General features: G+C 68.7%; 50 protein-coding genes and 3 pseudogenes (2 of these 53 cut by a window edge). 12 read left to right on the top strand and 41 right to left on the bottom strand.

Annotated elements, in window-relative coordinates:
• A protein-coding gene (locus tag BRW65_RS14400; protein WP_042911648.1) for an Hsp20/alpha crystallin family protein crosses the window boundary here: on the top strand, nt 1-227 show its final stretch. It extends 235 nt beyond the left edge of the window; the window shows 227 of its 462 coding nt (coding positions 236-462); the start codon falls outside the window, past its left edge; the stop codon is at nt 225-227.
• A gap of 151 nt (nt 228-378) precedes the next feature.
• Here the strand turns inward: BRW65_RS14400 and BRW65_RS14395 are convergent, their stop codons facing one another.
• The 3 genes from BRW65_RS14395 to BRW65_RS31725 form a co-directional block, all read right to left on the bottom strand.
• A complete protein-coding gene (locus BRW65_RS14395; RefSeq protein ID WP_042911647.1) occupies nt 379-2,508 on the bottom strand; it encodes an amylo-alpha-1,6-glucosidase in 2,130 nt (709 codons plus the stop codon).
• Nucleotides 2,505-3,683 (bottom strand): glycosyltransferase family 4 protein, encoded by a 1,179-nt coding sequence (locus BRW65_RS14390; protein WP_372506962.1) that lies wholly within the window; start codon nt 3,681-3,683, stop codon nt 2,505-2,507. Before BRW65_RS14390 ends, BRW65_RS14395 begins: the two co-directional genes overlap by 4 nt.
• Before the next feature lie 351 nt (nt 3,684-4,034).
• The gene (locus BRW65_RS31725; RefSeq protein ID WP_042911646.1) at nt 4,035-4,253 is read right to left on the bottom strand and encodes a hypothetical protein; all 219 of its coding nucleotides are present in this window, start codon (nt 4,251-4,253) and stop codon (nt 4,035-4,037) included.
• Between the two features lie 296 nt (nt 4,254-4,549).
• On the opposite strand from BRW65_RS31725, the pseudogene BRW65_RS32915 reads away from it, so the two are divergent.
• Nucleotides 4,550-5,886 (top strand): annotated as a pseudogene (locus tag BRW65_RS32915) (IS256 family transposase); the annotation flags it as partial.
• 434 nt (nt 5,887-6,320) lie between these two features.
• Here BRW65_RS32915 and BRW65_RS31305 read toward each other — a convergent pair.
• Nucleotides 6,321-6,929: a hypothetical protein gene (locus BRW65_RS31305; protein WP_133058024.1), complete on the bottom strand. Its 609-nt coding sequence runs from the start codon at nt 6,927-6,929 to the stop codon at nt 6,321-6,323.
• A gap of 275 nt (nt 6,930-7,204) precedes the next feature.
• Nucleotides 7,205-7,630 carry a PAS domain-containing protein gene (locus BRW65_RS14370; RefSeq protein WP_051445881.1) on the bottom strand — a complete coding sequence of 142 codons (426 nt, stop codon included), beginning with the start codon at nt 7,628-7,630 and terminating at the stop codon, nt 7,205-7,207.
• A 946-nt stretch (nt 7,631-8,576) separates the two neighbouring features.
• On the opposite strand from BRW65_RS14370, the gene BRW65_RS14365 reads away from it, so the two are divergent.
• Nucleotides 8,577-11,402: a hypothetical protein gene (locus tag BRW65_RS14365; protein WP_051445878.1), complete on the top strand. Its 2,826-nt coding sequence runs from the start codon at nt 8,577-8,579 to the stop codon at nt 11,400-11,402.
• Between the two features lie 32 nt (nt 11,403-11,434).
• Here the strand turns inward: BRW65_RS14365 and BRW65_RS32910 are convergent, their stop codons facing one another.
• Both BRW65_RS32910 and BRW65_RS14355 read right to left on the bottom strand, forming a co-directional pair.
• Nucleotides 11,435-12,193, bottom strand: a complete 759-nt coding sequence (locus BRW65_RS32910) for a hypothetical protein (RefSeq protein WP_071509895.1) — start codon at nt 12,191-12,193, stop codon at nt 11,435-11,437.
• Complete coding sequence (locus BRW65_RS14355) at nt 12,190-12,894, bottom strand: hypothetical protein (protein WP_080691182.1); 705 nt, start codon at nt 12,892-12,894, stop codon at nt 12,190-12,192. Before BRW65_RS14355 ends, BRW65_RS32910 begins: the two co-directional genes overlap by 4 nt.
• A 546-nt stretch (nt 12,895-13,440) precedes the next feature.
• Between BRW65_RS14355 and BRW65_RS14350 the strand changes: the two are divergent.
• Nucleotides 13,441-14,124: pseudogene (locus BRW65_RS14350) on the top strand (phosphoribosyltransferase); the annotation flags it as partial.
• 3 nt (nt 14,125-14,127) lie between these two features.
• Here BRW65_RS14350 and BRW65_RS14345 read toward each other — a convergent pair.
• From BRW65_RS14345 to BRW65_RS14270, 16 genes and pseudogenes are all read right to left on the bottom strand, one after another.
• Complete coding sequence (locus tag BRW65_RS14345; RefSeq protein WP_073875667.1) at nt 14,128-14,469, bottom strand: hypothetical protein; 342 nt, start codon at nt 14,467-14,469, stop codon at nt 14,128-14,130.
• Nucleotides 14,470-14,565: 96 nt separating this feature from the next.
• On the bottom strand, nt 14,566-15,372 hold the full coding sequence (wag31, locus tag BRW65_RS14340) for a DivIVA-like cell division protein Wag31 (protein WP_073875665.1): 807 nt from the start codon (nt 15,370-15,372) through the stop codon (nt 14,566-14,568).
• A 275-nt stretch (nt 15,373-15,647) separates the two neighbouring features.
• Nucleotides 15,648-15,938: a YggT family protein gene (locus BRW65_RS14335; RefSeq protein WP_007170773.1), complete on the bottom strand. Its 291-nt coding sequence runs from the start codon at nt 15,936-15,938 to the stop codon at nt 15,648-15,650.
• A gap of 145 nt (nt 15,939-16,083) precedes the next feature.
• The gene (locus BRW65_RS14330) at nt 16,084-16,725 is read right to left on the bottom strand and encodes a cell division protein SepF (RefSeq protein WP_073875663.1); all 642 of its coding nucleotides are present in this window, start codon (nt 16,723-16,725) and stop codon (nt 16,084-16,086) included.
• A gap of 62 nt (nt 16,726-16,787) precedes the next feature.
• Nucleotides 16,788-17,555, bottom strand: coding sequence for a YggS family pyridoxal phosphate-dependent enzyme (locus tag BRW65_RS14325; protein WP_073875711.1), 768 nt, complete (start codon nt 17,553-17,555; stop codon nt 16,788-16,790).
• A gap of 5 nt (nt 17,556-17,560) precedes the next feature.
• A complete protein-coding gene (gene pgeF, locus BRW65_RS14320) occupies nt 17,561-18,268 on the bottom strand; it encodes a peptidoglycan editing factor PgeF (RefSeq protein ID WP_073875661.1) in 708 nt (235 codons plus the stop codon).
• Between the two features lie 101 nt (nt 18,269-18,369).
• A complete protein-coding gene (gene ftsZ / locus BRW65_RS14315; protein WP_073875709.1) occupies nt 18,370-19,521 on the bottom strand; it encodes a cell division protein FtsZ in 1,152 nt (383 codons plus the stop codon).
• Nucleotides 19,522-19,740: 219 nt separating this feature from the next.
• On the bottom strand, nt 19,741-20,682 hold the full coding sequence (locus BRW65_RS14310) for a cell division protein FtsQ/DivIB (protein ID WP_073875659.1): 942 nt from the start codon (nt 20,680-20,682) through the stop codon (nt 19,741-19,743).
• Nucleotides 20,679-22,139: a UDP-N-acetylmuramate--L-alanine ligase gene (murC, locus tag BRW65_RS14305; protein ID WP_073875657.1), complete on the bottom strand. Its 1,461-nt coding sequence runs from the start codon at nt 22,137-22,139 to the stop codon at nt 20,679-20,681. Before murC ends, BRW65_RS14310 begins: the two co-directional genes overlap by 4 nt.
• Nucleotides 22,137-23,347, bottom strand: a pseudogene (murG, locus tag BRW65_RS14300) (undecaprenyldiphospho-muramoylpentapeptide beta-N-acetylglucosaminyltransferase); the annotation flags it as partial. The gene murC and the pseudogene murG, both read right to left, overlap by 3 nt.
• Nucleotides 23,344-25,020 carry a putative lipid II flippase FtsW gene (ftsW, locus tag BRW65_RS14295; RefSeq protein WP_073875653.1) on the bottom strand — a complete coding sequence of 559 codons (1,677 nt, stop codon included), beginning with the start codon at nt 25,018-25,020 and terminating at the stop codon, nt 23,344-23,346. The gene ftsW and the pseudogene murG, both read right to left, overlap by 4 nt.
• 6 nt (nt 25,021-25,026) lie before the next feature.
• Complete coding sequence (gene murD, locus BRW65_RS14290) at nt 25,027-26,484, bottom strand: UDP-N-acetylmuramoyl-L-alanine--D-glutamate ligase (protein ID WP_244168090.1); 1,458 nt, start codon at nt 26,482-26,484, stop codon at nt 25,027-25,029.
• 1 nt (nt 26,485) lies between these two features.
• The gene (gene mraY / locus BRW65_RS14285; protein WP_073875651.1) at nt 26,486-27,565 is read right to left on the bottom strand and encodes a phospho-N-acetylmuramoyl-pentapeptide-transferase; all 1,080 of its coding nucleotides are present in this window, start codon (nt 27,563-27,565) and stop codon (nt 26,486-26,488) included.
• A complete protein-coding gene (locus BRW65_RS14280) occupies nt 27,562-29,193 on the bottom strand; it encodes a UDP-N-acetylmuramoyl-tripeptide--D-alanyl-D-alanine ligase (protein WP_073875649.1) in 1,632 nt (543 codons plus the stop codon). Before BRW65_RS14280 ends, mraY begins: the two co-directional genes overlap by 4 nt.
• A complete protein-coding gene (locus tag BRW65_RS14275) occupies nt 29,190-30,722 on the bottom strand; it encodes a UDP-N-acetylmuramoyl-L-alanyl-D-glutamate--2,6-diaminopimelate ligase (RefSeq protein WP_432206425.1) in 1,533 nt (510 codons plus the stop codon). Before BRW65_RS14275 ends, BRW65_RS14280 begins: the two co-directional genes overlap by 4 nt.
• Before the next feature lie 234 nt (nt 30,723-30,956).
• Nucleotides 30,957-31,595, bottom strand: coding sequence for an O-methyltransferase (locus tag BRW65_RS14270; protein WP_073875645.1), 639 nt, complete (start codon nt 31,593-31,595; stop codon nt 30,957-30,959).
• 48 nt (nt 31,596-31,643) lie between these two features.
• Here BRW65_RS14270 and BRW65_RS14265 point away from each other — a divergent pair, with 48 nt between their 5' ends.
• A complete protein-coding gene (locus BRW65_RS14265) occupies nt 31,644-32,243 on the top strand; it encodes a TetR/AcrR family transcriptional regulator (RefSeq protein WP_432206426.1) in 600 nt (199 codons plus the stop codon).
• 26 nt (nt 32,244-32,269) lie between these two features.
• Here BRW65_RS14265 and BRW65_RS14260 read toward each other — a convergent pair whose 3' ends face one another.
• The 5 genes from BRW65_RS14260 to BRW65_RS14240 form a co-directional block, all read right to left on the bottom strand.
• The gene (locus BRW65_RS14260) at nt 32,270-34,327 is read right to left on the bottom strand and encodes a peptidoglycan D,D-transpeptidase FtsI family protein (RefSeq protein ID WP_073875641.1); all 2,058 of its coding nucleotides are present in this window, start codon (nt 34,325-34,327) and stop codon (nt 32,270-32,272) included.
• A complete protein-coding gene (locus tag BRW65_RS14255; RefSeq protein WP_073875639.1) occupies nt 34,324-35,502 on the bottom strand; it encodes a hypothetical protein in 1,179 nt (392 codons plus the stop codon). Before BRW65_RS14255 ends, BRW65_RS14260 begins: the two co-directional genes overlap by 4 nt.
• A complete protein-coding gene (gene rsmH / locus BRW65_RS14250) occupies nt 35,499-36,503 on the bottom strand; it encodes a 16S rRNA (cytosine(1402)-N(4))-methyltransferase RsmH (RefSeq protein ID WP_073875637.1) in 1,005 nt (334 codons plus the stop codon). The genes BRW65_RS14255 and rsmH overlap by 4 nt, the downstream gene beginning before the upstream one ends.
• Nucleotides 36,504-36,687: 184 nt before the next feature.
• Nucleotides 36,688-37,119, bottom strand: coding sequence for a division/cell wall cluster transcriptional repressor MraZ (gene mraZ / locus BRW65_RS14245; RefSeq protein ID WP_046183993.1), 432 nt, complete (start codon nt 37,117-37,119; stop codon nt 36,688-36,690).
• Nucleotides 37,120-37,551: 432 nt separating this feature from the next.
• Complete coding sequence (locus BRW65_RS14240) at nt 37,552-37,953, bottom strand: DUF3040 domain-containing protein (RefSeq protein WP_073875635.1); 402 nt, start codon at nt 37,951-37,953, stop codon at nt 37,552-37,554.
• 325 nt (nt 37,954-38,278) lie between these two features.
• Between BRW65_RS14240 and BRW65_RS14235 the strand changes: the two genes are divergently transcribed.
• Nucleotides 38,279-38,887 carry a GNAT family N-acetyltransferase gene (locus tag BRW65_RS14235; protein WP_073875633.1) on the top strand — a complete coding sequence of 203 codons (609 nt, stop codon included), beginning with the start codon at nt 38,279-38,281 and terminating at the stop codon, nt 38,885-38,887.
• 140 nt (nt 38,888-39,027) lie between these two features.
• Nucleotides 39,028-39,675, top strand: a complete 648-nt coding sequence (locus BRW65_RS14230; protein WP_073875706.1) for an LppM family (lipo)protein — start codon at nt 39,028-39,030, stop codon at nt 39,673-39,675.
• Here BRW65_RS14230 and BRW65_RS14225 read toward each other — a convergent pair.
• Nucleotides 39,672-40,568: a mycobacterial-type methylenetetrahydrofolate reductase gene (locus tag BRW65_RS14225; protein ID WP_073875631.1), complete on the bottom strand. Its 897-nt coding sequence runs from the start codon at nt 40,566-40,568 to the stop codon at nt 39,672-39,674. The genes BRW65_RS14230 and BRW65_RS14225 overlap by 4 nt on opposite strands.
• Before the next feature lie 259 nt (nt 40,569-40,827).
• On the opposite strand from BRW65_RS14225, the gene idsA2 reads away from it, so the two are divergent.
• Complete coding sequence (gene idsA2 / locus BRW65_RS14220; RefSeq protein ID WP_073875629.1) at nt 40,828-41,877, top strand: bifunctional (2E,6E)-farnesyl/geranyl diphosphate synthase; 1,050 nt, start codon at nt 40,828-40,830, stop codon at nt 41,875-41,877.
• Nucleotides 41,878-41,881: 4 nt separating this feature from the next.
• Nucleotides 41,882-43,429 carry an alpha-(1->6)-mannopyranosyltransferase A gene (locus tag BRW65_RS14215; protein WP_073875627.1) on the top strand — a complete coding sequence of 516 codons (1,548 nt, stop codon included), beginning with the start codon at nt 41,882-41,884 and terminating at the stop codon, nt 43,427-43,429.
• 7 nt (nt 43,430-43,436) lie between these two features.
• On the opposite strand, the gene BRW65_RS14210 is transcribed toward BRW65_RS14215, so the two are convergent.
• Nucleotides 43,437-43,841, bottom strand: coding sequence for an Rv2175c family DNA-binding protein (locus tag BRW65_RS14210; RefSeq protein WP_073875625.1), 405 nt, complete (start codon nt 43,839-43,841; stop codon nt 43,437-43,439).
• 79 nt (nt 43,842-43,920) lie between these two features.
• Between BRW65_RS14210 and BRW65_RS14205 the strand changes: the two genes are divergently transcribed.
• Nucleotides 43,921-45,207 (top strand): protein kinase domain-containing protein, encoded by a 1,287-nt coding sequence (locus BRW65_RS14205; RefSeq protein ID WP_073875623.1) that lies wholly within the window; start codon nt 43,921-43,923, stop codon nt 45,205-45,207.
• On the opposite strand, the gene BRW65_RS14200 is transcribed toward BRW65_RS14205, so the two are convergent.
• The 3 genes from BRW65_RS14200 to BRW65_RS14190 are packed head-to-tail and all read right to left on the bottom strand — an operon-like array spanning nt 45,204 to nt 48,064.
• Complete coding sequence (locus BRW65_RS14200; RefSeq protein WP_073875621.1) at nt 45,204-46,592, bottom strand: class II 3-deoxy-7-phosphoheptulonate synthase; 1,389 nt, start codon at nt 46,590-46,592, stop codon at nt 45,204-45,206. The genes BRW65_RS14205 and BRW65_RS14200 overlap by 4 nt on opposite strands.
• Before the next feature lie 60 nt (nt 46,593-46,652).
• Nucleotides 46,653-47,177 (bottom strand): polyadenylate-specific 3'-exoribonuclease AS, encoded by a 525-nt coding sequence (locus tag BRW65_RS14195; protein WP_073875619.1) that lies wholly within the window; start codon nt 47,175-47,177, stop codon nt 46,653-46,655.
• A gap of 20 nt (nt 47,178-47,197) precedes the next feature.
• Nucleotides 47,198-48,064: a hypothetical protein gene (locus BRW65_RS14190; RefSeq protein WP_139273105.1), complete on the bottom strand. Its 867-nt coding sequence runs from the start codon at nt 48,062-48,064 to the stop codon at nt 47,198-47,200.
• A gap of 107 nt (nt 48,065-48,171) precedes the next feature.
• On the opposite strand from BRW65_RS14190, the gene BRW65_RS14185 reads away from it, so the two are divergent.
• Nucleotides 48,172-49,455, top strand: coding sequence for a glycosyltransferase 87 family protein (locus BRW65_RS14185; protein WP_073875615.1), 1,284 nt, complete (start codon nt 48,172-48,174; stop codon nt 49,453-49,455).
• Between the two features lie 13 nt (nt 49,456-49,468).
• Here the strand turns inward: BRW65_RS14185 and BRW65_RS14180 are convergent, their stop codons facing one another.
• From BRW65_RS14180 to BRW65_RS14160, 5 genes are all read right to left on the bottom strand, one after another.
• On the bottom strand, nt 49,469-50,206 hold the full coding sequence (locus tag BRW65_RS14180; protein WP_073875613.1) for a lysophospholipid acyltransferase family protein: 738 nt from the start codon (nt 50,204-50,206) through the stop codon (nt 49,469-49,471).
• An 84-nt stretch (nt 50,207-50,290) separates the two neighbouring features.
• Nucleotides 50,291-50,671 carry a hypothetical protein gene (locus BRW65_RS14175; RefSeq protein ID WP_073875611.1) on the bottom strand — a complete coding sequence of 127 codons (381 nt, stop codon included), beginning with the start codon at nt 50,669-50,671 and terminating at the stop codon, nt 50,291-50,293.
• Nucleotides 50,668-51,948, bottom strand: coding sequence for an ArsA family ATPase (locus BRW65_RS14170; RefSeq protein WP_208611809.1), 1,281 nt, complete (start codon nt 51,946-51,948; stop codon nt 50,668-50,670). The genes BRW65_RS14175 and BRW65_RS14170 overlap by 4 nt, the downstream gene beginning before the upstream one ends.
• A complete protein-coding gene (locus BRW65_RS14165) occupies nt 51,945-52,379 on the bottom strand; it encodes an SRPBCC family protein (protein ID WP_068082775.1) in 435 nt (144 codons plus the stop codon). The genes BRW65_RS14170 and BRW65_RS14165 overlap by 4 nt, the downstream gene beginning before the upstream one ends.
• A 116-nt stretch (nt 52,380-52,495) precedes the next feature.
• Nucleotides 52,496-52,885 (bottom strand): polyketide cyclase / dehydrase and lipid transport, encoded by a 390-nt coding sequence (locus BRW65_RS14160; protein WP_073875704.1) that lies wholly within the window; start codon nt 52,883-52,885, stop codon nt 52,496-52,498.
• A 155-nt stretch (nt 52,886-53,040) separates the two neighbouring features.
• Between BRW65_RS14160 and BRW65_RS14155 the strand changes: the two genes are divergently transcribed.
• On the top strand, nt 53,041-54,843 hold the full coding sequence (locus tag BRW65_RS14155; protein ID WP_073875609.1) for an AMP-dependent synthetase/ligase: 1,803 nt from the start codon (nt 53,041-53,043) through the stop codon (nt 54,841-54,843).
• A 135-nt stretch (nt 54,844-54,978) separates the two neighbouring features.
• Here BRW65_RS14155 and pimB read toward each other — a convergent pair whose 3' ends face one another.
• The 3 genes in view from pimB to ripC are tightly spaced (at most 37 nt apart) and all read right to left on the bottom strand, a layout consistent with a single transcriptional unit that may run on beyond the window.
• Nucleotides 54,979-56,121: a GDP-mannose-dependent alpha-(1-6)-phosphatidylinositol monomannoside mannosyltransferase gene (gene pimB, locus BRW65_RS14150; RefSeq protein WP_073875607.1), complete on the bottom strand. Its 1,143-nt coding sequence runs from the start codon at nt 56,119-56,121 to the stop codon at nt 54,979-54,981.
• 37 nt (nt 56,122-56,158) lie between these two features.
• Nucleotides 56,159-56,998, bottom strand: coding sequence for a hypothetical protein (locus tag BRW65_RS14145; RefSeq protein WP_073875703.1), 840 nt, complete (start codon nt 56,996-56,998; stop codon nt 56,159-56,161).
• Between the two features lie 37 nt (nt 56,999-57,035).
• A protein-coding gene (gene ripC / locus BRW65_RS14140; RefSeq protein ID WP_073875605.1) for a peptidoglycan hydrolase RipC crosses the window boundary here: on the bottom strand, nt 57,036-57,671 show its 3' portion. 516 nt of this gene lie beyond the right edge of the window; only the last 636 of its 1,152 coding nucleotides appear in the window; its start codon lies off the right edge, out of view — the gene reads right to left on this strand; the stop codon is at nt 57,036-57,038.

Below are 57,671 nucleotides of genomic sequence, written 5' to 3'. Positions count from 1 at the left end.
TGCAGTGGCTGACCGCCGAACGGTTCTTCGGCGAATACCGTCGGCATCTGTGGCTGGGAGAGGGCATCGACGCCTCAGTGATCAGCGCGACGTACGAAAACGGGGTGCTCACCGTCAGCATCCCGCTGGCCGAAGGGGCCAAGCCGCGCCGCATCGAGGTCGCCCACGGCGCGGCACCACACGTCATCGAAGGCCAAGTCGTGCAATCACCCACAGAAACCGCCTAGGACGCTGGTTGCGGCACCCGCGGCGGGCAATACCCGCTGCGGGTCTGTGTGCGCATGTCGGGGGCGGCGTTGTGGCAGCAGCGAATCCACACCATCAGATGATTACGGATCAGGCGGTGCCGCGCACGGAGCGAGCGCGGCGATACCTGGGTCATGCTGAGGAGCTGAGCAGCTGCCAGTCCTCGGGCATCCGATGTATTTTGACCGTGTCACCCTCGGCTTCCAGATCGATGCTGGCGTCTCCCAGGCGCAGGTCGGTCAGCACGACGCGGCCCCACGCCTCGGGCAGATGCGGTGTGACCGCTATCTGGCGCGCCGGCACGTGCGGTTCGAGTCCCAGCAACGATCTGAGCAGCAGGACCGGCGCGGCGCTGGACCAGGCTTGCGGTGAGCACGAGGTGGGGTACGGGATCGGTGAACCGAACTGCGACCGGGGAAATCCGCAGTACAGCTCAGGCAGCCGGGTGCCGAACGCGTCGGCGGCATCCAGCAGGCCGTTAGCCAACCGGTGGGCTAGGACGTGGGCTTCGCGCACATGCGGGTAGCGCAGCAGCCCGGCCACCGCGATCGCGGTGTCGTGCGGCCAGATGGCGCCGTTGTGGTAGCTCATCGGGTTGTAAGCGCCCATCGTGGTGGCCAGGGTGCGCAGCCCGAACCCGCTATCCATCTCACCGGATGCCAGGTGTTTGACCAGCGTTGCGGCGTGCTCATCGGTGGCGATACCGGTCCATAGGCAGTGCGCGACGTTGCTGGTCAACGCATCGACGGGCTGTTTGCGCCGGTCCAGGGCCACCGCGTACCAGCCGCGCTGCGGCAACCAGAACGCCTCGAGGAACCGCGTGCGCAACGCCTGGGCGCGCTCGCGCAGCTGCCCGGCTCCCGTGGGGTCGTCGAATGCCTCGGCCAGCTCGGCGCGCGCCAGCAGGGCCGCGTAGTGATAGCCCTGCACCTCGCACAGCGCGATCGGCGGCTCGGCGGTGCGGCCGGTGGCGTCGTTGATGCCATCGAAGCTGTCTTTCCAGCCCTGGTTGATCAGGCCACGGTCGGTGGCGCGCTGGTACTCGATAAACCCGTCACCATCACGATCGCCGTAACGCTGGGCCCACGACAGCGCCGCATCAGCGGCCGGCAGCAGCGAGCGTACCACTGACGGGTCGGCGCCCCACCGCCACGCTTCGGCCAACAGCATCACAAACAGCACGGTGGCGTCGACCGACCCGTAGTAGACGGCGCCACCCAGCACGTCGGTGCTGGCCGGGCCGCGGCGGATCTCATGCATGATCCGCCCCGGCTCTTCCTCGGTGATCAGGTCCACCCGCCGGCCCTGCACCGCGGCAAGCTGCTGCAAGGTGCCCACCGACAATCCGACGTCCAGCGGCAACGCCATCCACGCGGTCAGCAGGCTGTCGCGGCCGAACAACGTCATGAACCAGGGCGCTCCGGCGGCCACGAACGAACGACCCTGACCGCTCTCGTCATGCATCAGCAGCGCGCCCAGGTCGCTTTCGGTTTGCCGCAGCACCTCGGTGAGCACGCGATGACCCGCCTCCACGGTGGTCGCGGTGTGCCGCCAGGCCTCCAGTTTGCGCGCCGGGGCACTGGACTGCAGGTTCTCGCCGCGACGGAATCGGGTTCGCACGGTGTTGTTGGCCCACGTCGGCTCGGCGAGGATCTCGGTGTGCCAGCGCTGGCCGGCAGCCACCACCACCCGCCAGGTCAGCCACCCCGGTGCCACCACCGGCTCCCCCGAGGCGGTCACCCGCAGGCCGCGGACCCGATCGCCCCACTCCAACAGCACCAGTTCACCGTCGATGGCGGCCACCTCGGCGCCACCGCGCGCCGCGCGGCCCTCCTTGACGGCGAATAGGTCCGCGAAATCGGCGTCGACGTGCAACTGCAACACCACCACGGTGGGTTCGTGGTCGAGGTTTTCCACCGAGATGGTCTCGCGCAACCCGTCGGCCACCAGCCGCTCCCGAACCAGCAGAAGTGTGCTGTCGGCCTGGCCGCCGCGCGGGGCGCGGCGCAACACGAATTGCGCGGCAAACCCCGCCGACGGCTGCACCGACAGCGGTTCGGGCGGCTGGCCGTCGACCCGAAGCTCCCACCGAGACAACACCCGCGCGTCGCGGAAGAACAACCCATGCGCGCGGCCCGCGACCACGTCGCCGAGACAATCGGACAGGCAAAACGTCGACCCCTCCACCAGGGTGACGGTGTCAGCGCCGGCCCCCAGACGCGCCGGCGCACTGGTGTTGAACGCCGCGGGCGCGTCACTCATGCGGTGACCATCTCATCCGTCGACTCACGCCGCCGGGATATCGGGTTGCTCGCCGCCCGAGTAATCTCTTCGCCGTACAGCAGCCGGCGATAGATCCGCTCGTAGCCCGAACCCAACTGCGCCACATCGAAGTTCGCCGCGACATGCCGACGACACGCGTGCGGGTCAAGACTGCCCGCCCGCTCGATCGCGGCCGGCAGCTCAGCCGGCTGCTCACAAATCACACCGGTGACTCCATCGATGAGAACCTCAGCCACCGCTCCGCCGCGCAACGCCACCACTGGCGTGCCACAGGCCATCGCCTCGATCATCACGATCCCAAACGGTTCCTCCCACTGAACCGGAAACAGTAAACACCGCGCACCGGCGAGCAGCTTGCGCTTGCTGACCGCGTCAGCCTCACCGAACACGTGATCGCTGCCGGTCAGCAGCGGACGCACCCGCTGATCGAAGTAGGCCTTCTCCGACGCTTCCGAGCACTTGCCCGCCAACACCAGCGGCACGCCCGCCTCGTGGGCGGCCTGCACGGCCAGGTGCGCACCCTTATACGGGGCGAAACGGCCCAAGAACAACGCATAGTCGCCCTTGTCGGTTTCAAACGGCCACTGCTCGACCTCCAGCGCGTTATGCACGCGCCCAACCCAATTCAGGTCCGGGGCCAATTCGCGCTGGCGATCGCTGATCGCCACCAACGCCACGTCTGCACCCAATCCGCGATAGTACGGGTACAGATCGGCATCAATGGGGCCGTGCACCGTCACCACCGTCGTCAAGCCCAGCCCCCGGTAGACGGGCACGTTGAGCACACCGGCAAAGGTGTGATCGTGCACGATATCGACGCCCTGATCCGCCGCGAGGTCCGCGACGGCGTTACGAACCTTCAATGCATGCATGACCTCCGGATAGGGCTCACCAAGCCGATCCGGAATCGTGCGATCCCACAACGACACAAACCGCGCCGCCGTGCCCGACTCACCAGCCCCCAACACCGTCACCTCATGCCCACGAGCAACCAAAGCATCCACAAGATCAGCAAGCACCGCCTCCACACCCCCATAGCCCTTCGGCGGAACGTCGAAATACGGCGGCGCCACCTGCACAATCCGCAACCGCCGGGCCCGACCATCGGGCCGAGAATGCGTCGACACACCCTGCACGAAATCGATGCTGCGCACTCGGATTTCCTCCTTTCCCAACATCCACAAGCGTTAGCACTTCGATTCCTTGAGTGCTAATTATGGCCCGCTGTGCACGCGCCCGCCACACACCCCAACCGTCACCGACACCCCGCCCGCCACACACACGACGACGGCCGCAACGAGGCCCGTTGCTGAGTGCCTAAAAGCCGAGCGCGATCACCACCGATCGCGAGACGAATCAGCGTTAGCCAGCACCACTCACGAGCTGGCGCCGCGGCCAAACCGGCTCTTCGTGATCGAGCGTGCACCGGTGGTTAGCGGAACGCTGGGGAAGGGTGTCGTGTCGGTGAGCTGAGGCGGGCCCTCGGTGGGTGACGATGCGGGTTCCTACACCAAGCTCCACCAACACCACCGAGGGGACCCGTTGCGCGAGGCCAATGCCTGCCCGCGCTCTGTTGTTGCCGACACGATCATGCGCACGATCGAGTTGGGGGTGACGATCACCGACGCCGCCGTCGACGACACCCAGACCACGATCTTCTGCACCCCCGTGGTGAGGAATCCGCGTTGTCCGGACTGTGGGCGCGACGGCAGGTATCGCGACACCGTGACGCGGCCATTGACCGACCTGCCTGTGGCCGGCCGCCGCCAACCAAAACACCGCGGGGTACCCGAACTGCCAGCCCAGCAGCCCCGACAGCGCAGCACCGGCCATATTGCCAGCGTGATTCCAGGCCTGGTCGCGACCGTTCTGGCCGGTGAACCCGGCCTGGCCCACCACACCAAGGGTGATGCCAATCACTGTCGGGGCGAGGTCGCGTCCGAAAGCCGGTGTAAAAGGGGGCCGGGCGTAGGTTCTGCTTCGAGACCGCCAAGTCATCGAAGTGAAAGGACCTACGCCCGTGCCTGCACGAGTATCACCGACCGATCGTGTTCGCGCCAAGATCGACGAGCTGTTCGCCTCCGATCGTGAGCTGCCCGACATCTTGGAGGAGGTGGCCCGCCTCGGCGCGCAGTTGCTGATGCAGGCCGCGCTGGAGGCCGAGGTGACCGAGTTCCTGGGCCGGGAGCGCTGCCAGCGCGCCGCCGCGGCACCGGATGCCCAGCCCGGGTCACGCAACGGCTATCAGCCGGTGACGGTCAAGACCACCGCCGGCCCGGTCACTTTGGAGCGGCCTAAGCTGCGTGACACGACCACCGCGTTCGCTTCGCGATTGTTCGGCAAGCACGTCACCAAGACCAACGCACTGGAGTCGCTGGTGATCGCCTCATTCGTGCGGGGGTTGTCGGTGCGCGATGTGGAGGCCACCCTGGCCGACGCGCTCGGTGATCAGGCCGCGATCTCGAAATCAACGGTGTCGAGGTATGCCAGGCGATCAAGACCGAGTACGACAGCTGGGCGGCGCGGAGGCTCGACGAGGTGGTGCTGGACTACCTGTTCTTGGATGCGTCGTTCTTCCGGATACATCCTGGCTCGCCGGCCGAGCCGGTCTTGGCCGGCTGGGGCATCACCACCGACGGCAAACCCGTCTTCGTCGGCCTGGCCCCTGGTGCCGGCGAGTCGACCGACGCCTGGGCCGATTTCTTGACCGACCTGCGCGACAGGGGCTTGGGGTGCCCGCTGCTGGTCATCTCCGACGGCGCGGCCGGCCTGATTGCCGCGATCGAGCAGGTCTTGCCGGCCGCGCTGCGGCAACGCTGCCTCATCCACCGGCTACGCAATATTCTGGTCAAGATCCCCGCCGGGATGCAGGCCGAGATCCGCGACGGCTACTGGGCCTGCTTTGACACCGCCGAGGTCAACACCGGGCCCGGTCCGCGCCTGGTCGAGCTCGTCGACGCCCGGCTGACCGCGTTCGCCGAGCGTTACGGCACCACGTATCCGGCGGCGATGAAGATCGTGCTGACCGATCGCGAAGGCCTGACCGCCTATCTGAGGTTCCCGGCCGAACACCATCACCGCATCCGCCACTCGAACTTCATCGAACGCACCTTCGGTGAAACACGGCGCCGCGCAAAGGTAATCGGCCGCTTCCCCGGAGAAACCAGCTGCATCAGCATCGCCTGGGCTGTCCTCGACCGCGCCTCCCGCGGCTGGCGCGGCCTCGCCATGACCCCCGCGGGGCTGCGTCAACTGCAAGACCTACGCCGCAGCCTGCTGCAACCACCCCGCCAACTGCGACCCCAGCACAACCAGGACTGCCCAAACAACACCACCGAAACCGCCAGCGCCACGGCGTCACATCAACCACCGAAGCCAGAACCTTCATCGGCCTCATTTACACCGGATTCCGGACGCCACCATCGTCACCCCAGCAATACACATGGCGGCCTGCGCAGCACCGATGACCCAAAACTGTCGCGCCGAGAGGATCAGCGCAGAGGCCGTCACCGTGCACGCGCCGACGGCGACGACACAGGCCCGCTTGCGCGTGGTCGCATCAACCAGCGCTCCCGCCGGTGCGACCGCGACCATGCCAACAATGGCACCCAGGGTGACCACCATACCGGTAGCGGCGGTGCCCCAACCACGACTCTGCAACACCACACCAAAAACGGGCCCATGCCGGCCGACATGTCGGCCATAAAGAAGTTGACGGCAAGTAAGGCTGTCCGATCACATCTCGACCCAATCGGCCTGGTCATTGGCCCCACTGCACCCCACCCGATAATTTACTCGACCGCCAAGGGCCCGCGGCGTTCGATTAGTGTCACTGCTGCATCAATCAGATACTTCGCGATAACATGAACAGCGGAGCGGGCAGGCAGCACCTTGCACACGAAGGCAGGGTTGCTTGCTGTCGCGCGGCGGATCACTTCTCGGCAGCCGGGGGCGAATTCAGCCCGCTGCTCAATAAACCCGAAGGCATACGGGCTTATTGAGAAGGACGTTCGCTCATACCGGATGCAGTGCCCATCGGAGCTAATGGCGTAACCGCAGACCTGATCGGCGTCGGCGGTCAAGGGCCAAAATGGTGCCGCCACGTCGAAATGGCACACGATCTCAAAGTGAGAGCGCCCTGCGGGCGGCGCGTCGCGATCCGCGAATCGTGAACTACAAGTCGTGGCGATGTCATAGGGGCGCACCCGGTATTGGCGCATCAAATAAACAAAAGCCTCTGTTGCCGCGCGAGCCGCCGCGGGCAGATCTTCGGCCCAGGCCGTCGCTGCCGACGCCAGTTCACCGTTACTGCGGTGTTGGGACTCCACCTCCCGATCAGGGATAACGATCGATGGCTGCAGACATATATTTCTGATAACACAAGCGGAAAACTTCCACAAGCTGTAAGGGCAGGTTTGCGCTGAAAGCACGGCCTGGGCCGGTAGGCGGTCGTCTCCCGAGAACCTGGCTACGTCGAACGGCCCTGCAGGCGTCGGACGGGCCGCAGGTGGTGCAAGTCGATGCTGAACAGTGCGTGATCGACTCGGGCCAGTCGATCGGGCAGGGTCACGCCATTGTCGAAATTTGATGTTGGTCGCCTGGGAACAGCCACCAAGATATCGAAGGCGCGCGGCCCGAGCGCCGTAGGCGACGATGAACACCTGTGTGGGCCTGATTAATCTGCCCCCGCGCAACCGCCGTCTCCGAGATCGTCGTGGTGATGTCCTCCCGAATCGCCCGTGGTGACATCCAGGTAAAACCCCGAAGTGCCGATGACCGAACCCGACTCGTCGACCATGCTGTCACCCACCACGACCACAAAGCGGGTATGCCCGGCCGTGTCAATGATGCGGTGCCGACTGTTAAAGGGCTCCCCCTGCAGCACCCGATCCAAAACAGCCGTGACTTGCTGGCGATCGTCGGGATGTTTGTGCAGCAGGAGCAGCTCGGTGGTCGGTGTCACCGTTCTCGGCTCATAGCCATGCATCCGGGCAACCGCCTTTGACCACTCCCAGCGCTGGCCATCAAGGAAAAACCGGAACCGACCGACCCGCTGCGCCGTGCCAGCCACCACAGCGGCGTCATCGAAGTCGTCAACCACTTCACAACCTCCTGCCCGCACCGCAGAAGCCTCTGTCTGGGCTGGCGTGTGGGCGCGGCGAAGCCTCCGGGGTCACGTAGCACATCGGAATCGTCACCATCTTTGTCGAGCTCCCGACATAGTTTGCACTTTTCGACACTGGCTTTGCGCTCCGAGTGTGATCTGGCTGGTCGCGATAATCTGTTCCTAGCAACAGAGATAATTCATGTCAAATGCATGATTCTTCGTAGCTCACCGAGCCGACATGTCTATGTCCGTAAACGGATGTGGCCCCACCTCCTGATCTTTTCGACCCCGAACCGACCCGACGTGACCCGTCAGACCGCCTGATGCTGAGCAGTGATTACTGATGCTGAGCAATGATTAGAGGTCTGTAGATGAGCCTCGGCGAGGCGGAACGGGCGGACCTTCCCGAGGACGATCTGAAGTCCGTTTGTCTGATCAAGGACCGGCGTCGGCGCCCTGATTCGGGAAGCTACGCCCATGCTCACGGTTGTGGCAGCGGTGCGCCCCCTCTGCAACAGCACGAGAGATCGCTACGCTTGCATCCACTGCACGCCCGATGACTCACGTCGCAAACTCGACTGGTCAGGTCAGACTCAGTTGAAAGGTCTCGACCCGTGTCGCAGATGGCCAAGTCCCCCTCGGACACAATCTTGTTAGCTGGCAGTGTCCGTAAATCAGCTCCGAACTGCATCGGAGCGGATTTTTCGTGGTTGCTTACGTCCACTCGACACCGACACGGACCCCCACAACTAACGCCGGCGGCGAAAGCACCGCCGCGAAGAACTCACCACTGCGACCACCGAGGTCGCAGGCGATCAGACCTGCCGATTAGTAACGGATTCAAGAGGACCGTGAATTGCTTCGACATGTCTCCGGACTCACCGCGATTCAATGCGCCGCGTCCTGGTGACACTGGCGGACGTAAAGGTTCAGCCGGACTGTGGTGGATAGTCTGGCGACCAAGTACCTGACAACGACGGGGAGCAGAATGGTCGCGTTGGGCGGCGGTGGTATCGCAGCCTTCGGTCTCAGGTACCAGTACCTCGTAACGGCCGAATACGTCTTGGGCTTCCTTCGAAATAACCTCGCTCTGATACCGCACACGACGCTGGTGATCGAGCCGCTGCATAGGAAGGACGATGGCAAAGACGACGATGTAGTCGACTTCGCGGTCGAGATCGACGACGAGCCATCGCACAACGTGCAGGTGAAGTCGTCCTCTGAGCCCGATGATCACCCACTGCAACCGGCTGCTGCGGGAGAAGTCTTCGACCGACTTGTGATCCACCCCGCTGAAGAGAGAATTCTGCTCACGAACAAGCCCCTCTCGCCCGTCCTGGCCGACGCGGCGATAGAGCAAACGACCTATGCGAGCCGGACGGAGTACACCTGGCCGTCGGGCCCGCAGGCACCTGTTGGAGCTGCGGAACCGCGCATCATCTTCGACTCGCGAAGCACGGCTGAGTTGTTCGACTCAATCACGGAGTTGATCAAAGGTTTCCGCGTGGAGCGTGGACGCTCGCCAGGCACCGTCACCTGCCAGCTGCTGGTCTCGATCCTTGTCGACTTCATCTTCAGCGCTGCGGCGGGGACAGAACCAAGCAGAATTTCCGCCCTCGATCTCCTCGACAAGCTCGTCATGCCGGACGCAGCGATCGCGCAAGTCGCCGGCGGATTTGATTGGGGCTTACCGATTACCAACATCCCCAACTATCTGTCGACCGTTCCCAGGCTGGGCTACCTCAATGAGATTCAAAGCCATCTCGACCTTACGAAGGAAGTGTCGACTCCTTCTCGCGTGGTGTTAGCGGGCCGGACAGGAAACGGGAAAACCGTTCTTGCATCGGACTATTGCCATATTGAAGCCATCTCGTACGCGTTCATATGTTGGGTCGACTGTCGCGACGTTGACTTCATCGAACCGCAGATCCGCAATCTGATTGAGCAGTTGAACGAGACCGTCCCAGGTGGCACGACAATCGGGCCGGTGTTCGCCGGCATCCTCGGCCGCCACCCGGGCCCTTGGTTGCTCATCTTCGATGGACTCCAAAACCGCACAGATATCGAGGAATACATCCCGTCGCGAGGTTACGGCTCGATTATCGTCGCATCCAATAACAGTCTCAACTGGTGGCCAACTGCTCCGGTTATCGAAGTGGCTGAGTTCACCGAAGATGAAGCCATCGATTGCTTTGCAGCGTATGCGGATATCGGGCCCGCAGATCTCGACCGTGCCCGCGATTCGATCCGCGAGATTGTTGTCCGTTTGGGTCTGGTGCCCTTGGCTGTGAGCATGTCTGCGATCTACTTCAAGAACACTGAGGGTCAACTCGACGAGTTGGCTTTGCAGTACTTCAGCGATTTGGAAGCGCTCGCCGACGATGCATCGATACCGCCCGGCTTCCCGTCGACGGCGTTTGCAGCTATCCAGCATGCCGCCCGCAGCTTGGCAAAAGGCACGCGAACCGGGCAGGTGTACGGCAGGTCGGCGCGGGCCGTCGTGGAGATCGGCTGTCTGCTTGCACCAGAACTGTTGCCACTCAACTTCGTTCTGCAGGCGACAGACGAATCAGTCTACGTCGATCTTGCGAACCTCCCGGTACCAACCGAGGTAGATCAAGCTGTTCGTCGGGGAGTTCTGTCTGCGTTGCGCACGCAGTCCATCGCTCAGCGAGTTGTGAACGACGGGGAAGGTAACCGCACACCCGTCAGTGAGACGGTTGCGGTCCATCCCCTCGTACACGACATTCTCCGCCGGTCATACTTGGCCGCTGTACCCCACGGCTATCTAGAGTCCCAGTGCACCGTATTCATGTACTTCCTTGTCGGGTGGCTGGGAAAGTTGCGCGACCAAGGCGAATTCTTCGCAGTCGAACAGCTTCGCGTCCACGCCGATGATCTTCTGGCGCTCATCGCGGAGAACGAGCCGTTATCATCGATGTCGAGGCAGAGTCTCCGTGTATTCACCTACGCAAAAGCACTTCTGCGCGCCGAGCTCAGCACGTGCGCAGCGAGTCGTGGCAGGCTGCAGCAGGCACTTGAACTCGGTCATGCCGCAACACAGGACCTGGCGCCGTGGCTGCATGAGCAACATGCGCGACTCATCCGAGCCAAGATTCTCAGCAACATGATCGGCGATCTATCCATCGGCGAGGCAGCCCCGGAGATGGTCTCCACACTCGTGAACCCACTCCTGGTCGCGGTTCGCGAAGCTACAGCCAGCGCGGACGAGTCGAAACGCAGGTTCGGCTACGTAATCGCCGCCGAGACCCTCAGCTACCTCAATCGCACCGATCTGCACCGCAATTCGCCGCTATTAGCCGGAGCGCGGACCGAACTCGCCGGCATCGCGGACAGTGACCCCTCTGCGAATCCTGGCGGTGCGATACAGAACAATCTCGCGAATCGTCTCTACGAGGCGGGGCAGTTTGAGGAACTCCTTCGTCACGTACTCCTATGGCGGGAAGCCAATGAGTCAATCGAAAACGGCGTGCTCCTCGACGCGTTGATGATCGTGTGCCAACTCCATACTGACGATATCGACAATGCGCTAGCCGCGACTGACGCTCTCGTCTCCACCAGCGTGCACGCCAACTACGTACTTCTATCCATGCACGAAGCCTTGAAGAAAGTTGGCCGAGAACTCCACCGGGTGATCCCTACGCTGCCCGCACATCGCGATCGTCTCCAATCCGCGCTGGAGCGCGTACTTGCGCGATACAACCAACTCAGCGATTTGTCGGGAGGAGCTCCTCCCGACAGCTAGGACACTCGAAGCACTGATAACACCCAGGATTGTCAGCCGCCGCTCAGGACTCGCAGTGCTGCGTGCCCTCGTCGTGAGTTTGTCCCCGTAGCTATCCACGATCGATGGCCAAGATCACTGAGCATCGTCCACAGCGCGGCGATACGTTTGCGGTCGCTGCCAATCATCCGAGCGCGATCACCAACCGGATCGGTCACTGCGCAGGCCAGCACTGCCGCGTCATCGAGATGGCGACCGCGATCACGCGAGTCATCCAGGTAGGCAGCGCCTTTGAGCACCAACGCGCCCAGCACGTCAGGAATGCTGAGCGTGACGGCGCCCGCGCCGGCAGTCACCTCACAGTTGACCGTCTTGCGCAGCGCCGAAGTCCCACCCGGGACGGCAAACACCTTCCGCTGCAACACCTTCGGATGAAGCTTGAGCGGAAGGCGATCGGCCACCATGACATCGACCGTCTCGCCGTCGCCAGCACCACGGACGAAACGGTGTACCGGCCCGCTGCCGACGGGTTCACGCAGGCGATATCCGAGGCGTTCCAAGTCACGCCGGACACCACCAAATGTCGCCGCTCCGGTCTCGATGTGCAGGATCATGTCCACATCACGCGTGGCGCGGGTCAGCGGCAACCCCGCCCGCACCGCATGCAGCTGCACCATCAATCCACCCACCAGCGTCCACTGCGTGCAGGGGACGGCGTGGGCGATCTCGACGAGCTGCGGCCACGGCGACGGCCATCCGCCGGCCGGGGCATCCACCTGCCAGAGCGGTCGATTCTCGGCCTGCGGACTCATCGGTCCCGTCGTCCCGACACGCGCCGGCCGGTGTCACCGGAACGAAACCGGTCGAGCAGATCCTCCAGGACACCGATCCCCGCAGCAGACTCACGGGTGTCCAGCGACTCGGCCAAGTCGACCGCCACCGCGGCCGTCACGATGTGGTCGACCGCGTAGCCGGCATCCTCAGGCACCACCCGCACGATCACGTCACCCCCCACGTCATCGATAAGCCCGGCCGCGCCGACCACGCCGGCCAAATCGCGAGCACGAACATAACCCTCGACTCGCCCATCGACAGCCGTGAGATCGAACAGCTGCGACATCGCCTCATCGTGCAATGCACTGACTCCCGAGGCCAGCAGCCCGGTATCGGTGCCCCACCCACGCATCCGAAGCACCGACGCGCGGCGACGCGTCATCCAACACAACTGCGACGCGCCGCCAGCCCGCAGCCGATGCCGCAGCCGCGACAACGCCGAGGCGTCCAGCCAATCCACACGCTCACCGGAGAGCAACGCGAGTGCCGCCCACGCCGTGGCCGGCGTCCATGGGCGCCCATTGTGGCGGACCTGGTTTGCCAGCCGATGCACCGACGCACCATCCAACAACAACGCACCGCCAACCGTCCGCGTCACCGTCAACTCCCCCGCACGGGCAAGCCGCGCGACCTGCCGCGCCGAAACCCCCAGGATCTCCGCACCTGCCACAGCCGTCATCTCACTCACACATATATAGTCGACCAGAGGACGCATTTACGCAATATATGCAGCTCAAACTCATGACGATGGCCATCGGCCGTTCCGTCAACGACCGAGTTGGAAGGTCTCAACTCGTGTCGCAGGTGGACAACTCCCCCCTCGGACACGCGACTGAGGCGAGGAAATGAACGCTCGCGTTATTTCCGAGCCGATGGAGGGTGTTGAGCGGCGAAGCCGCGATCACACGCGCTCTGCGCGAGATGAACGCTCGCGTTATTTCCGAGCCGATGGAGGGTGTTGAGCGGCGAAGCCGCGATCACACGCGTTGTGCAGGCCTTCAAGTCGCGGCCTGCCTCAGTCCCGCAATCGGGGCGGAGAAATGGCTCCTGCACTGCAACTTCGATGCATGGCGGCACGAACGAATCTCCCGTAGTCCCCCCACGTAGCGTCGGACGTAACGCCAGCCAAATCTGGTTCCCGCGTTGACCGGTCAACCGCAGGCATGATGGTGCCCACGCAGGCGTCGAGCTGGCCCCCGGCCGGGGCAGGAGCCCGTAGGCTGGAATGCGACCGATGACACCCGACGGATTTCTCCGGCACTCTGCGACGCGCACCTTCCGCGACCGCCGCGAGGCTGGCCGCGCGCTGGCCGAGCAGCTGGTGTCCTACCGCGACAGGGACGACGTGCTGGTGTTCGGGCTCGCCCGGGGCGGCGTGCCGGTGGCTTGGGAGATCGCCGCGGCGCTGCACGCTCCGCTGGATGTATTCCTGGTCCGCAAGCTCGGGGTGCCGCGCTGGTCGGAGCTTGCGATGGGCGCGTTGGCCAGCGGCGGTGGTGTCGTGATGAACGACGACGTGGTATCGAGCCTGCAGATCAGCGACGAGCAGATCCGCGAGGTAATCCAAAGCGAGACAACCGAACTCGCCCGCCGTGAGCACGCGTACCGGGGCGATCGCGGGCTGGCCGACCCCCGCGGCAAGGTGGTGATCCTGGTCGACGACGGCATCGCGACGGGGGCCAGCATGCTGGCCGCCGTCCGGGCGGTGCGAGCCGCGGACCCGAAATCTATCGTCGTCGCGGTGCCGGTGGGGCCGCGGTCGACCTGCCGTGAGCTGCGCCTCGAGGCGGACGAGGTGGTCTGCGTGACGATGCCGCCCGGGTTCGAAGCCGTCGGCCAGGTGTACGCCGACTTCCATCAGGTGAGCGACGACGAGGTGCGCGAAACGCTCGCCACGCCCACCGGCTGAGGCTTACTTGGCGGCCTCGTCGCCGCGGCCCTCCGCCGACACGGTCGACTGTTCCGTCGCCTCCGAGGACGGCGGCGTGCCGGCCTCCGCCGGGGCTTCGTAAGCGCCCTCCTCGGGCGCCTCCTCGGGGTAGTCGACGGCCTCTTCGCCGGCCTCGTCCTGGTTCTGGTCCGCAGCGCCCGCGTCGCGGCGCTGCCGCTCCTGCAACGCGTCGATGATCAACAGCACCACGCCCAGCACGCTGGCGCCGATGCACACCCAGGCCACCAACTCGTTGCTGGTGACGACGGCGAACACCAACGCGACGAGACCGACGAGGGCCAGTACCAGCGCAATGATCAGCATCGGTCATCCTCCAAGCGGCGAGCGAGACAGCCAGTTCGTGTGCAGGTCTAGTGTGCCAACCGCGCAGCTGGGCGAGTGTCCGGCACTCCTGTGAGGCTAGTTGTTACCCCGGTTGAATTGGTCGAATCCACCGGCGTCGGCGCTGGAGTCGACGGGCGCGGCCGATCCGCGCTGGCCGAGCTCCTCCAGCTGCGATTCCAGGTAGGTCTTGAGCCGGGTCCGGTATTCGCGTTCGAAGGTGCGCAGCTGCTCCAGGCGGCCTTCCAGGACGGTGCGCTGCTGGTTGATCGTCCCCATGATCTCGGAGTGCTTGCGCTCGGCGTCGGCCTGCAGGGCGTCGGCCTTCTCCTGGGCCTGGCGCAGCTGGGTCTCGGAACGGGTTTGGGCGTCCGCGAGCATCGCGTCCGCGCGCTGCCGGGCCTCGGTCACCGTGGTCTCGGCCGTCTGGCGGGCCTCGGAGAGGATCTGGTCGGCGTTGGCGCGGGCGTCGGCCAGCATCTTGTCCGACTCCGCCTTGGCCGTGCTGGTCAGCCGGTCCGCGGTGTCCTGGGCCAGGCTGAGCACCCGAGCGGCCTTCATGGCCTGCTCCTCGTTGCTCGACGAGGAAGCGGCGGGCGCGGCCACCGGTGCCGGCTTGGGCGCCGGCTCGGGCTCGGGGAAGGGAATCGCCTGAGTGGGGGCAGCGGCGGCGGCCGGGGTGACGCTCGCGCCACCTCCGGAGGCCAGCTCCTGGTCCAGCTCCTCGATCCGCTGACGCAGATCGCTGTTCTCTTCGATGAGCCGCGTCAGCTCGGCTTCCACTAGATCGAGGAAGGCGTCGACCTCGTCTTCGTTGTAGCCCCGCTTGCCGATCGGTGGCTTACTGAACGCCACATTGTGGACGTCGGCTGGTGTAAGCGGCATTGTTTCGTCCCCTCAAGTTCCTGTCTAACGTTCTGGAAAGTGTAGAACGCAGTGGTAGCCGTGGTGCAACTGCCGTCCATCCTGTCACACCAGACGCGACGGTTGCTGTTAAGGCCAATAAATAAGAACCAATTTCAAACGCTCAGGGCAATAAAATCCGAAACCTTAGAATTTTTAAATCGCAGCCACCAAACCGAGGCTAAAACGTGGCCGAACCGTCTCCGTGCCGGAAGCCGGCCCGCGGCCGGCGATCGAAAGTGGGCCCGAAAATAAGGCTAGGCGGCCGCGCCGAAGGCGAGCTGCATGCCGATGAACGCGACCAACAACAGCACCATGATGGACAGGTCGAAGCGGACCGCCCCGATCGTTAGCTGAGGGATCAGCCGACGCAGCAATTTCACCGGCGGATCGGTGATCGACATGATGATCTCGAGGATCACCACGGTGATGCCGGTGGGATGCCAGTCACGGCTGAACGAGCGGATGAACTCGACGACGACCCGGGCGATGAGCAGCAGCCAGAAGATGAACAGCGCGAACCCAAGGATCTGAAAGAACAGCACCAACTGAAGAGCCCCGACCTTACCGATGAGATGTCATGCGCCGCAGGCGTGCGCGGCGCCTGCCAGCGTACCGACTCTGGGCGCTCGGCCACATCTCAGCCGGCCGGGCCAGCGAACGCGGCGGCCGATCGGCGCCGCCGAGCCGGGTCTATTGGTAAGCGTAGAAGCCGGTTTCGGCGATCCGCCGACGCTCCTCCGGGGACACGTCGACGTCGGCGGGCGACAGCAGGAAGACCTTGGTGGCGACCTTGTCGAAGGAGCCGCGCAACGCGAAGGCCAAGCCGGCCGCGAAGTCGACGAGCCGCTTCGCGTCGGCGTTATCCATCGACACCAGGTCCATGATGACCGGGGTGCCGTCGCGGAACCGCTCGCCGATGGTGCGGGCCTCGCTGTAGTCCTTGGGCCGCAGCGTGGTGATCTTGGAGAGCGGGTGGCCCTCTTCGAACATCATCGCCATGCGTCGTGGGTCCATCGCCAACGCGCCACGGGTCGAGTTGCGCAGCCAGGACCCGAAGCGTGGCCTGCCCATCTCGGGCCGCTCGAACTCGCGGGGGTGGACGGCGCCGTAGCGTGGCTCATCCGCGTAACCGCCGCGGTAGCCGCTCGGCGGCGGGTAGTCGGCGGGCTCGCGTGGGTCGTCGTAGTCGCGACCCTCGTAGCGGCCGTACCCGTCGTCGAAACGCGGGCGCGGGAAACCGCGGGACGGCGCGTGGTCGTCGTAATACTCGTCGTCGTAGTCGTCCATCGGGGCCATACCGAAATAGGCCTTGACTTTGTGCAGTGTGCTCATTGCGTTGACCCCTTCTAGCCCCTGATGCGTGGTGTCAGTGATGAAGATGTGACTACAGTGACTTAATACGGTGACGGTAGCGGCCGTGGGCCCAATAGCGCGGTACCGACACGCACACATGTCGAACCGTGTTTGACGGCAATCTCGAAATCGTCGGACATGCCAGCGGACAGCCCGACCGCGCCGGGATGCGACTCGAGCACGCGCAGATGCTCGGTTCGCAGGCGCCCGAAGGCCGCGTCGGGATCCGAACCCAGCGGCGGGATGGCCATCAGCCCGGCCAATTCCAGGTGTTTCGACTCCTCGGCCTGCGCGCACAGCCGGTCGACCGCCCCCGGCACCGCGATGTCGACGCCGCCGCGCGACTCGTCGCCGTCGAGGCTGAGCTGGACGTAAATCCGCATCGGATGGGCGCGGCGTCCCTCCGCCAGGGCGGCCGACACACCCCGATCGAGCGCGCTGACCAGGTGTGAGCTGTCCACGGAGTGGGCGGTATGCGCCCACCGGGCGACCGAGCGAGCTTTGTTGCGCTGGATGTGGCCCACCATGTGCCAGCGCATGTCCGGAACGTCCGTCCGCGATAAGAGTTTGGTGACTTCGCCCACTTTCGCCGACGCTTCCTGATCCCGCGATTCACCAACGGCCCGGCAACCCAATCGCGACAAAGTCACCACATCGGTTGCTGGGAAGAATTTGGTAATCGGCAGAAGTTTGATTTCACTGACATTGCGGCCCGCCGCTTCGGCGGCCGCCGCAAGGCGCGCACGCACCGCGGCTAATGCATGGGTCAATTCCGTTTCGCGGTCCCCCGCCGGCATGTCCGCCGCCATCGCGGTCACTCCATCCACACCAGCGAGGCCAGCCGCCCGGTGGGCGCGTCCCGGCGGTGGCTGAACAATGTCGGGTCGGCGACCGTGCAGCGCGGATCGATGTCGATCGCCGTGAGACCCAGATCCTTGAGCTGGCAAGCGATTCCGGCCCGAAGGTCGAGGCCGGGGGTGCCTGACGCTGTGGTGGTGCGGCTGCCGGGTAGTGCGGCTTCCACCTCGTCGGCCATGGCCGCAGGCACCTCGTAGTTGCGGCCACTGACCGCCGGGCCCAGCAGGGCCGAGGTGTCCTCCGGGCGCGCGCCCAGCTCGACCATCGCCTCCACGGTGCGGGCCACCACCCCGAGCTGGGCGCCGACGCGGCCGGCGTGCACGGCCGCGGCCACTCCGGCGCGGGCGTCGGCGAGCAACACCGGCACGCAGTCGGCGGTCACCACCGCCAGCGCCAGCCGGGCGGTGCCGGTCACCAGCGCGTCGGTGCCGTCGACGGCGCCGGCGCGGGGCCCATCGACCACCTCCACCCGGTCACCGTGGACCTGGTTCATCCACACGACGCGCTGGGGCTTGAGTCCGATGGTGGCGGCCAGCCGGTTTCGATTGGCGGCCACCGCCGCCGGATCGTCGCCAACGTGGTCGCCCAGGTTGAAGGTGTCGAACGGTGGACCGGAGACACCACCGGCGCGGGTGGTGGTCACCCGCCGGATGCGCACGCTCACTTCTTCAGTATCCGGAGCTCCCCGGCTGCCGACGGGCAGCGCCATCCAAGCTCTAGTTTTCGTGGCCGGTTTGTCGCGCACGGGCAAGCAAACCGAGACCCTCAGCGGCGCATGAACGGCGGCACGTCGACGTCGTCGTCGTCGCCACCGATATTGAGCGTGGCGCCGTTGGTGTGAACCGGAACGCTGACCGCGTCGACGGGTTCGAACAATGTCGAGGTGAGCTTGCCGGCCTTGGCCGATTCGATGCGATGTGCGCCGCCCTTTTCGGCGGCGTTGTCCCCGGTGACCGGTCTACGGCCGGGACCGGTGGCGCTGAAGCCCGCGGCGATGACGGTGACGCGCACCTCGTCGCCCAGCGAGTCGTCGATGACGGTGCCGAAGATGATGTTGGCGTCCTGATGGGCGGCGTCCTGCACCAGCGAGGCCGCCTCGTTGATCTCGAACAGGCCCAGGTCGCTGCCGCCGGCGATCGACATCAGCACACCCTGGGCGCCTTCCATCGACTGCTCCAGCAGCGGCGAGTTGATCGCGATCTCGGCGGCCTTGAGCGAGCGGCCCTCGCCGCGGGCCGAGCCGATGCCCATCAGCGCGGTGCCCGCACCGGACATGATGCCCTTGACGTCGGCGAAGTCGACGTTGATCAGGCCCGGCGTGGTGATCAGGTCGGTGATGCCCTGCACGCCGTTGAGGAGCACCTCGTCGGCGCTGCGGAACGCGTCCATCAGGGATACCGCGGCATCCCCCATCTGCAGCAGCCGGTCGTTGGGGATGACGATCAGGGTGTCGCAGCTTTCCCGCAGCGTGTTGATGCCGCCTTCGGCCTGCGAACCGCGGCGCTTGCCCTCGAAGGAGAACGGCCGGGTGACCACGCCGACGGTCAGCGCACCCAGCTTCCGGGCGATGCTGGCGACGACGGGCGCGCCGCCGGTGCCCGTGCCGCCACCCTCGCCGGCGGTGACGAACACCATGTCCGCGCCGCGCAGCAGCTCCTCGATCTCGTCCTTGGCGTCCTCGGCGGCCTTGCGGCCGACCTCCGGGTCCGCCCCGGCGCCCAGTCCGCGGGTGGAGTCGCGGCCGACGTCGAGCTTGACGTCGGCATCGCTCATCAACAGCGCCTGCGCGTCGGTGTTGATCGCGATGAACTCCACGCCTTTGAGGCCCTGTTCGATCATCCGGTTGACGGCGTTGACGCCGCCACCACCGATACCCACAACCTTGATGACGGCCAGGTAGTTATGCGGGGGGGTCATCATCTCGTCTTCCTCCCTGGTGGGGATTCGGTTCTTCCGGTCACTGACGGTTCTGCTGGCAAACCCTCAACCTCAACCATAGAGTTAGAGTTATGTCAAGTAGTTCCGCGCAACCAGAACGGTATGGGCACGGCGCGCCCTAATCCCGCAGGCGCGCCGACACGCGGCTCGCAAATTTTTTCTGTTACGACGGTCACACGCAGGGCTTGAGCGGCGTCCCTACTTCACCGTCGGCAGGTCGGGGCTCGAGACGTCGTAGGTCCGCCCGGGCTGGGTCAGCAGCGCGGCCAGCTTCTCGGCCTTCTCGTCGGTGCGGTCGGTCGTCCCCCAGATGACGACACGGCCATCGCCCAGCGTGAGCGTGATCGAGGCCACCGACGGGGCGGCGACCCGGCCTACCTGACCCGCGACCTCGGGTCGCAGCGCGGTCAGCACCTGCAGCGCGGCCTTGGTCGCCGGGTCGTTGGGCCCCGGGTTGGCGACGTCGAGGTACGGCAGCGCAGGGGGCGGCGGCCCGGTCGCGAAGTCGACGCCGTCGCGGTCGAACAGGTGCGGGCCGTCGGGAAAGTCCTTCACGGCCACCGGGATTCGCTCGACGATGGTGATGCGCAGGGCCGACGGGTACTGGCGCTGCACCCGCGCGCTGGCCACGCGCCGGATGGCGGCCACCCGGTCGGCGACCTGGTTGGTGTTGATCTGCAGCAGCGGCGTGCCCGGCCGCACCCGAGCGGCGTCCAACACCTCTTCCCGGGTCACCACCCCGGTGCCGACGACGACGATGTTGCGGGCCGCCATCGCCGGCGTGAAGTAGAGGATCAACGCGAGCCCGATGCCCAGGACGACCAGCAGCACCGTCACCAACAGCATCTTCAGGCCGCGGACCGCGCCCCGGGCGACGGGTTTGGGCTCGTCGGCTGCGCGGCCGGTGGCCCGGCGTTTGGCCTCGCGGCGGGCCTGTTCGATGGCGGTGGCGCGCGCCTGGGCGGCGCGGCGTTCGGCTCGTTCCCGACGCTCCCGCCGGCGCGGCCCCTCGAATTCCTCGCTCTCCGTCGGCGTCCGCACGTCGGGGCCGGCGGCGAAAATGGGTTCGGTGATCGCGCCGTCCGCCGAGTCGGAGGCCGGTGCGCCGGCGAACCCCACGGGGTCGTCCGGCTGCGTCATCGCGGCACTCCCGGCCGGCCGGGCGCGCTGCGGTTGTCCCGGATCCGCAGCTCCGTGACGATCTCCGGCCCCAGCAGGGTCACGTCGCCCGCGCCCATCGTGACGACGACGTCACCGGGACCGGCCGCCGCGGCCACCTGCTCGGCGACCGCGGAGAAGTCCGGCAGGTAGCGCACCGGCACGCTGACGTGCTCGGCGACGCTGGCCCCGCTGACGCCGGCGAGGGGTTGTTCGCGCGCGCCGTACACATCGAGGACGAACACCTCGTCGGCGGCGTCCAGCGCGCGACCGAATTCCGCCGCGAATTCCTTTGTGCGCGAATATAAGTGGGGCTGGAACACCACGAGGCTGCGGCCGCCGCCGCTCTGCTCGAGGACCGCGCGGACCGCGGACAGCGTCGCGCTGATCTCGGTGGGATGGTGGGCGTAGTCGTCGAAGACCCGCACCGACCCCGAGTTACCGACCAGTTCGAACCGCCGTCGCACCCCCTCGAAACCGGCCAGCCCGTCGAGCACCGCGTCCGCCGAGGCGCCGATCTCGAGCGCGGCGAGCAGCGCGCCCAGCGCGTTGAGCGCCATGTGCCGCCCGGGCACCGACAGCCGCATCACGCGGGGGTGCTGTTCGCCCGCGAGCCGGATGTGCGCGACCGCCTCGGTACCCTGCTGCTCCCAGGACAGCAGGGTGGCGGCCTGGTCCTCGGCCGGGTCGGATCCATAGCGCAGCACCCGGATTCCCAGCTCGGCGGTTCGTTCCGCCAGGGCGGCGGCGCCCGGGTCGTCGACGCACACCACCAGCGCCCCGCCGGGGGCCAGCCGCTCCACGAAGGCGTCGAACACCCGGACATAGGCGTCGGCGCTGCCGTAGAAATCCAGGTGATCGGTCTCGATGTTGGTCACCACGGCGACATTTGGCGTGTATTCCAGCAGCGAGCCGTCGCTTTCGTCGGCCTCGGCCACAAAGCAGTCACCGCTGCCGTGATGCGCGTTGGTGCCGGCCTCCCCCATCTCGCCGCCGACCGCGAACGACGGGTCGCGGCCGCAGTGCTGCAGCGCCACGATCAACATCGACGTCGTCGTGGTCTTGCCGTGCGTGCCGGTGACCATCAGCGTGGTGCGCCCGTCCATCAATTTGGCCAGCACCACCGGGCGCAGGATCACCGGGATGCCGCGGCGCCGGGCCTCGACCAGCTCGGGGTTGGTCTTCGGGATGGCCGCGTGGGTGGTGATGACCGCGGTCGGGCCGCCCGGCAACAGGTCGAGCGACGACTCGTCGTGACCGATGCGGATCGAGGCCCCCCGGGCCCGCAACGCGTGCACGCCGCGCGATTCCTTGGCGTCGGAGCCCGAGACCAGTGCGCCCCGGTCCAGCAGGATGCGGGCGATGCCCGACATGCCGGCCCCGCCAATGCCCACCATGTGCACCCGCTGCAATTCGGGAGGCAGCTGTTCGGCGTTCACCGTCGTCCTCCCGCCGCTGCCTTCCTGGCGATGTCCAGCGCCGCCTGCGCCACCTGGCGCGCCGCGTCGGGGTGCCCCACCCGCGCGGCGGCCGCCGTCATCGCCGCCAACCGGGGCGGGTCGTTGAGCAGGGCGGACACCTCGCGGGCGACCAGCTCCGGCGTCAGGGCGGCGTCGGCGACCACCATGCCGCCTCCGGCGTTGACCACCGGCAGCGCGTTGAGCCGCTGCTCGCCGTTGCCGATCGGCAGCGGCACGTAGATGGCCGGCAACCCGACGGCCGAGACCTCGGCCACGGTCATCGCGCCGGACCGGCAGATCACCAGGTCGGCGGCGGCGTAGGCCAAGTCCATCCGGTCGAGGTAGGGCACCGCCACGTACGGCGGATCGCCGGGTTGGCTCTGCCGCAGCTCGAGGGTGTTCTTCGGCCCGTGCGCGTGCAGCACCGACACGCCCGCGGCCGCCAGGTCGGCGGCGGCCCCGGACACGGCCCGGTTGAGCGACACGGCCCCCTGCGAGCCGCCGAACACCAGCAACACCCGAGCGTCCTCGGCGAAGCCGAAGTGCCTGCGCGCCTCGGCGCGCAAGGCCGCGCGGTCCAGCGACGTGATGGCCGCCCGCACCGGCACCCCGACGACCTCCGCGCGCGGCAAGCCGCAATCGGGCACGGCGGACAGCACCCGGTCGGCACGGCGGGCGCCGACCCGGTTGGCCAGGCCGGCGCTGGCGTTGGCTTCATGGATCAGCACCGGGACGCGGCGCCGACGGCTGAGGCCGCGGGGAATGCCGCGGGCGGCGAGGTAGGCCGGCAGCGCCACGTACCCGCCGAAACCGATGATGACGTCGGCGTCCACCGCGTCGAGCACCGCGCGGGTCTCGCGAACCGCGCGCCACACCCGCGGGGGCAGCCGCGCGAGGTCACCGTTGGGCTTGCGCGGCAGCGGCACCGGCGTGATCAGCTCGAGGTGGTAGCCGCGCTGGGGCACCAGCCTTGTTTCCAGCCCGCGGTGGGTGCCCAGCGCGGTGATCCGCACCTCCGGATCGAGCGCGCTGAGCGCGTCGGCCACCGCCATCGCGGGCTCGACGTGGCCGGCGGTGCCGCCGCCGGCCAGCACGACCGACAGGGGCTTAAAAGCCGACAACGCGGCACCGGCGGGCTGGGGACTTGTCCCCCGCCCGCCGGTCGGCTTGCTGACCGTGTCGTTCACCCGTAACGCTGACCTTCCAGTGCGCGTGCGCGCCGTGCCTGACGCTGGCCGGCTCCGCGAGTGGCGGAGCGCTGGCCAGATCCATGATGCACCGCCCTGCGGGCCGGCCGTGCGGCTGTGCGGGAGAACGCCGGCCGCAGGGGTTCTTGGGCCTTGCGGGCGGGTGCCTGGGCGGCCTTCCGGGCGGAAGTTCCCTTGCCCGGTTGCTTGCCGCCGCGCTTGCGGTCGCGGAACGATTCCAGCCGCGTCGGCACGTAGGGCTGCGGCAGCGGCAGCCGCAGGAAGCGGTTCACCTTGTCGTCGCGGCCCGCGCGCAGCGCGGCCACCGCCTCCGGTTCGTGACGGGCCGCGTTGGCCATGATCCCGATCATGAAAAGCGTTGCGGCCGTGGAGGTTCCACCCGCGGAGATGAGCGGCAGCTGGATCCCGGTGACCGGCAGGATTCCGATCACGTAACCGATGTTGATGAAGGCCTGACCCAGCACCCACATCGTCGTGGTGGCGGTCAGCAGCCGCAGGAAGGGATCGGCCGACCGGCGGGCGATCCGCATCCCGGTGTAGGCGAACAACCCGAAGAGCACCAGCAGCCCGAACGCGCCGACGAAGCCCAGCTCCTCACCGATGATCGCGAAGATGAAGTCGTTGTGGGCGTTGGGCAGGTAGTTCCACTTGGCGACGCCCTGGCCCAAGCCGTCGCCGAAGATCCCCCCGTGGGCCAGGGCGAACTTCGCCTGCCTTGCCTGGTAGCCGGTGTCCATGGGGTCGTTCTCGGGGTTCATCCAAGATTTCACCCGGTCGGAGCGGTAACCGGCCGACATGGCCAGGATGGCGCCGGCCATGAAGACGGCCAGCAGCGAGGTGGCGAAGACGCGCAGTGGCAATCCGGCGTACCACAACAGCGCGAGCAGGATGATGCCCAGCGACACCGTCTGCCCCAGGTCGGGCTGGGCGACGATGAGCGCCAGTGCGATGACCGCGGCCGGCACCAGCGGGATCAGCATTTCGCGCAGCGAGGCCCGCTCCAGCCGCCTGGCCGCCAGCAGATGCGCACCCCAGATGGCGAAGGCGATTTTCGCCAGCTCGGACGGCTGCATCGAGAAGCCGGCGATGACGAACCACTTCCGGGAGCCGTTGGCCAGGTTGCCGATGCCGGGTACCAGCACGAGCACCAGCAGGATGACCGTGACGACGTAGCCGGTGAAGGCGACGCGGCGGATGAAGCGCACCGACATGCGCAGCGAGGCGTAGCAGGCGATCAGGCCGATCACCGTCCACAACACCTGCTTGCCGAAGATCACCCAGGCCGACCCGTCGGCGTCGTAGGACCGCACGCCCGACGCCGACAGCACCATGATCAAACCGAGGGTCGTCAGCAGCCCCGCCACCGCGATGATCAGGTGGAACGAGGTCATGGGCCGGCTCAGCCAGGCGCCGAACCGGTTACGCCGCTCGCCTCCCGCCTGCGGTTTCGTGGACCGCCTGGCTTCCGAGCTGCCGGCGGCGCTGACGGGGCCGGTCGCCGCGTCGGCGTCCGGCTCGTCCGGCGTGGCGTCGTTGGTCTCGACGGCGCCGGCCTCCCCAACGCCCTCTGCAACGCCCTCTGCAACGCCCTCGGACATGTCCTCGGAAATGTCTTTGCCCCGGCGTCTGAGCCGGGCCAGCGGGTTACCCATGCCCGCCTACCGGGTTGCCGCGCGGACGGCGGCGGCGAAGGCGTCACCGCGATCGGCGTACCCGGTGAACTGGTCAAACGAGGCGCCGGCCGGCGCCAGCAGCACCGTGTCGCCAGGCCGGGCCAGGTCGCGGGCCGCGGCCACCGCCGCGGTCATGACGGAAGTGCCGAGAGCGTCACCCGAATGTTTCACTTCTGTCACATCTGCACCAACAACCACAGCCGTCGCATTCATATCAGCATCCTCGCCTGTCACAACCTGGACGACGGGGACATCCGGCGCGTGTCGCGATAACGCCTCTGCAACCTCTCGGCGATCTCGGCCGATGAGCACGGCCCCGACCAGGTGGGGGGCCATCCGGGCGACCGCGGCGGCCACCGACGCGCCCTTGAGCAAACCGCCGGCCACCCACACCACCCGCGGGTAGGCCAGCACGGACGCCTCCGCCGCATGCGGGTTGGTGGCCTTGGAGTCGTCGACGTAGGTGATGCCGTCGACGACCGCGACCACCTCCGCCCGGTGCCGACCCACCCGGAACGACGCGATCGCCTCCGCGATCGCCTCGGCGGGCACATCGACGCTGCGGGCCAGCGCCGCCGCCGCCAGGGCGTCGAGGACGCCGACGGGCCCCGGCACCGGGATCGAGTCGACGGGCAGGAGCGCGAGGTCGTCGGCGAAGGCGCGGTCGATCAGTTGGCCGTCGCGCACGCCGAGTTCGCCCGCCGCCGGCTCGCCGAGCCGGAAGCCGACGCGCACGGGCGCGGCGGCGGTGTTCAGCAACGCCGCCGCCCGGGCGTCGTCGAGCCCCACCACCGCCACCCGGCCGCCCAGCACCCGCGCCTTGGCCGCCGTGTAGTCGGCCATCGTGGAATGCCAATCGAGGTGGTCTTCGGCGATGTTGAGCACGACGCCCGCCTCGGGGCGCACCGAGGGGGCCCAGTGCAGCTGGAAGCTGGACAGCTCGACGGCCAGCAGGTCGGCCGGCTGCGCGAGCACATCGAGCACCGGGTCGCCGATATTGCCGCACAAGATGCTGCGCCGACCGGCGGCGGTCAGCATCGCGTGCAGCATCGACGTCGTGGTCGTCTTGCCGTTCGTGCCGGTCACCACCAGCCAGCGGCGCGGTGGCCCGTAGTAACCCGCGGTGTCCAACCGCCAGGCCAGCTCCACGTCGCCCCAGATCGGCACGCCCTCCGTCGCGGCGGCGGCCAGCAGCGGCGTGTCCGGCGAGAACCCGGGGCTGGTGACCACCAGGGCGTAGTGCGCAAGGCGCTCCGCGGACGTCGACGTCGTCATCGTTGCCACGCCGCTGTTGGCGTAGCGCCGCAACGTGGCCGGATCGTCGTCGCACAGGGTCGGCACCGCGCCGAACCGGATCAGCGCGGACAGCACCGCCTTGCCGGTGACGCCGCCGCCGGCCACCAGCACCGGCGCGCCCGCCACCAGAGGCTCGAGCCCGGGCACGTCAGGCACCGATCGCGCCCAGCCACTCACCGTAGAAGAGCGCCACGCCCAGACCACACGTGATTGCCGTGAGCAGCCAGAACCGGATGATCACCGTCGTTTCGGCCCAGCCGGCCAGCTCGAAATGGTGGTGGAAGGGCGCCATCCGGAACACCCGGCGACCGGTGGTGCGAAACGCCAGGATTTGCAACACCACCGAGGTGACCTCGGCGACGAAGAGCGACCCCAGGACGACGGCCAGGACCTCGGTGCGGCTGGTGACCGACAGGCCCGCGATGATGCCTCCCAACGCCAGCGATCCGGTGTCGCCCATGAAAATCTTTGCGGGAGCGGCGTTCCACCACAAAAAGCCGATGCACGCGCCCGCGGTGGCGGCCGCGACGAGCGCCAGGTCCAGCGGGTCGCGCACGTTGTAGCAGCCCAGCCCCGGAGCCGTCACGCAGGCGTTGCGGTATTGCCAGAAGGTGATCAACACGTAGGCGGCGGTGACCATCGCCATGCACCCGGCGGCCAGGCCGTCCAGGCCGTCGGTGAAATTGACCGCGTTGGACCAGGCGCTGACTACAACCACGCAGAACAACACGAACAGCGCGGGAGTCAAAGTGACCGTGGCGATCTCGCGCACGTAGGACAAGTCGGAGCTAGCCGGGGTCAATCCGCTGCCATTGCGGAACTGCAACACCAGCACGCCGAACAGCACCGCGGCGGCCACCTGCCCGATGGTCTTGGCGGTCTTGTTCAACCCGAGGTTGCGCGAGCGGCGGACCTTGATCAGGTCGTCGAGGAACCCGACGCCGCCCAGCGCGGTCGCCAGGCCCAGCACCAGCAGACCCGACGCGGAAACACCCTCGCCGTCGAACGCCAGCCCGGCCAGGTGCGTCCCGAGGTAACCCGCCCAGATCCCGGCGAGGATCGCCACGCCGCCCATCGACGGCGTGCCCCGCTTGGCGTGATGGCTGGGCGGCCCGTCGTCGCGGGTGTGATGGCCGACGCCCTGCCTGGTGAACAAGCGAATCAGCACCGGCGTCAACATGATTGACACCGCGAGCGCGACCGCGACGGCGATCAGGATCTGCCTCACGAGCGCGCCCCCCGGTCGTTCAGTGGTGACGACCCGCTTCGCCCGGCTGCGCCGCCCTCGCGATCGTCACGAGTCGATGGTGACGACCCGCTTCGCCCGGCTGCGCCGCCCTCGCGATCGTCACGGGCCAGCGCCTCGGCCAGCGCTCCCAGGCCCGCCGCGTTGGAGGCCTTGACCAAGACCACGTCGCCGGGCCGCAGCTCGGCCCGCAACAGCGCCAGGGCAGCGTCGGCGTCGGCCACGTTGACGGCCCCCCTATCGCCGGAAGCTCCCCACGAGCCCTCCATGACGGCTCCGTGGTGCATGGCGCTCATCGACCTCCCACTTCCCACGACGACCAGTCGAGACACATCTAAGCGCACCGCCAGCCGGCCGATGCGGTCGTGTTCGGCGACCGCGTCGTCGCCGAGCTCGGCCATTTCGCCCAGCACCGCCCAGCTCCTGCGCTTTTCGCCCGTGCCCTGGGCGATCCAGGCCAGCGCCTGTAGGCCCGCCCGCATCGAGTCGGGGTTGGCGTTGTAGGCGTCGTCGATCACCGTGACGCCGTCCGCCCGGGTGGTCACGTGCATCCGGTGCCGCGACACCGGCCCCGCCTGCGCCAGCGCGGCGGCGACCCCGTCGACCGTCGCGCCGCACTGCAGCGCGACCGCGGCGGCACACAGCGCGTTGGTGACCTGATGGTCGCCGAACACGCCGAGCTCGACCTCGACCGCGCTGTCCATCGCGTGCAGGGTAAAGCGCGGCCTGGCCAGTTCGTCCAGCGACACTCCGTCCGCCCAGACGTCGCTGGGACCCGAATCGGTGCGGCTGGACCGGCCGACCCGCACCACCCTCGCCCCGGTGACGCCGGCCATCGCCGCCACGACCGGGTCGTCGGCGTTCAGGATGACTACCCCTGACGACGGAACAGCCTGCGGCAGTTCGGATTTGGTGCGTGCGATGGCCTCCCGCGAGCCGAACTCGCCCAGGTGGGCGGTGCCCACGTTGAGGACCACCCCGATCGCCGGCGGGGCGATCTCGGCCAGCGCGGCGATGTTGCCGGGGTGGCGGGCCGACATCTCGAGAACCAGGTAGTCGGTGTCCCGCGTCGCGCGCAACACCGTCCAGGGGTGGCCCAGCTCGTTGTTGAACGACCCGGGCGGGGCGATCACCTCGCCCAGCGGCTCGAGCACGGCTTTGACGAGGTCTTTGGTCGACGTCTTCCCCGACGAGCCCGTGATGCCGATGATGGTCAGGCCGCCGGCCACCAGCTCGGCGGCCACCGCCTTGGCCAGCTTGGCCAGCGCGGCCAGCACCGCCGCGCCCGAGCCGTCGGTGTCGTGTTCGAGCACACCGGCCAGGCCACCGCCACCGTGCGCCCGCGGCCGCGGGGGCACCACGATGGCGGGCACCCCCACCGGGCGGGCGGCCAGCACGGCCACCGCGCCGGCCGCCGCCGCCGACTTCGCGTAGTCGTGGCCGTCGGCGTGAGCCCCCGGCAGGGCGAGGAACAGCCCGCCGGGACCCACTGCGCGCGAATCGAATTCGACGGTTCCGGTGACGCGGAGCTCGGCGGCGGCCTGCGGCGAGATGTCGGCCAGCGTGCCGCCCACCAGCTCGGCGATCTGTGCGACGGTGAGATCGATCATTTCCGCGCTCCACGGGGCCGCAGGTCCCGCAACGCCTCGGTCAGCTCGACCCGGTCGTCGAACGGACGGGTCTCCCCGGCGGTGCGCTGCCCGGTCTCGTGCCCCTTGCCGGCGACAAGCACCACGTCGCCCGGTCGGGCCCAGGCGGCGGCGTGCCGGATGGCCGCGCGCCGGTCGCCGATCTCGACGACCTCGGCCGCACCGCCGCTTTCGGCCGCACCGGCCAGGATCTCGCGGCGGATGGCCGCGGGGTCCTCGCCGCGGGGGTTGTCGTCGGTGACGACGACCAGGTCGGCCAGCTCGGCGGCGATCGCGCCCATCGGCGCCCGCTTGCCCGGGTCGCGCTCGCCGCCGGCGCCGAACACCACCGCCAGCCTGCGATCCGGCCGCGCCAGGGTGCTCAGCACCGCCCGCAGCGCGCCCGGCTTGTGGGCGTAGTCGACCAGCGCAAGGAAATCCTGGCCACAGTCGATGTCCTCCATGCGGCCGGGCACCCGGGTCTCCAATAGTCCCGGCGCCGCCTGCTCGGGCGATACCCCCACCGCGTCCAGGATCGCCAGTGCGACAAGGCAATTGGCGACGTTGTAATGGCCAGGCAGCCGGATGCCGACCCGATGGCGCACCCCGGCGGGGTCGATCGCGGTGAACTGCTGTCCCCCGGCGCCCAACGGCATCACGTCCACGGCGCGCCAATGCGCGGGCTCGCCGGCGGCGCTGACCGTGATGGCGTCACCGGCCCGCTCCGCCATGGCGCGGCCGGCGTCGTCGTCGATGCAGATCACCACCCGCCGGGCCCGCAGCGGCGACGCGGGATCGAACAGCTTCGCCTTGGCCTCGAAGTAGTCGGCCATGGTGGGGTGAAAGTCGAGGTGGTCGCGGGACAGGTTGGTGAAACCGCCCACCGCGAACCCGGTGCCGTCCACCCGGCCCAGCGCCAGCGCGTGGCTCGACACCTCCATGACCACGGTGTCCACCCCGCGCTCGGCCATCGCGGCGAACATGGCCTGCAGCGCGGGCGCCTCCGGGGTGGTCAGCGCGCTCGGAACGTCGGCGCCGTCGATGCGGATGCCGATCGTGCCGATCAGCCCGGCCGTCCGGCCGGCGGCCCGCAGCCCGGACTCGACCAGATACGTCGTGGTGGTCTTGCCCGAGGTTCCGGTGATCCCGATGACCGTCGTGCGCTCCGACGGACTCCCGTACACCGTCGCGGCCAGGGCGCCCAGGACGCTGCGGGGCGCCGGGTGCACCAGCGTCGGGACGGTCGAGGCCGACGCGCCCATCTCCGCGACGCCGGCGGCGTCGGTGAGGACCGCCACGGCGCCGCGGTCGATCGCCTCGGCCGCGTACCGGGCCCCGTGCGTCGAGGCCCCCGTCAGCGCGGCGAACAGATCGCCGGGCCGCACGTCCTGGGCACGCAACGTCACGCCGGTGACGGCCAGGTCGGGGATGGCCACGCCCCGGTCCGCGAGTACCGCCCCGACCTGGGCCGCCAGGAGCGACAGCGGCACCCCCGAGACGGCATTGGACACCAGCCACCACCTCCTCCCGGTCCGCCATGATCAGCCATGACACCCTACCGAGGAGCAGCGGCCCGCGCGGTCTCCCCGCGCCCAAGCAGGCGCGTCACCGGCCCTTTCGCGATTCGAACAGGGGCAAAAATATGTGTCGACCATGTCCACGATGGCGGCGCCGGGAGGCGAGCGCCCGGTTCCGGCGACCCGAGAACAAATCGAAGCCCGCAACCGCGCTTTCAAGGCTCAGGGCTAAACGCGGACCGCCAGCTCCAAACCCTTATCGATCGGCAGTGGCGTGCTGACATAACCGTTCTCCGGGGCACGCACGTAGTCGAGGTAGGCGTGGTCGGGATCCAGGTTGACGTTGTCGCCGATGATCAACGCACCCGTCGCTAGCACCGGCTCCAGGATCTTCACGACCTCCAGATCCAGGTCAGGCCAGCCGTCGAGCAACACGAATTGCACTGGGCCGCTGACGGTTTTGAGGGTGGTGCGGGCGTCGCCCTCGAGAATGGTGATCAGGTCGCTCACGCCCGCTTCCGCGAATGTCGCACGGGCGGCGGCCACCTTGTGGGAACTCATCTCGGTGGTGGTGATGTGGCCGATACCGTTGTCGCGGACCGCTGCGGCGAGGTGCAGCGTCGAGATCCCGTAGGACAGACCGTATTCCACGATCGCCGTCGGCCTGACCGCACGGACGAGGCTGTACAGCAGGCGACCCGACTCGGGAGCAACGGACAAATAGAGGTCCTGGAACGCGTCCGCTCGTTCCTCGACGGCGTAGTCGCGCGGCGAGGCGCCCTTGCGCCGTTCGGCGTCCCCCTGGGCATTGGCGAAGAGCCGATCGATGATCGAGGCGTATTCCGGTCGATTCAAGGTTGATGTCATGTTCCTAGCGTAGACGCAACGTTGCGTCTACGCTAGGCCGAAATGGTGTTGAATCGAACCGTGCAAGACAGGCAACCCCACCGCGGCAACCGGCACGGCCGCAGCGACGCCGCGCGCGAGGCCATCCTGCGGGCCGCCGACGATCTGCTCGCCGAGAAGGGGTTCGCGGCAGTGACGGTGGAGGGAATCGCCAAAGCGGCCGGGGTGGCCAAACAGACGGTCTACCGGTGGTGGAACTCCAAGACGGAAGTGCTGATGGACGCGTTCCTCGAAGACGCCGCCGACGACCTCGAACCGCCCGACACCGGCAGCCTCGAGTCCGACCTGCGTGCCCACTTGCGTAATACGGCCCGGTTCTTGGCTTTCGACGACGCCGGGGCGGTGTACCGCGCACTCGTCGGGCAGGCGCAGCACGATGCCGAGCTTGCCGAGTCTTTCCGGGCCCGGTATTTGCTCGAGCAGCGCATTCGTGACCAGAAGCCGTTCACGCGTGCGATCGACCGCGGGGAGTTACCGCCCGACACGGACGCGGCGCTGCTGGCAGAACGCCTCGTCGGGCCACTCCACTATCGGGTGATCGTGACGGGAGAGCCCGTTGACGACGCGTTCATCGATGCGCTCGTCGACTGCGTCCTGCGCCGAGGCTAGGGGCCCGTTGCGCTCCGGCGTTGTGCTCAGGTGGCCTGCAGCGTCAGCGGCGGGCCCGGGTCCGGCGAGAGCGGCACGTTCTCGCGCTGCATGAGCCAGCCGGCGATGTTGTGGAACAGCGGGGCCGCCGAGTGGCCCGGGGTGCCGTCGGCGTTGCGATCCGGGTTGTCCATCATGATGCCGATGACGTAGCGCGGGTTGTCGACGGTGGCCATGCCGGCGAAGGTGATCCAGTAGACGTTGTCGAAGTAGCAGCCGCAGGCCGGGTTAATCTGCTGCGCGGTGCCCGTCTTGCCGGCCATCTGGTAGCCCGTCACCGCGGCGGCGGGCCCGGTGCCCTGCTGGTAGCCCATCGGGTCGCGTTGCACCACGGCGCGCAGCATGTTGCGCACGGTCTGGGCCGTCTGCGGCGACACCACCCGCACGCCCTCGGGACGCGGCTCCTCGGTGCGGGTGCCGTCGGGTGCGATGGTGGCCTTGACGATCCGCGGCGGGATGCGCAGCCCGTCGTTGGCGATCGTCTGGTACATGCCGGCCATCTGCAGCAGTGTCATCGAAAGGCCTTGCCCGATCGGCAGGTTGGAGAAGGTGCTGCCCGACCATTGGTCGATCGGCGGCACCAACCCGGCGCTCTCACCGGGCAGGCCCACGTTGGTTCGCTGCCCGAGCCCGAATTTGCGGACCATGTCGTAGAAGCGTTCCGGCCCGACGCGCTGGGCGAGCATCAAAGTGCCGACGTTGGAGGACTTTCCGAACACGCCGGTGGTGGTGTAGGGCATCACGCCGTGGTCCCACGCGTCGTGGATGGGCACCCCGCCCATCTGGATCGACCCGGGCACCTGGAGCACTTCATCGGGGTTGGACAGGCCGTACTCGATGACCGAGGACGCAGTGATGACCTTGTTCACCGAGCCCGGCTCGAACGGCGAGGACACCGCCAGGTTGCCCAGCTGCTTGTCACCCTGGCGCCCGATGTCCTGGGACGGGTCGAAGGTGTTGTCGTTGGCCATGGCCAGCACCTCGCCCGTCTTCGAGTCCAGCACGACGGCCGAAACATTGTGTGCGCCGGAGAGATTCTTGGCCTGCTGGACCTGCTGCTGCACGTAGAACTGGATGTCGTCGTCGAGGGTCAGCTGGACCGTCGAGCCGTTGACCGCCCGGTGCCGGTTGCGGTAACTGCCGGGGATGACGACGCCGTCGGATCCGCGATCGTAGGTGACCGAGCCGTCGGTTCCCGACAGCACCGAGTCCAGGGACTCCTCCAGCCCGAGCAGCCCGTGGCCGTCCCAATCGATGCCGCCGACGATGTTGGCCGCCAACGAACCGCCGGGGTACTGCCGCAGATCCTGTCGCTCCGAACCGACTTCGGGATATTTGTCGGAGATCGCGCTGGCGACGGCGGGGTCGACGGCGCGCGCCAGGTAGACGAAGTTCTCGTCGCTTTGCAGCTTCTTCAGCACCGTCGCGGAGTCGGGCTTGTTGCCCAGCCGGGTGGCGACCTCCTTGGCGATGTCGCGCAGCCGCTGCTGCGGATCGGGGGCCGCCGAGTTCTTGGCCCTGGCCTCGTCGAGTTGTTTTCGAATCCGCTTGGGCTGGAACGTCAACGCGCGCGACTCGGTGGTGAACGCCAGTTGGTCCTTGTTGCGATCGACGATGCTGCCGCGCACCGCCTTCTCGACGTCGGTGACCTTGAGCTGGCCCGCCGCCTGGGCGCGCAGCGTCGGCGCGTTGGTCACCTGCAGGACGAACAGCTGGACCGCCGCCACCACGATCAGGATCCCGATGGCCGCGTTCCCGGCCCGATGCCGGAACACGAACGACGCGCCGCTGCTGCCCGCCTGCACCAGCTTCCGCGTGCGCCGCTCCCGCGCCGAGTGCCCGGTCGCCACGGCGTCCGGACGGTCGGCCGCGCGGCCCTTCTTGGGTTCCTTGGCTTTCCGGAATCGCTTCGGTTCGCGGACGTCCTGCGCCTGCTGCTGCTTGGCGCGCCGCTTGGGCTGGCGAAGCCCCTTCGCGTCCTGCGTTTTACGGGGACCACGGGTCGGCTGCGACCGGCGGGCGCGCACGGATTCGCCGCGGCTCACCGGGGCGCACCCGGCGTTGCGGCGGGACCGGGCGCCACCGGCTGCGGCGCCAACACCGGGGCGGCGGGCACGACGGGAGCCACCGGCTGGGGAACCGCGGGCGCCCGTTGCACCGGCACCGGCACCTCAGCGGGCAGCGGTGCAGGAACCTGCCCGGGCGGCGGAATGGGCAAGCCGCCCAAGGGAATCGACACCTCCGCGGGACCCGGAGCGGGCGCGATCGCCGCCGGGGCGGGTAGCCCCGGCACCGGCACGCCGGGCACGGGCAGCGCGCCGGGGTTCTGCCCGGGCACGGGTGCCCCCGGTGATCCCGGCATGCCCGGCAGTGGCGGCCCGGTCTGCGCCAGGTGCTGGCCGCCCAGCGTCGACGATCCGTCCGGTGCGCGCAGCAGCGCCTCGGGCCCGGACCGCGCCGGCACGGGTGCCGCGGGGTCGGGCTGCAGTCGGACCGGCACCTCGGCGGGAGGCGCGGGCGGCGCGGGTGGTGCCGGCGGTCCTTGCTCGGGCAGCTTGCTGTTCAACGGCGGTGGCGGCACCCCGTCAGCCGGCTTGGGCGTGCCGACGACTACCCAGTTGCCGGACGGGTCCTGCACCAGGTGGGCGGTGTCCCGCGTCGGGATCATGCCCTGTTTGCGGGCCGCCTCCGCCAGCGCCGGCGCGGATTCCGCCTCGCGCACATCGCGTTCCAGCGCCTCTTTCTGCTGTTGCAGCAGCCGGGTCTTTTCGCGGGCGTGGCTCAATTTGTAGGAGCGCTCCGCGGAGTCCGTGGACAACCACAGCGTGAGACCCAACCCGACGCCGAGCGCGCCGATGACCAACACGACGAACGGCACCTTACTCGCCAGGGTGCGCGGCCGCAGGTCGATCGAGGCCAGCCGGGCCGCCAGGCGCTCGCTCAGGCGGGGACGAACGACCTTGGGCGCCTTGGCCTTGCGGGCCTTGGCCCGGGCCTTGGCCTGACTCGTGCTCTTGGGCCGCTTCGGGCGCTCGACCGGCCTGGCGATCGGGCTGGTGTGCGGTCCGGACTTGGGCGCACGGCTCTCCCGGGTGGGCGCCGCGCTCCGCCCGGGGCGGGGGCGGCGAGCCGAGCCGGGCTCGGCGGCCGAACGCCTGCCGCGCCGGGCGGACCCGTCGCGCCCGCCCCGGCGATTCGGCGTCTCCCGCTTTGCTTTCATGCGTCGCCCTTTCCGGTTGCCTGCTGGACCCGTTGCACGGCGCGTAGTCGCACCGCGGCGCTGCGCGGATTGCGTTCGATTTCGGCGGCGTCCGCACGCTCGGCGCCGTGCGTGAGCGACCGGAATCGCGGCTCGTGGCCGGGAAGCTCGACCGGCAGATCCACCGGCGTGCGGGACGCGACCGCGTCGGCGAACAACCGCTTGACGATCCGGTCCTCCAGGGATTGGTAGGCCAGCACCACCATGCGCCCACCGACGGCGAGCGCGTCCAGCCCGGCCGGGATCGCGCTGCGCAAAGAGTCCAGCTCGTCGTTGACCGCGATCCGCAGGGCCTGGAAGGTGCGCTTGGCCGGGTGGCCCCCGGTCCGCCGGGCCGGCGCCGGAATCGCCTGGTACAGCAGGGCTACCAACTCCGCGGTCGACGTGAAGGGGGCTCGGTCGCGCTGGCGCACGATCCGCGCGGCGATGCGCCGCGCGAACCGCTCCTCGCCGTAGCGGTGCAGGATGTCCGCCAGCGCGGCTTCGTCGTAGGTGTTGAGGATGTCGGCCGCCGTCAACGACGACTCCGGATCCATCCGCATGTCCAGCGGCGCGTCCAGGGCGTAGGCGAAGCCCCGCTCGGCGCGGTCGAGCTGCATGGAGGACACGCCAAGGTCGAACAGCATCCCGTCGACCGATCGCACTGGGTCGCAACCGGATTCGGCGAGTGCCTCGGCGAGCCCGTCGTAGCGGCTGTGCACCAGCGTGACGCGGTCGGCGAACCGCGCCAACCGGTCGCGGGCGATTTCCAGCGCGCTGGGATCGCGGTCGAGGCCGATCAGCCGCAGCCCCGGCAGGTCGGTCAGGAACCGCTCGGCGTGCCCGCCCGCGCCCAGCGTGGCGTCGAGCAGGACCGCGCCCGAACCATCGGCATGCTGGCGGGTCAGCGCGGGGGTCAGCAGTTCGACGCAGCGGTGCAGCAGGACGGGCACATGCCCGAAGTCGCCTGAATCGTCAGCCACCGCAACACCTCCCCGGGTTCGGCGAGCCGCCCCTGCATCGAGGTCCCTGTCCGAAGGCACGAACCTGGCGTTGGGGAAGTACGCCAGGGTCGGTTCGGGCAGAGGCCACGTTGCACGGGCGTGCGCCTCAGAGGTCGTGGTGATCGCAAGCCCGGCGGCGCCGGGCGCGGCGGGTCGCCACGCATTAGATGATGTCGCCGAGTGCTTCATCGCTGGCCGCGGAGAAGTTCTCTTCGTGGGTCTGCTGGTAGTCCTGCCAGGCTTGCGCATCCCAGATCTCGAGGTAGTCGACCGCTCCGATCACCACGCAGTCCTTGGAGAGGCTCGCGTAGCGACGGTGGTCGGCCGACAGTGTGATGCGCCCCTGTGCGTCGGGATGCTGCTCGTCGGTGCCGGCGGCGAGGTTACGCAGGAACGCCCGGGCGTCGGGGTTGCTCCGCGATGCCTTGCTGGCGCGGCGCGCGAGCTGCTCGAATTCGCCCCGCGGGTAGACGGCAAGGCTGTGGTCTTGGCTCTTGGTGACCATTAACCCCCCTGCCAGCGCGTCGCGAAACTTGGCGGGCAACGTGAGCCGCCCCTTGTCGTCGAGTTTGGGCGTGTAGGTGCCGAGAAACACCAGAATTCACCTCCCGCCGAAAGCGGCTCTGTGTCACCCAAACACTGCAGCCACCATACCCCACTATCCCCCACTTCGCCCCATTCCGAGTGTGTCGCGCCGGAGTTTTCCGGGCTATCCGCCACCTTTGGGTGCCTACACCGTCGGACGGCGGTTCCCCGGGGCCCGCCGAGGATCGCAGCGGACGGCAGGAAACCGCAGCTCAAAACGCCATTGCGCGGGATGTGGGGCGAAGTGGGGGCCCAGAGTGGGGCGCGGTGGGGCTCAGCGCCTGCGCCGAAGCACGGTTGCGGCTCGATCCGGAGTCAAAACGGTATCGGGGGCACGGCGATCCTCAGCCGAGCCGGGCGAATCTGTGACGATGGCGCCGCGCCCGCGACGGGCATGAAAAAGGGGGAGCCGATGGCTTCCCCAGATTCGCCGGCGATACCGCTAGTCGTCGAAGCGGCGGCGGAACCGGTCTTCCATCCGGCTGGTGAACGAACCCCCGCCGCCCTTGTTGCGGCGCTGGCGCAGCGAGCCGGGCGCCGAGCCGGGGTCGGGGCGGCCGGACAACCGCGGACCGGTGATCGCGAACACCACGCCGCCGAACATCACGATGAACCCAAACACGCTGAGAATCGGGAAGTTTCCGATCATAGTGGCTTTGAACGCCACTCCGGAAACCAGCATCGCGAGGCCGATGACGAACAGCGCCGCGCCCTGCAGGCGGCGGCGCGCGGTCGGGGCGCGCAACCCTCCGCCGCGGACGCTCGACACGAACTTGGGATCTTCGGCGTAGAGAGCGCTCTCGATCTGATCGAGCATCCGCTGCTCATGATCGGAGAGTGGCATTCGTCCCTCCTTGCCGACAGTTGACGCGTAACTATCGATAGCACGCGGATGCCCGTTGTGGGGGCAACTAATTGAAATGATACGAGGTCAATCTGCGCCATACCACTGGTTCGGTGGCGATTCTATCCTGGCCCCGGCTGGACACCCATCGAAGCCGCAACGGCCGTGCGCTACAACCGGCTTCCCCAGCCGGCATGGTTGGTCGGTTCGTTGCCGCGACCGCTCGCCGGACAACCTCGCCCGGGTTCGATAATGGCGATGGCGGCGCGGGCCGCGCGCAACGCGAAGGCGAGCAGGCGAGCAGAGGGTGAGGAGGACAGCGCGAGTGGCGATATTCCTCATCGATCTGCCGCCCGCCGATATGGAGCGCCGGCTGGGCGAGGCCTTGAAGGTGTACGTCGACGCGATGCGCTACCCGCGCGGCACCGAGAACCAGCGCGCCGCGATGTGGCTCGAGCACATCCGCCGGCGGGGGTGGCAAGGGGTGGGCGTCGTGGACGCCGAGGTGGCCGAGGGCGCGGACGGGCCGATGCCGTCGGCGGCCGAACTGAGCAACGCCCCGCTGCTCGGCATCGCCTACGGGTACCCCGGGGCGCCCGGGCAGTGGTGGCAACAGCAGGTCGTCCTCGGCCTGCAGCGGGGCGGCCGGCCGGCCCAGGAGATCGCCGGCCTGATGAACAGCTACTTCGAGTTGACCGAGTTGCACATCCACCCGCGCGCACAGGGCCGCGGCCTTGGCGAGGCGCTGGCCCGGCGGCTCCTCGCCGGTCGCGCCGAGGAGAACGTCCTGCTGTCCACGCCGGAGACCAACGGCGAGCCGAACCGGGCCTGGCGGTTGTACCGGCGGCTGGGTTTCACCGACGTCATTCGCCGCTACCACTTCGCCGGTGACCCACGCGCATTCGCGATCCTGGGCCGCAAGCTACCGCTGTGATCGCCGGATCCCGGGCGCGCCCGGGCAGACCCGCCCTGGTGGCACGCCGGATCTGGCACGATGACCTGGTGCGCGCCAGCCTCTCCCCGCCCCGAACCCGCGGATTCACCGCTCGGCGCCGCCGCCTGGTGGCCATCGCGATGCTGCTCATGCTGGTGCCATTGGCCACCGGGTGCCTGCGGGTCAGGGCGTCGCTCACCATCTCCCCCGACGACCTGGTGTCCGGGGAGATCGTCGCCGCCGCTAAACCCAAGACGCCCAAGGACACCGGCCCACAGCTGGACAGCAACAACCTGCCGTTCGGCCAGAAGGTGGCGGTGTCGAACTACGACAGCGACGGCTACGTGGGATCGCAGGCGGTGTTCTCGGACCTGACGTTCGCCGAGTTGCCGCAGCTGGCCAACCTGAACTCCGACGCCCAGGGCGTGAATCTGTCCCTGCGGCGCAACGGCAACCTGGTCATTCTGGAGGGCCGGGCGGACCTGACCTCGCTGACCGATTCCGAAGCCGACGTCGAGCTGACCGTCGCCTTCCCCGGCGTGGTGACGTCCACCAACGGCGACCGGGTCGAGTCCACGGTGGTGTCCTGGAAGCTCAAGCCGGGGGTGGTGAACACCATGACCGCCCAGGCCCGCTACACCGACCCGAACACCCGGTCCTTCACCGGGGCGGGCGTGTGGCTGGGCATCGCGTCGTTCGCCGCGGCCGGCGTCGTCGCCCTCCTGGCCTGGATGAGCCGCGACCGCTCCCCGCGGCTCACCGCGCCGCGCGACCAGACCCCGAGCTAGCCCCGCTGGCCGGGCGACCAGTAGGCCAGCATCTCCGCGAACGTCTGGAAGGCGGGCGCCGACACCCCGTAGGTGGCCTCGAGGTGGACGCTCAGCGGAAATCCGAGCTCGGCCACCCCGTCGATCACGCGTTTGTAGAGGTCGGTCATGAGCTGGCGCTTCTGGGGCGGTTCGCTGGCGGCCAGCCGCTTGACGAACTCCTGCTCGTCGGCCACCGCCGCGTTACCCGGATCCTGAATCAGCCAGTTGATCAGGCCGACGCGGCTCTCCATCTTGGGGACGAAGCCGAATGACAGCAGGATCTCCGGCCGGTGATCGGTGTTCGCGGCGAACTCGCGCAGGAAGCCCACGATCGCGTCGGAGTACAACAGCTGCGTCATGCCGTAAGTGGCGCCCCGGTCGCATTTGAAGTTGAACCGGCCGTGCTCCCCTTCGCGGGTGGGAATCAGGATGACGCCGCGGTTGGGCACCAGGTCGCGATAGATGGACAGGGCGTCGGTGGGCGCGACGCCGGAGCCTTCGCCGTCGTTCATCGTGCGCGGAACGCCGACGAAAACCACGCCCTCCATCCCCGCCGCGCGCAGATCGGTCAGCCGCCCGCGCAGTGTCGGCTCGTCGGAGAAGGCGGTGACCTGGGTGCACAGCCCGTGGATTCCCGGCAGCTCGGGCTTGACGATGGACCAGAAGTCCAGCACGTCGAGTTTGGGTTTCATCACGATGGGACGGTCGTCGTCCTCGGCGATGATCCCGGGGATCATCACGTGCCGCAGCCGGTCGGCCAGACCGGTTTCCGCGGAGTACTGCACCACCTTTCGCGCGTCTTCGAGCGCCCGCTCCCGGCCTTCATCGGCGTTCGGCGGCACCAGCTCGAGCGCAATGGTGTTGAGTGTCACGCGGCTTCTCTCCATCCGACGAGTGGCTTGGGGGCGTCTCCCGGCCGCACGGCGGGCGGCCCCGACACCCCCGCCAGCATAGGCGTGGGGGTCCGGGCCGCCTGCGGGGGAATAGCGAGCCGGTCGACGCAATCACCGTGCCGCCAGGTTGGGAAGGTCCCAGGTGCCGCGCCGAATACACTGGTCGGGCCTGCCACACCACGCACGTCGAGCAGAAAGGGGCGCGGCGCTGAGCGTCGAAGCAGCGGCAACCGTCGAGTTGACCGGCGCGATCACCGATCGCCTTCGGCGGTATCTGCACGACCGGCGCGCGGACACCGCCTACATCGGCGGGGACTACGAGGCGCTGGTGGCCGCGTTGGAAAGCTTCGTGCTCAACGGCGGCAAGCGGCTGCGACCCGCGTTCGCCTACTGGGGCTGGCGCGCCGTGGCGAGCGGGGAACCCGATGCCGAAGTGCTGCTGTTGTTTTCCGCGCTGGAGCTGCTGCACGCCTGCGCGCTGGTGCACGACGACGTGATCGACGACTCCTCCACCCGCCGTGGTCGACCCACCGCCCATGTCCAGTTCGCCGATTTGCACCGCGGCCGGCGCTGGCGGGGTTCGCCGGAACAGTTCGGCATCTCGGCCGCGATCCTGCTCGGCGACCTCGCGCTGTCCTGGGCCGACGACATCGTGTTCCGGGTGGACCTGCCGCCCGACGCCGCGCGCCGCGTTCAGCGGGTGTGGGCCGAAATCCGCACCGAGGTGCTGGGCGGTCAATACCTGGACATCGTCGCCGAAGCCAGCGCCGCCGAGTCGATCGCTTCGGCGATGAACGTCGACACCTACAAGACCGCTTGTTACACCGTGTCGCGCCCGCTGCAGTTGGGGGCGGCCGCCGCGGCCGACCGGCCCGATGTCCAGGACCTGTTCGGCCGCTTCGGGACGGACATCGGCGTCGCCTTCCAGCTCCGCGACGACGTGCTGGGTGTGTTCGGGGACCCGGCCGTGACCGGCAAGCCGTCGGGTGACGACCTGCGCTCGGGCAAGCGCACGGTGCTGCTGGCCGAGGCGCTGGAGCTGGCCGATGGCTCGGATCCGTTGGCGGCCAAGCTGTTACGCGACTCCATCGGGGCGCAGCTGACCGACACGGAGGTGGACCGGCTGCGCCGGGTCATCGAGTCGGTGGGCGCCCTGGCCGCGGCGGAGCGACGCATCGCCGAGCTGACCCAGCGGGCCCTGGCGGCGCTGGCGGCCGGGCCGATCAACCCGGCGGCCAAAGCGGGGCTCTCCGAGCTGGCCAAAATGGCCACCGACCGGTCCGCCTGAGCCGATGACGACTCCGACCCACACCCCGCCGTCCGACTCGCCGGAAGCCAAACCGGCTGGCGCCGGGCGGTTTTCACAGCTACGTGCGTTCGCCAGCGCCGCTCAGTCCGGACCGGCGAAACTCGGCATGCTCGGTTCGGTGCTGATCCTCGTGGGCGGCCTGGGCGCGGGCAGCACCCGGCAACACGATCCGCTGCTGGAGTCGATCCACATGTCCTGGCTGCGTTTTGGCCATGGCCTGGTGTTGTCGTCGGTGGTGCTGTGGGCGGGCGTGGGGCTCATGCTGATCGCGTGGCTCGGCCTCGGCCGGCGCGTGCTGGCCGGCGAAATGACCGAGTTCATGATGAAGGCGACCACCGGCTTCTGGCTGGCGCCGTTGCTGCTGTCGGTACCCGTCTTCAGCCGGGACACCTATTCGTACCTGGCCCAGGGCGCGCTGCTGCGCGACGGCCTGGACCCCTACGCGGTCGGACCGGTCGCCAACCCGAACAGCTTGCTGGACAACGTAAGTCCCATCTGGACGATCACCACCGCCCCGTACGGCCCGGCGTTCATCTTGGTGGCCAAGCTGGTCACCATGGTTGTGGGCAACAACGTGGTGGCCGGTACGGCGCTGCTGCGGCTGTGCATGCTGCCGGGCCTGGCCCTGCTGATCTGGGCCACCCCGCGGCTGGCCCGCCACCTGGGCACCGACGGATCGACGGCCCTGTGGATCTGCGTCCTCAACCCGCTCGTGCTCATCCACCTGATGGGTGGGGTGCACAACGAGATGCTGATGGTGGGCCTGATGGCGGCCGGCATCGCGCTCAGTTTCGCCGGGCGTCACGTCCTGGGCACGACGCTGATCACGGTGGCCATCGCCGTCAAGGCCACCGCCGGCATCGCACTGCCGTTCATGGTGTGGGTATGGACCCGGCACCTGCGCGACCGCCGCGGATACCGGCCGGCCCGGGCGTTCGCAGCGGCCACGGCGATGTCGCTGCTGATCTTTGCCGTCGTGTTCGGCATCCTGTCGGCCGTGGCCGGGGTGGGCCTGGGGTGGCTGACCGCGCTGGCCGGGTCGGTGAAGATCATCAACTGGCTCACGGTGCCCACCGCCGCAGCCAACATCATCCACTCCGTGTTCAGCGGATTCTTCGTGGTGCACTTCTACCCGATGCTGCGCATCACCCGGCTCGTCGGAATCGTGGTCATCGCGGCGTCGCTGCCGCTGCTGTGGTGGCGGTTCCGGCGCGACGACCGCGCCGCGCTGACCGGCATCGCGCTTTCCATGCTTGTCGTGGTGCTGTTCGTCCCCGCGGCCTTGCCGTGGTACTACTCCTGGCCCCTGGCGGTGGTCGCCCCGCTGGCGCAATCGCGACGGGCGATCGCGGTCATCGCCGGCCTGTCGACCTGGGTGATGGTGATCTTCAAACCCGATGGCTCGCATGGGATGTACTCGTGGCTGCATTTCTCGCTGGCCACGGCCTGCGCGCTGTTGGCCTGGTACAGCCTCGACCGCGCACCCGACCGACGGGCCGACAAAGCGGATGAGGCCCTGGAACAGGCGTAGTGCCCGCTCAGCAGGCCATGGCCTGCGCCCGCCGCACGACCTCGCGTGCCTGGTGCGCGTGCAGGGCGTCGACGGGGCGGGCATTGCTGATCGCATCCCGGCTGCCGTCGCGGGTGATCGTCAGCGACGGATCGGGGGTGAACAACCACCGCACGATCTCGGTGTCGTGGTAGCCGCCGTCGTGCAGGATCGTCAGCAGCCCCGCCAGGCTCTTGACCACCTCACCGGACTTGGTGAAGAACACCTGCGGCACCACCAGGCCGCCGTCCCGCTTCACCGCAACCAGGTGGCCTTCCCGGAGTTGCTGCTGCACCTTGCTGACCGAGATCCGGAGCAATTCGGCGACCCGCGCCAGGTCGTAGGTGGGCTCGTCGGGATCAAGAACATCGTCGCCGGCAGGAACACTGCTCACGGCGCAAGTGTAGGCCTTGCCACGCGGATTGAACCCACGTTCCGGCGTCCAATCACACCGTCGCACCTACGATGGCCCCGTGGCCGAAGCTGAATCGCCCGGGTCATCGGGCCGTCCCGGCCCGCACCGTCGCCGGGCCGACACCGGCGTGGCAGACCCGCTGGACAACGCGTTGCTGGACGGCCGCTATCTGGTGCAGTCCAAGATCGCCAGCGGCGGCACATCGACGGTGTACCGCGGCGTCGACACTCGGCTCGACCGCCCGGTGGCGGTGAAGGTGATGGATTCGCGCTACGCGGGCGACGACCAGTTCCTGACCCGCTTCCAGCGCGAAGCCCGCTCGGTGGCTCGGCTCAAGGATCGCGGCCTGGTCGCGGTCTACGACCAGGGTCTGGACTCCCGGCACCCGTTCTTGGTGATGGAGCTGATCGAGGGTGGCACGCTGCGCGAGCTGCTGGCCGAGCGCGGGCCGATGCCGCCGTACGCCGTGGCCGCGGTGCTGCGACCGGTGCTGAGCGGGCTCGCCGCGGCGCACCGGGCCGGGCTGGTCCACCGCGACGTCAAGCCCGAGAACGTGCTGATCTCCGACGAAGGTGAGGTCAAGATCGCGGATTTCGGCTTGGTCCGCGCCGTTGCGGCCGCCGGAATCACCTCCACGAGCGTCATTTTGGGAACCGCGGCCTACCTGTCACCCGAGCAGGTGCGCGACGGCGACGCCAGCCCGCGCAGCGACGTGTACGCCGCCGGAATCCTCACCTACGAGTTGCTCACCGGGCGCACCCCGTTCACCGGTGACTCGCCGCTGTCGATCGCCTACCAACGGCTGGACACCGATGTGCCGCCGCCCAGCGCGGCGATCGACGGCGTGCCCGGCCAGTTCGACGAGTTCGTCCGGCGGGCGACGGCACGCAATCCCGCCGACCGCTACGCCGACGCGATCGAGATGGGCGCCGAGCTCGACGCGATCGCCGAAGAGCTTGCGCTGCCGGACTTCTCCGTCCCCGCGCCGCGCAACTCCGCGCAGCACCGGGCTTTGCATCAAAGCCGCACGAGCCAACGCCCGGCCACGGCGCCACCGCCCACGGCGGCTCCGGTCCGCCAGCCCACCCGCCAATTGACCCGCGGCCCCGAGGACTGGTCCGAACCGCCGCGCGCGCCGGAATCGGACGACGAGCCCGACGACTACGAATACCAGCCCGTCACAGGCGAATTCGCCGGCATCCCGATCGGTGAATTCGCGGACGCCCGCCAGCGCGGCCGGCGCCTGGTGCTGATCTGGGTGGCCCTGGTGCTGGCGCTCGCCGGGATGGTCGCCACCGCGGCGTGGACGATCGGAAGCAACCTGAACGGCCTGCTGGGCGGCTAGTCGCGCAGCATCTCGGCGACCAGGAACGCCAACTCCAGCGACTGCTGGGTGTTCAGCCGCGGGTCGCAGGCCGTCTCGTAGCGCCCCGCCAGGTCCAAGTCCGAAATGTCTTGCGCCCCACCGAGGCACTCCGTGACGTCCTCGCCGGTGATCTCGACGTGAATGCCGCCGGGGTGGGTGCCCAGCGCGCGGTGCACCTCGAAGAAGCCCTGCACCTCGTCGACGACGCGGTCGAAGTGCCGGGTCTTGTAGCCGTTGGACGACTCGTGGGTGTTGCCGTGCATGGGGTCGCACTGCCAGATCACCTGGTGGCCGGTGGCCTGGACCTTCTCGACGATCGGGGGCAGCAGATCGCGCACCTTGTTGTTGCCCATCCGGCTCACGAGCGTCAACCGGCCCGGCTTGTTGTTCGGGTCAAGCCGTTCCACGTATTCGACCGCCAGCTCCGGGGTCATCGTCGGGCCGATCTTCACGCCGATCGGGTTGGCGATCACCTCCGCGAAGGCGATGTGCGCACCGTCGAGCTGGCGCGTGCGCTCGCCGATCCAGACGGTGTGCGCCGACAGGTCGAACAGCTGGGGCTCGCCGTCCTCGCTGTCCGACAGCCGCAGCATGGCCCGCTCGTAGTCGAGCACCAAAGCCTCATGGCTGGCGTAGATTTCGGCGGTCTGCAGGTTGCGGTCGGCCACCCCGCAGGCGCTCATGAACCGCAGACCCCGGTCGATCTCGGTGGCCAGCGCCTCGTAGCGCGCGCCGGCCGGCGAGGTGCGGACGAATTCCCGGTTCCAGTCGTGCACCAGGTGCAGCGACGCCAGCCCCGAGGACGTCAGCGCCCGCACCAGGTTCATCGCCGCGCTGGCGTTGGCGTAGGCGCGCACCAGCCGCGACGGGTCGTGCTCCCGCGCGGCCGCGTCCGGGGCGAATCCGTTGATCATGTCGCCGCGGTAGGACCGCAACCCCAGGGCGTCGATGTCCGCCGACCGTGGCTTGGCGTACTGGCCGGCGATCCGGGCCACCTTGACCACCGGCATGCTGGCGCCGTAGGTCAACACCACGGCCATCTGCAGCAGCGCCCGGATGTTGCCCCGGATGTGGGGTTCGGTGTTGTCGGTGAAGGTCTCCGCGCAGTCGCCGCCCTGCAGCAGGAACGCCTCACCCCTGGCGACCTGTGCCAGCTGCTCCTGCAGCCGGAGGATCTCCGAGGGCACCGTCACCGGCGGCACGCTCTCGAGGACGGTGCGCATGGCCGTCGCCTGGTCGGCCGGCCAGCTGGGCTGCTGGGCGGCCGGCTTGGCCAGTGCGGCGTCCAGCCGCGCCCGCAGGTCGTGCGGCAGCGGGGGCAGCGACGGCAGCTGGTCGATCGGGATGTCGACGGTCCAGTTCATCGGTCTATGGTAACCGGGCCGCGAGGGTGACTGATCAGCGCGAACGCCGTTCGGGCGGGCTCAGGCCCGTGCTCCCCCGCCCGGGTCGGCATCGGCCCCGTCCGCCTCCGCCGCGGTGATCAGCCGGTATCGCCGCAGCTGGTCGCGGGCGTCGACCAGGGCGTCGTGGGCATCGCGCGACCGCGGCGGCATCGGCGGGCACCCCCGGTCCTCCCACAATTGCCGCAGGTCCCGGGTGAAGCGGGGCAGCGCCCGCGGCAACTCTGGCATCGTGCCCCACAGCTGGCACAGCGCGACGTGGTCGTAGGCGCCGATCCACGCCCACAATTCGATCGGGTCGCCGCCGTTGACGTCGAAGAAATCCTCGAGGTCCGCGCGGATCTGCCTGCGCGAGCGCCACAGCTGCGACGCGGGGGGCGGCAGCTTGGGCAGCACGTTGGCGCGTACCCAGCCACCGGCGCGCTCGGGATCGAATTCGGTGGACACGGCGTAATACTCGCGGCCGTCCTCGGCGACCACCCCGATCGAGATCAACTCGATGGTGCGGCCGTCCTCGATGAATTCGGTGTCGTAGAAGTACCGCACCTTGACAGGGTATGAGCCGCCTATCTGCTGATCAGGATGGGGCCGGTCGGCGGCGGCGCGGGGTGCACCTCGTGGTCGAGCTGGGCGTCGACGACCCGTTCGTCGGGCAGCCCGGGCGTGCCGGCGATCGCGCACTGCAGGTACAGCTTGGCCCGCACCACGGGCCGGCGCAGCGTCCGCTCCCGTTGCAGCGCGCGGCGCATCTTCTCCGGCTGGGCCGTGTATCGCCAGCGGGCCCAGGGCGCGTGCGGGCGCGACAGCCGGATCGCGCCGATCACCAGCAGGACGACGATGAACATGCCGAGCAACCCGGTCCACACCTTGCCCTTGAGCACCACCACCATCGCCAGCGGCAGCGTCAACACCAGTGCGCCGGCCGCGGCCGCACGCAGCGGCCACGAATCGGTGCCCTCCCAGATCGGCAGGAAGAACATCAGCGGGTGCAGCCCCATGATCAGCAGGCCGGCCACCCCGATCGCGGCGAAGACGGCGTCCACCGATGTGCGCCCGTCCTCCGACCAGTAGACGTCCGACAGGTGCAGGATCAACGCGTACTCGTCGAGCACCAGGGCCGCACCGATCCCGAAAAAGATTGCCGACAGGGTGAATTCGGGCTCGCGGCCGTCGATCGACAGGGTGACCAACGTCAGCCCGGAGAGCAACACCAGCACCACGCCGAACGTCACGTGATGGATGTGGACGCCGCCCACATGGACGTTGCGCGGGTGCCACCATCGAGCCGGCCGGCCGGCGTCGGCGCGGTGCCGGATGAGCCGCACGAACGTCCGCGTCACGAAGAAGGTCAGGATGAACGCCACCAGGCAACACAGCAGGGGCAACCGGCCACCGCGGAGGATGTCGTTCGCGAACCAGTGCGTCACCCGCAGAACGAACCAGTGGAGCACTCTTGAAACGTACGCCTGTGGGGGTCCACCCCGCGGGAGCCGCGCGGGCCACGTCGCGCGCGCACGCACCCATTACGCTGTTGTGCGACATGAGTAGATCGCGGGTGCCCGGCGCGGGCAGTCACCCCGGGCGCGTCCTGTTGTGGTGCGGGCTGTGGCTGCTGGCGGCGGCTGGCCTGGGCTTTGTGGCCTGGCAGCTGTTCGGGCACATCCCCTACCGCATCGACATCGACGTGTATCAAATGGGCGCGCAAGCCTGGATGCACGGGCATTCGCTGTACCACGGCGATGTGTTGTTCCACACACCGATCGGGATCAACCTGCCGTTCACCTACCCACCCCTGGCGGCGATCGTGTTCTGCCCGTTCGCCTGGCTGCACATGCCGGCCGCCAGCGTCGCGATCACGGCGCTGACGTTGGCGCTGCTGGTGGTCTCGACGGTGATCGTGCTGACCCGCCTGGACGTCTGGGCCGCCTCGACGGCGCTGCCCGGCCCGGCGTGGCTGCGCCGCTGGTGGCTGGCCGTCGTCATCACCGCGGCGGCGACCAGGTGGCTGGAACCCATCATGTCGAACTTCGCCTTCGGGCAGATCAACGTCGTGCTGATGACCCTGGTGATCGCCGACTGCCTGCCACGCCGCGTCCCGTGGCCGCGCGGCCTGTTGCTGGGCCTGGGCATCGCGCTCAAACTCACGCCGGCGGTGTTCCTGCTGTACTTCCTGCTGCGTCGGGACAACCGCGCCGCGGCGACCGCGCTGATGTCGTTCGTGGGGGCGACGGCGCTCGGTTTCGTTCTGGCATGGAGCGATTCGTGGGAGTACTGGACGCACACGCTGGCCCACACCGACCGGATCGGCGAGGCGGCGTTGAACACCGATCAGAACATCGCCGGTGCGCTGGCCCGGATCGGGCTGGGCGAGCAACAGCGCTTCCTGCTGTGGGTGGCGGCCTCGCTGCTGGTGCTGGCGCTGACGGTGTGGGCGATGCGCAGGGTGCTGCGGGCCGACGAGCCCGTGCTGGCGGTCGTGTGCGCCGCACTGTTCGGGTTGGTGGTCTCGCCGGTCTCGTGGTCCCACCACTGGGTGTGGGGGCTTCCGACGGTCGTGGTGCTGGCCGTCCTGGCCTGGCGGCGCCGGAACGTGGCGCTGGCCGTGGTCGGCGCCGCGGGGGTGGCGCTGATGCGATGGTCGACGATCGACCTGCTGCCCAAGCACCACGAGGCGGCGGCCGTGTGGTGGCGCCAACTCGCGGGGATGTCCTACGTCTGGTGGGCGCTGGCCGTCCTGGTCGTCGCCGGCCTGACGGTCACCGCCCGCACGCCCGCGCGGGAATCGGCGCCGCAGCAATTGACGCCGGCGACAGCCGTCGGCTGATCGTCGCCGCGGTTCAGCCTACGGCGGTTTGCGGGATCCGCGCGGCCTCGCCGTCGGATGCCCCACCGGACGAGCCGTTGCGGTTCTCCTTGACGCTGGCGGCGTAGATGTCGACGTACTCCTGGCCGGAGAGGCCCATCAGTTCGTAGATCACCTCGTCGATGACGGCGCGCTCGATGAACCGGTTGCCGGCCAGCCCCTCGAAACGGGAGAAGTCCATCGGCTTGCCGAAGCGGACGGTGACCCGCCCGAAGCGCAACATGTTCGAGCCGGGCGGGTTCACGACGTTGGTCCCGATCATCGCCACCGGGATCACCGGCACCCCGGTGTGCAATGCCAGCCGCGCCAGGCCGGTCTTGCCCTTGTACAGCCGGCCGTCCGGCGAACGGGTGCCTTCGGGGTACATGCCCAACAACTTGCCCGCCGACAGCAGCCGCTCCGCGGTGTTCAGCGCGGCCTGCGCGCTGTCGGCGTCGGTCCGGTCGATCGGCACCTGGCCCACCGCGGTGAAAAACCAGCGCTGGAACCAGCCCTTCAAGCCGGTTCCGGTGAAGTATTCGGCTTTCGCCAGGAAGGTGATCCGGCGACGCACCACCAACGGCAGGTAGAAACTGTCCATCACCGCCAGGTGATTACTGGCCAGGATCGCCGGGCCGGAACTCGGAATGTGTTCCAGGCCTTCAACTTTTGGCCGACCGAGCAAGGCCAGCAACGGGCCGAGGAGTATGTACTTGAAAAGCCAGTACCACATGGCCCTCCCTCTCGCCCGCCCGCCGGTGTTCTGCGCCAACTGTACCCATCGCGTGGGCAGCGGACCACCTCCGGCGCAGCCGGGTCACTCCTCGATGGTGACGGGGATGGGCTGATACCGGGTCCTGGTCGGGGCCTCGGGTGCCTCCGAGTCGGTGCCACCGTCGCCGGGCGGCCCGTCGGGCGGCGGTTTCGCCGCGCCGTTGATGTCGTCGAGCATGGCGCGCACCACCTCGAGCAGCGCGATGCTGTGGTCGGCGATGACGGTGATCAGCGGGTGCTGATCACCGGTCGCCAACGCGGCCAGCGCGCACACCGGGCACCACACCTGCTGACACTTGCCGGTTCCGACTCCCCGGCCCGCCGTCAGCGCGGCCGCGGTCCGCATCGCCGGGTCGATACCGTCCAGGATCGACTGGGCGAGCCTGCGCAACTCCGGACCGATCTCCGAATGACCCTGACTCACTTAGGCCACACCTCCGGATCTGGTCGAAATCGCACGGTCAGCTCCGTACCCCGCAACTGCGCGTCTATGACAGTGCAACGCCGAAGTACCGAGGCCAGGCGAACCCTGCGCCGCAATCCGCCCGCGCTGATGATGAGGTCGTCATCCACGCGCCCCAACGTCAGTCCCGACGGATCGAGTTGCGGCAACGCTAGCCGCATCCGGTATACCGAACCAAGTCCCGTGCCGGATTCCAGGTCCACCGTCGGTCGCAGCGGTCCCGGCGGCGGCGTTCCCCCACGTCGGCGGGCGTTCTCGAGCAAAGCTCCCAGCGCCTTGGGGCCGATCGGCTCGCCGGACAGGTGCGGAGTCATCACCAGTGCCACCTCACCGATCGTGGCGTCGAGCTCGTCGAGAACACCCCGCTGTTCGGAAATGCGTTCGGCGTACCAGTAAAACGCGGGGTGCTCCGGCAGGTTGCGGTACTCGTACGACTCGTCCTCGGTCAGGACCTGGTTGACGATGAGTTCCTCGACGCGCACCCCCATCAGGGCCAGCGAACCGAGCGTGCGGGCCGCTTCGGCCGCGACCACCCGCTCGGGCGTCAACACCAAATGCGCGCTGACCAACTCGCCGTCGGTCAGCAGGGCGCCGAGCCCCTCGACGCTCGCGCTGATGCGCTCGAGCAGTTCCACCACCGCCGCCGACCGGGCGTCGTCGGCGCCGACGGACAGCCGGCGATGCCGCGGCCACGCACGTTCGACGTAGAGCCCGAAGGTGGCGGGCAGGGTCAGCATGCGCAGCGCATCGGCGGTCGAGGCGCAGTCGACGACGATGCGATCCCAGGTACCGGAGCAGGCCAGCTCCCCGACTGCGTGCAGCCCGAGCACTTCCTGAACGCCGGGCAGCGCCGAAAGTTCCTCGGGCGCAATGGAACTCAGCTCCGAGTCGGGAAAACGCCGATCCAGCGTGTCGACCGCGTCGCGCCACCGCACCTCGAGCAGCGCCAACGTGTCCAATGCCAGCGCGTCCAGAAAGCCACCGCCGGCCTGGCCTTGCCCGGTGTCGAGGTCGGCGAGGACGCGAACCAGTTCGTCCTGACTGGGCGGGACGGGGACACCGAGCACGTCGCCGAGTGAGTGCGCCTGGTCGGTGGACACCACCAGCACGCGCTGGCCCGCGCTCGCGGCGCTGACCGCCGTGGCACAGGCCAGCGTGGATTTCCCTACCCCGCCCTTGCCAACGAAGAGGCTGATCCGGGCCGGGGTGGGCGCCGGCGATTGGCTGGACTCACTCAGCCCTCGACTCGTTTCTTCAGATCCTTCAACGCGGTGTCGGTCAACCGGCGCTCGGCCTTGCGCTTGAGCAAACCGATCATCGGGACGGCGAGGTCGACCGACAGCTCGTAGGTCACCTCGGTGCCAGATCCCTTGGGCGCCAACCGATATGTGCCTTCCAGGGACCGCAGCAGCGAGCTGGAGACAAGTGTCCAACTGACCGATTGCCGGTCTTTGGGCCACTGGTAGGCCATGACCAGGGTGTCCTTGAGCACGGCGGCGTCCAGCACCACTCGGGCGACTTTGGGATTGCCGTCGGCGTCCGTCTCCTGCACCTCGGCCTCGCGGTATTCCGAGATCCACTGCGGGTAGGAATCGATATCCGCGATGACGTCCATCACGGTGTCCGGGTCGGCCTCGATGTAGATGGTCTGCGACGTCTTTTCCGCCACCTAATGCTGCCCTCTCTCCCGCAAGCGGCCGACGCCGCCGGCGGGGAAACTACCGTGCGGGTCTAACCCCCGGGCCTCCGGTCCGAAACGGTACTCTCCCTGCAAACCTGACCCGGCTAAACTACCGGAGAAACTCCGACCGGACGTGACCGTTCCAGTGTCGTCTTGACCTCGAAGGCCATTTTCTTGCCCGCCACCCGACGGCGGTGTGTCATTTTCGCCAGATTGAGCTTGGCCAGCTGCCAGGCCGCCACCCCGGTCGGCTCCGCATGCAGGAAGTAATGCAGCACAACCCCGTCCAGCGACGGCTCCAGCCAGATCTCCATGGTGCCGGTCAACGCGCCGGTGACCGCCCACCGGATGCCCTTGTCGGCCCGATCCTCGACGACCTGCAGTCGCAGGTCCGGCCACCAGCGACGCCAGCACGACGGGTCGGCGACCGCGGCCCCGACCCGCGCACCGTCGGCGGCGACGAACGTCTCGTCCGCGATCTGGATGCTGTTCACCACCCCAGCTTCACACAGCAATCTCCCGCGGCCGCGCCGAGGGCGGGCCGCGGCGGTGGACTGCCCCCAGTCCTGCAGGAATGCGCGGATTAGGCTGGACGACAACCAGCCGTCCCCCCGGACCGTCAGCCAAGCCAAAAACGAGGTCAGCAAGAGTGCGTGAGTACAGTGTCCCCGCCCGTTTCTCCGTCGGCGAGCACGACAACATCGCGGCCATGGTCTTCGAGCACGAGCGTGCGGACCCCGGCTTCGTCATCTTCCGGCGTCAGGTCGACGGCGCCTGGACCGACGTCACCTGCGCCGAGGTGGCCAACGAGGTTCGCTCCGCGGCACTGGGCCTGATCGCGCTCGGCGTCCAGGCCGGCGACCGGGTCTCCATCTTCTCGGCCACCCGCTACGAGTGGGCGATCATCGACCTCGCGATCCTGTCCGTGGGCGCGGTCACCGTGCCGATCTACGAGACGTCGTCCGCCGAACAGGTGCGCTGGGTGCTGCAGGACTCCGAGGCGGTGCTGGCCTTCGCCGAGACCGACGCGCACGCTGCGATGGTCACCGAACTCACCGCCGAGCTGCCCGGTCTGCGCCGCGTCCTGCACATCGACGGTTCGGGCCCCAAGGCGCTCGATCAGCTCGTCGAGGCCGGCGCGGAGGTGGAGCCCGCCGAGCTCACCGCCCGCCAGCAGGCGCTGCGCTCCGACGACCCCGCGACGCTGATCTACACCTCCGGCACCACCGGGCGGCCCAAGGGCTGCCAGCTCACCCATTCCAACCTGCTGTATGAGACGCGGGGCGCCAAGGAGTGCCTGCCGACGCTGCTGGACGAGGGGCAGCGGCTGCTGATCTTCCTGCCGCTGGCCCACGTGCTGGCGCGCTCACTGACGCTCTCGGCGTTCGCCAACAAGGTGACCGTCGGGTTCACCAGCGACATCAAGAACCTGCTGCCGATGTTCGCCGTGTTCAAGCCGACGGTGGTGGTGTCGGTGCCGCGGGTGTTCGAGAAGGTCTACAACACCGCCGAGCAGAACGCGGTCAACGACGGCAAGGGGCGGATCTTCGCGGCCGCGGTGCAGACCGCGGTCGACTGGAGCAAGGCGCAGGACCGCGGGCGCACCGGGCTGGTGCTGCGTGCCAAGCACGCGTTGTTCGACCGGCTGGTCTATCACAAGCTGCGCGCCGCGATGGGCGGTGAATGCCACGCGTCGGTCTCGGGTGGCGCCCCGCTGGGCGCGCGGCTGGGCCACTTCTACCGCGGCGTCGGGCTGACCATCCACGAGGGCTACGGCCTGACGGAGACCAGCTCGGCCATCACGGTCAACCAGGTCGGCAACGTGCGGATCGGAACGGTCGGAACGTTGTTGCCGGGCAACAGCATGCGCATCGCCGAGGACGGCGAGCTGCTGGTGCGCGGCGGCGTGGTGTTCAGCGGCTACTGGCGCAACGAGCAGGCCACCAACGACGCGTTCACCGACGGCTGGTTCAAGACCGGCGACCTCGGCGCGCTCGACGAGGACGGCTTCCTGAAGATCACCGGCCGCAAGAAGGAGATCATCGTGACCGCTGGCGGCAAGAACGTCGCCCCGGCGGTGCTCGAGGACCAGCTGCGGGCGCACGCGCTGATCAGTCAGGCCATGGTCGTGGGCGACGCCAAGCCGTTCATCGGCGCGCTGATCACGATCGACCCCGAGGCGTTCGGCGCCTGGAAGGAACGCAACCACAAGGCGGCCGGCGCGTCGGTGGCCGACCTGGCCAACGACCCGGACCTGGTCGCCGAGGTGGACGCGGCCGTCAAGCACGCCAACCAGGCGGTGTCGCACGCCGAGTCCATCCGCAAATTCCGCATCCTGCCCGTCGATTTCACCGAGGACACCGGTGAGCTGACACCGACGATGAAGGTCAAGCGCAACGTTGTGGCCGAGAAGTTCGCCTCGGACATCGACTGGATCTACGAAAACGAGTAGCGGCCCGGCCTCGCCAGCCGTCGATGTGACGCGCTGGGGGACCGCCGCCCGGTTGCCAGCGTCACACTGGGCGTCGAGCGTCACGCCAGCGTGGCGCGGGGCGTCGAGCGTCACGCCAGCGTGGCGCTTGAGCGGCTAACCCCGCAGGAGGTCGGCCAGCCGCGCCGCGAGGGTGTCCCACCGCCAGTAGGCCAACACCCACTCGCGTCCGGCCGCCCCCATCGCCGCGGCCAGGTCCCGGTCGCCGAGCACCCCGGCGACGGCTTCGGCGACCGCGTCCGCCGACCGGCCGTCGACCACCAATCCAGTCTTGTTGTGCTGCACGGCTTCTGGTGCCCCGCCGGAGTCACCGGCAATCACCGGCTTGCCGGTCGCGGACGCCTCGAGGAAAACGATGCCCAGCCCCTCGACGTCCAGGCCGGCGCCCCGGGTGCGGCACGGCATCGCGAAGACGTCGGCCAGCGCGTGGTGGGCGGGGAGTTCGGCGGCCGGCACACCCCCGGTGAACGTCACGTGCTCGGCCACCCCGCAATCGAGGGCCAGCTTGCGCAGCGAATCGAGGTAAGGGCCGCCGCCGACGATGACCAGCGCCGCGCCGTCGACGCGTTGCCGAATCGACGGCAGGGCCTTGATCAGCGTGTCCTGGCCCTTGCGCGGCACCAGCCGGGACACGCACACCACCGTCGGCCGCTCACCAAGCCCATACCGGTCGCGCAACTGAACGCCGGCCGCCGGGTCGGGCCGGAATCGGTCGGTGTTGACCCCGGGCGGCAGGTATTCCAGCGATGCTTTGGGCCCGAACGCCGGCGCGAACCGCGCGCGCGTGTAGCGGCTGACGAACGTGACGACGTCGGTGGTGTCACCGATGCGGCGGAGCACCGACCGCGCGACCGGCAGCATCGACCAGCCGACCTCGTGGCCGTGCGTGCTGGCCACCACCCGCGTGGCGCCGGCCTGGCGGGCGCGCTGCGCCAGCAGCGCCAGCGGCGCCGCCGCTCCGAACCAGACGGTGTCGATGTCGTTCTCGGCGATCAGCCGGCGCATCCGGGCGTCCACCGCCGGCCCCGGCAGCATCAGCGTGCCGGGGTGACGGAACACCCGGTAACCGGCCGCCGCGGCCGACTCGTCGAAGGCGTCGGCGCCCTTCCATTGCGGCGCGTACACCGTCACCGAATGCGACCGGGCGTCGACCAGCCGCCCGACGAAATCGCTCAGGTAGGACTGGATGCCGCCCGGCCGGGGCGGAAAGTCGTTGGTAACCAGCAGGACCCGACTCACTGCGTCAGGCTAGCCTGCCTGCGCGCGGGGCATCTCCTCAACCCGAGTGGGTCAGCCAATCGTGCCAGCGCGCGAGCAGGCCGGCCGGGTCGGTGGCCAGGACGTCGTGGATGGCGGCGGGCACGTCGGTGTGGCCGGCGCCGCAGGCGGCCAGGTACAGGTCGCGCAGCTTGTCCGCGCCGTAGGTGTCCGCGACGAAACGCGCGAACCACCACGCGCGGTCGTAGGCGAGCGAGCGCTGCGGCCCGGGCGCGTCCAGGTCGGCGTCCGAGGGCAGCGTCAGCGGAACGGGCAACGCGTCGGCCGGCACCGGCGAGCGGGGCCGGGCGACGAAGTCGGCCACGCCTTCGGTCAGCCATCGGGGCGCGTCCGCGGCGGTGTCCGCTCGGGCGGCGTAGTGAAAAAGCTCGTGCGCCAACACGATTCGGAACGCACCCGCGGTCATGGTGGCCGCGCCTGGCGCGAGCACGATCCGCTCGCCCACCGCCGCCCGGTGCGCGGGATCGACGCGGTCGGCGACCGTTACCGCCGCGATGTCGACCCACTGCGCCGCCGGCCCCCCGCCCGCGGCGGCGCGGAACTCCTCGTCGGTGCGCGCGGCGACCAACGAGATGTCGGGCGACCAGTGCACGCCCCAAAACGCCTCGACCGCGTTGATCGCGGCACCGATGTCGGAGACGACCCGCGACAGTAGGCGATCGCTCGCCGGGCCGCCGAAACCCGTCAGCCGTACGGTGCGGTCGCCTACGACCAGCGACTTCGTCGTGGCGCTGGCCTGGCTGCGCGTCGGCGTGACCAGCTGCGCGGGCCGTATCCCGACACCGCGTCCGGCTTCGAGCGGCACGGCCGCCGCGACGACGAGCTCGACCAGGAACACCCAGGCCAGCAGGAGCGTGAGCCGGCGGGTCGAGCCTCTAGTAGCGGCGGGCGTCGTGGACCGGGCCTGCCGCATTCATCGGCACCACGCGCACCGGCTGGCCGTAGGTCGAGGAATGGATCACCATGCCGTCACCGACGTAGAGGCCGCTGTGTGAGGCGTCGTTATAGAAGGTGATCACGTCGCCGGGCTGCAGGTCCGACAGCGCCACCGGTTGGCCGCCCGTGGCCTGCGCCTGGCTGGAGTGCGGCAGCGAAATCCCGGCCTGCTGGAACGCCCACATCACCAGCCCGGAGCAGTCGAACCCGCCGGGTGCGGCACCGCCCCACACATAGGGCGAGCCGACCTGGGTCAGCGCCGCCTGCACGACGGTCGCGCGGTCACCGCCGCCGACCCCGCCGCCGAACGGTCCGGGCATCCCCCCGGGAGGCGGCGCCTCACCGGGTGCCTGCCCGGCCGGCGGTGGCGCGCCGGGCGGTGCGGCCTCCGGCGCGGGCGCGCCGGGTGCCGGCAGCCCGGCCGGAATGGGGCCCGGGTCGGCCAGCGCGGTGCGCTGTTCGGGCGACAAGGAAACGTACTGCGACTTCACGACGGCGATCTGCACCTGCAGCTGACTTTGCTTGGATTGCAGGCTGGCCCGCACCGCGGCGGCCTGCTCGGCCGCGCTCTTGGC

Origin of the sequence: Mycobacterium paraffinicum, assembly GCF_001907675.1 — a bacterium.
GTDB classification, from domain to species: domain Bacteria; phylum Actinomycetota; class Actinomycetes; order Mycobacteriales; family Mycobacteriaceae; genus Mycobacterium; species Mycobacterium paraffinicum_A.
The sequence above is the reverse complement of the archived record's forward strand: the minus strand, read 5'-3'. Positions and strand labels throughout refer to the sequence as shown.

Coding starts and splice junctions, on each gene's coding strand:
- ftsW (WP_073875653.1), bottom strand. CDS start 25,020: ATGGGTAACCCGCTGGCCCGGCTCAGACGCCGGGGCAAAGACATTTCC.
- BRW65_RS14395 (WP_042911647.1), bottom strand. CDS start 2,508: ATGAGTGACGCGCCCGCGGCGTTCAACACCAGTGCGCCGGCGCGTCTG.
- BRW65_RS14180 (WP_073875613.1), bottom strand. CDS start 50,206: ATGTGGTACTGGCTTTTCAAGTACATACTCCTCGGCCCGTTGCTGGCC.
- wag31 (WP_073875665.1), bottom strand. CDS start 15,372: ATGCCGCTTACACCAGCCGACGTCCACAATGTGGCGTTCAGTAAGCCA.
- BRW65_RS14310 (WP_073875659.1), bottom strand. CDS start 20,682: ATGACGCAGCCGGACGACCCCGTGGGGTTCGCCGGCGCACCGGCCTCC.
- BRW65_RS14185 (WP_073875615.1), top strand. CDS start 48,172: ATGAGTAGATCGCGGGTGCCCGGCGCGGGCAGTCACCCCGGGCGCGTC.
- BRW65_RS14345 (WP_073875667.1), bottom strand. CDS start 14,469: ATGCTGATCATTGCGCTGGTACTGGCCCTCGTCGGTCTCGTCGCGTTG.
- BRW65_RS14240 (WP_073875635.1), bottom strand. CDS start 37,953: ATGCCACTCTCCGATCATGAGCAGCGGATGCTCGATCAGATCGAGAGC.
- BRW65_RS32910 (WP_071509895.1), bottom strand. CDS start 12,193: ATGAGTCCGCAGGCCGAGAATCGACCGCTCTGGCAGGTGGATGCCCCG.
- BRW65_RS14270 (WP_073875645.1), bottom strand. CDS start 31,595: ATGACATCAACCTTGAATCGACCGGAATACGCCTCGATCATCGATCGG.
- BRW65_RS14325 (WP_073875711.1), bottom strand. CDS start 17,555: ATGGCGGCGGACATGCCGGCGGGGGACCGCGAAACGGAATTGACCCAT.
- BRW65_RS14330 (WP_073875663.1), bottom strand. CDS start 16,725: ATGAGCACACTGCACAAAGTCAAGGCCTATTTCGGTATGGCCCCGATG.
- BRW65_RS14200 (WP_073875621.1), bottom strand. CDS start 46,592: ATGAACTGGACCGTCGACATCCCGATCGACCAGCTGCCGTCGCTGCCC.
- BRW65_RS14215 (WP_073875627.1), top strand. CDS start 41,882: ATGACGACTCCGACCCACACCCCGCCGTCCGACTCGCCGGAAGCCAAA.
- BRW65_RS14255 (WP_073875639.1), bottom strand. CDS start 35,502: ATGAAAGCAAAGCGGGAGACGCCGAATCGCCGGGGCGGGCGCGACGGG.
- BRW65_RS14230 (WP_073875706.1), top strand. CDS start 39,028: ATGCTGCTCATGCTGGTGCCATTGGCCACCGGGTGCCTGCGGGTCAGG.
- BRW65_RS14280 (WP_073875649.1), bottom strand. CDS start 29,193: ATGATCGATCTCACCGTCGCACAGATCGCCGAGCTGGTGGGCGGCACG.
- BRW65_RS14355 (WP_080691182.1), bottom strand. CDS start 12,894: ATGACGGCTGTGGCAGGTGCGGAGATCCTGGGGGTTTCGGCGCGGCAG.
- ftsZ (WP_073875709.1), bottom strand. CDS start 19,521: ATGACCCCCCCGCATAACTACCTGGCCGTCATCAAGGTTGTGGGTATC.